The organism is Arthrobacter cryoconiti (assembly GCF_020905375.1).
Classification (GTDB): domain Bacteria; phylum Actinomycetota; class Actinomycetes; order Actinomycetales; family Micrococcaceae; genus Specibacter; species Specibacter cryoconiti.
Window position 1 is genome coordinate 1 of the sequence record NZ_JAJJBU010000006.1, and the last position, 56,575, is coordinate 56,575.

A 56,575-nucleotide genomic window follows, 5' to 3' on the forward strand; every position below is an offset into this window, starting at 1 on the left:
CTAAAACCGTTGATCAAGCGATGAAGGACATGCAAGCAGCGATGGCTTCCGCCAGTTCGCAGTAAGCAGTCCACAGAAAACGCCGTTTGTGCGCTGTGGTGTCCTAGGCGCAGCCTAGGACACCACAGCGCAGGCACCTCCCCACGCATGGTGAAGTAAAGAAATTCGTCCTGAAGGGAACGCAACATAAAGATGTCAACACATCTCCAGCCGGCGTCCACACCCGGCAGAAAAACAGCCCCCGGGGGTGAGATACCACCCGGCGGGAACAAGGAAGTTGGCGCAGACCGTAAGGAAAAAACTCAGGGCCGCGCTGCAGCCTTGCTCATTGCCCCGACTCTGGTGGTCTTGGCCATCGTCATTTTGTATCCCGTGATCAATGCCATTTACATGTCTCTCCAACAGGACAAAGGTCTTGACCCGGTTACCGGTAGCTTTGTTGCCGGCGGGTTTGCCGGGCTGGCCAATTACATGCACTGGCTCTTTCAGCAGTGCAATTCGCCCACTGGAACCGCAAGCTGCCCGCCCGGAACGTTGGGGGCCCAGTTCTGGTCCGCCACGGGCATCACCTTCTTCTTTACTGTGGTGACAGTCTTTTTCGAAACTATTCTGGGTTTCTGGATGGCAATCATCATGGCCCGGACCTTCCGGGGCCGTAGTATTTTGCGTGCTGCGGTGCTGGTGCCGTGGGCCATCCCCACAGCTGTGACCGCCAAGCTGTGGTTTTTCATTTTTGCCTTCGACGGAATCGTCAATACCCTCTTTCATACCGACATTTTGTGGACCGGAAGCCAAGGCCCGGCCCAGGCCGCGATTATCATTGCCGACATCTGGAAAACTACGCCCTTCATGGCCCTGCTGATCTTGGCCGGTCTGCAAATGATCCCTGCGGAGGTCTACGAGGCCGCCAAGGTTGATGGCGCAACGGCCTGGCAGCGATTCAGGCTCATTACTTTGCCACTGGTGAGACCGGCACTCATGGTGGCCATCCTATTCCGCGTACTTGATGCCCTGCGGATGTATGACCTCCCCGCGATCATGACTGGCGGAGCCAACGGAACCACCACCCTGTCCATCCTTGTGGTCAAGCAGATCACGGTGGGCTTCAACTCGGCCGCAGCATTGTCCACCATTACGTTCTTGATCATCTTCGTTGTGGCATTTATCTTTGTGCGGTTCCTTGGTGCTAATGCCGTCGAATCAGCTAATGGCGGGGCGAAGGTGAAGCTGAAATGAGTACCGCAACCCAAACAGTGAAAAACAGCACGGCTGCCGCCAAATCTGTTGCTCGTACGCGGCAAAACTGGACCAGTGCACGCACATACATCAGCGCGGTGCTCATCGTGCTTTGGTGTCTGCTGCCGTTTTACTGGATGATAGTCACAGCTTTTCGAGATGTGGGCTACACGTTTGACTCCACACCCTTTTTCACGCACGTCACCTGGGATAACTTCAAGACTGCATTTTCCGCTAACCTAGGGAACCACCTGGGCCGGGCACTGGCAAACTCTCTCTTTATTTCCGGCGTCACCACCGTTGTTGCGTTGCTTTTTGGCGTCTTTGCCGCCTACGCTTTGGCGCGGTTGAACTTCCGTGGCAAGTTTCTTGTGCTCGGCGTAATTCTCGGAGCATCGATGTTCCCCGGCGTTGCAATCGTCACTCCGCTGTTTCAGCTGTTCAGCAACATCGGGTGGATGGGCAGTTACCAGGCGATGATCATCCCCAATATTTCGTTTGTTCTTCCATTGACTGTTTACACGCTGACGTCTTTCTTCCGTGAAATGCCGTGGGAGCTGGAGGAAGCGGCTCGCATTGACGGGTGCACGCAAGGACAGGCGTTCCGCAAGATCATAATGCCGCTGGCAGCCCCCGCGGTGTTCACAACCGCCATCTTGGCCTTCATTGCAGCGTGGAACGAATATCTGATTGCCAGCATCCTCTCCAGCGACGCGACACAGACGGTCACTGTGGCGATCGCCCGTTTTGCTGGCTCCCAACCGCACCAAGAACCGTACACAGCCGTCATGGCTGCTGGCACGGTGGTCACCATCCCGCTGGTTATTTTGGTATTGATCTTCCAGCGCAAGATCGTAGCTGGCCTCACGGCCGGGGCGGTGAAGTGAGCATGGCGAGGGAGAAAAAGTTGGACCCCCTGCATATCCCTTCATCCAAAGTGAAAAGTGGGGAAGACTTCGACATCATCATCGGGTTCTTGGGATTTTGGGTCGTCGTCGTCTTCTTGATTACTGTCTGGCAGGAACTTTCTGGGCAGCCAGCGCTGGCGTGGGCCTTGGGTTTGTTGGCGCTCTGTCTGGGCCTGTGGGGTATGATCCGACTTCGAAGCAAGCTTCCTGCGCGGCGTGGAAGACGGGAACGCTAACGAAATAGATCCAACTGCGTCATCCCGGTACAGACGATTCGTGAGGGGCGCATTGGACTCATGGAGGCCACGCAATGGCAGCCTCATACCTGAAGAAAGGGGTAGCCATGGGAGTCAGTATTGATGACGTCGCAGCGCAGGCGCATGTCTCCACGGCCACTGTTTCGCGAGCGCTAAGGGGGCTACCACGGGTCAGTGAGCCAACGAGGGCTAAGGTGCTGGCCGTGGCGAAGTCCATGGGTTATGTGGCGTCGCCGTCGGCCAGGGGTCTGGCATCTGGGAGGACGCGGACGGTAGGGGTGCTGGTGCCCTACGTGGACCGCTGGTATTTTGGCCACGCCATTGAAGGGATAGATCAAGTACTTCGGGATAACGGCTATAACTTGTTATTGTTCAGCCTCGGTGGCTACGTCCATGGAACAAAGCGCAGTTTCACCGAAAGCATGGTGCGCAAACAAATCGATGCTTTGCTAGTGCTCTCCCTAGGCTTGTCCCCAGAAGAATTACGCCAACTTCACACCACTGACATTCCCTTGATGTCCGTGGGCGGCCCGGTAGAGGGCTGTAGCGGTATCTATATTGACGACGTCGCAGCGGCTTCCGCTGCCACAGAGCACCTGATCGCTTTGGGACACCGCCGGATCGGCTATCTGCGTGGTGGGGTCCAGGACGAGCAAAACTTTAAGGTTCCAGCTCTGCGTACCGTTGGCTTTGAGGCTTCCATGGCGCGTGCGGAGCTGTCTCTGCATCCGGAGTGGAACGTGCCGGGCGATTTCACCGTCGCGGAGGGAGTCCGCGCTGCGGCAGGTATCTTTGACCTGGCTGGCCCGAATCCAACTGCCATCTTTTGCGGTTCGGATGAGATGGCGTTGGGTCTGCTCTTTGAAGCGCAGCGTCGAGGCATCCGTGTGCCGGAAGAGCTCTCCGTGGTGGGCATTGATGACCACGACTTTTCCAAGGCCGCCGGGTTGACCACGATCGCCCAAAACCCCTGGGAGCACGGCCGGGCAGCAGCCACCATAGTGCTGTCCGAGCTCGATGGAAAGAAGGAACCGCAGAAGAAGCCGTATATGCCCTTTGAGTTGGTGGTGCGCAACACCACCGCACCTCCAATGAGCTGAGCAGAACTCAGAGAAACTAGCTGATGTGCCAAGCGAAACGTCAGTTGGCTCGCCCCAGGGCTCTAATGGGAGTCCACCGGTTCGCCAGGCGTCGATACGCGGCCGCGGCACCCGTCAGGTCGCCGTCGGCCAAGCATGCCAGCCCAGCATGGACGTCTGCAGGAGACTCATCGGGATGAAGTCTGTGTGCGAGGGGACCATAGTCCAGCTCGACTACCCCGTCCCCGTCGAAAGCCGTCAGCCAGCCATGGAGAACATTCAGCTCCTCGAATAAGTCCAGCTCGGAAGCCACCTCGGCTAGCATTTTCAGAGTCCGGCTGGCCCGTTCCGCAGCCACCGCAACGGGGACCTGGATGCGGACAGTGAGCACCCGGCCATTTGCCTCCACCACTTCCATGCGGTCGTTGGCGTACACCAGAGTGAACCAGCTAAACGGAATTCCCCAGGTGGAGGTGCGGGTCTGGATAGTAGCGCCAAGAGAAGGTGCCGTTTCTAACCGCTGCAGGTGACGATCCCATTCGGTGTCAGGGACCACCAGCTTGGCCAGTTGGCCCAGAGGCCCGGAGAGCAGCTCCGTTGTTGCGACCATGGATCGAGCCACCAATTGATTGGGTGCGTACAGCAGAGGGGTCTCAACAGCCATCTGGAACACGCGCACCCTGTCTACGGAAGGCGTCGGAAGCATCTTGGCTGTGGGTCGGCTGACGCGCCCCAGCGAATCTGCGAGTTCTTGCGCATCGACGCTTATGGTGTTTTGATCCGCGTCTATCAGGGATGCAATGTAGCTGAATTCTTCTTGTGTATAGGCTTCCCGCGGCAGGTATACGCGCAGGCTGGAGACAAACGGCAACTGCATTCCGCCTAAGTACAGCCCGCTGTGCATTTGTTAACTCAATTCCACGATTACGGGCGCATGATCGGAAGCGCCCTTGCCCTTGCGTTCTTCGCGGTCGATCTTCGCTTCGGTGACGCGTGCCGCCAGAGCTTGCGAGGCCAGGACAAAATCGATGCGCATGCCTTCTTTTTTAGGGAAGCGTAGTTGCGTGTAGTCCCAGTAGGTGTAGACGCCCGGGCCCGGGCACAAGGGACGGACGACGTCGGCGAATCCCGCCGCTTCAAAGGCGCCGAACGCTGCGCGCTCTGGGGCGCTGACGTGAGTGAGCCCTTGTTCGAGGAAAAAGTCAATGTCCCAGACGTCCTCATCCCGAGGTGCGATATTCCAGTCGCCCATCAGTGTTATTTGCGCGGTGGGGTCTTCGGCCAGCCAGCTTGCGGCCTGATTTTTCAGTTCCGCCAGCCAAGAAAGTTTGTAGGGCATATGTTCGTCGTCCAGGGCGCGGCCATTGGGCACGTACAGGCTCCAGATCCGCACGCCATCGCATGTGGCGCCGATCGCACGTGCCTCCTGAACGGGGTCCTTACCGCCTTTGCCGAAGGACGGTTGACTCGCGAAGGTGCGTTCAACTTTCTCCAGCCCTACCCGTGAGGCTATGGCAACGCCATTCCACTGACTGTTCCCAAAGTGGGCCACCTCGTAGCCGTTATTTTCGAACAGCTCCCAGGGGAAGTTCTCGTCCTTGCATTTGGTTTCTTGAATGGCCAGGACGTCGACGTCGGTCCGGCGCAGCCAGTCCTCAACGCGGTCGGCACGGGCGCGTAACGAGTTCACATTCCAGGTAGCAATCTTCACGTAGCCCAAGTTACCGTGTTAAGCCCTGTTTGGGGGCCGGTCCACGGAGCTGATCCGAACTTTGGCACAAATTCGTGCGGGAAGCTGTGGGGGAACTAGCAGCTATTCCACCATCTGGTGTGATAAATGGCACCGCATTTGTGGCCTGAGACCCCTAAAATATAGGGTTTTGGTCACAATGCCGTAACTCCTGCCTCACCGCGCCATGGCACGGGCTAGGCCCATATTGCTTGGAACGTGCTTGCGAAATAAGCCCAAATTTACGCTGGTAGCGAAAGTGTCTTTGTTAGTGTCGTTACCAACCAGTAAACCGAAAAGCCTGCGGGCGGCTGGAAATCGAGGTACCTCAGGTGGCGAACCAGCCGCCGGAGATGATTTCTATCCAAAGACAGGCCGTGACGAACTGGCGGCAGGGATAGCTTCCCGTTCCCCATCACCAGGTGGGACCGTCTTTTCTTAGACTTCCCGGCCGGAAGTGTAGGAAAGCGAAGAGTTTGACGCGTACCAATGCCTGCAGCACGACCATGCAACCGCAGCACCCGCAACCTTTCGGCTCATTCGAAAGAGCGGGCTGTAGTGCGTAGATGGGTAGTCAGTGCACGAATCCACGCTAGAAAAGCACCCAGATATTTCATCCGAGGTCAACGTAACAGCCGATCCCAGGGCTTTGTCTGACGGGAACGGCGTTGCCCTGCGCGTCGAACATGTTTACAAGGCTTTTGGCAAGCGTCCTGCCGAGGTCGTGAGAAGGCTGAAATCCGGTAAGACCCGCCAAGAAGTGGCAACGTTGGGTACGGCAGCAGTCATCGACGCCTCTTTTGAGGTCAAAAAAGGTGAGATTTTTGTTGTTATGGGCCTCTCCGGCTCGGGCAAATCCACCCTCATTCGGACCCTCAACGGGTTGTGGGCGCCCACAGAGGGCTCCGTCGTCATCGGTGAAACAGATATCTCCAAGATCACCGACAAGGAACTGCGCAAGGTGCGCCAGCGCCACGTCTCCATGGTCTTCCAGCATTTCGCGCTGATGCCACATCGGACGGTGCTTGAGAACGCTGCGTACGCCTTGGAGGTCCAAGGCGTAGCGAAAGAAGACAGGCTAGCGCGTGCCGAGAAGGTTCTTTCACTGGTGGGCCTTGAAGGCTGGGGCGCGAAGCTTCCGTCGGAGCTCTCCGGAGGCATGCAGCAGCGAGTAGGTTTGGCACGCGCGCTCTGCGCAGAAACTGACATCCTGCTCATGGATGAGGCCTTTTCAGCCCTTGACCCGCTGATCCGTCGCGAAATGCAGGAACAGCTTGTGGTCTTGCAGTCAGAACTGGGCAAGACCATCATTTTCATCACCCATGACCTTAACGAGGCCATGTTCTTGGGCGATCGGATCGCGGTCATGCGTGATGGTGAGATCGTCCAAATAGGCACTCCGGATGAAATCCTCACCAGCCCAGCGAACGACTACGTTGCACAGTTCGTCCAAGACGTTGACAGGACCCGCGTCCTGACTGCAGGCGGAGTCATGGAACCGCCGCTGGCAGTCGTCAACCTCTCCGGAGGTCCCCGCAATGCTCTGCGGACCATGGCTGATTTGCAAGTTTCTGCAGCCTTTGTGGTGGATCGTCGGCGCATGTATCACGGCGTGGTCCGTGACCGTGATGTCATGGCTCTGGTGGAAAAGCGGGGCACCGACCTTTCTGCTGCCGTGCGCAACGGCATTGAGCCGGTTGCGCCGGAGACGGCACTCAACGACCTATTCGGCCGCGCCGTTGAGAGTCCTATTCCACTTCCGGTAGTTGACCAGGCAGGACGCCTCGTCGGCGCTTTGCCTCGCGTGACGCTGCTGGCTGCTCTCGGTAACGTCCCGTCCACCACGGGTGAGTTCCCCATAGTCGACGCCGGAGTAGCGCCGCTGCCCGAACAACTTGTCACGGCCGCGCTGGCCAAGACTGAAGGAGAGGCATAAATGGAAGACACATTTAGAATTCCCCTTGGTGACTGGGTAGAAGTTGGCCTTGATTGGCTAACAACTACCTTCGATAGCGTCTTCGCGCTTATCCGCACGGTTTTCGTTAATGCTTACGACGGGCTGGACTGGTTACTGACAGCCCCGCCGTTCTGGATTCCCTTGTTGGTCCTGGCGGCCATCGCGTGGAAGGCAAGTAGCTGGAAGCTTGGCGTGGGAACCTTGGTCAGTTTTCTTCTCATTGTGGGAGTGAACCAATGGGAGAACGCCATGGATTCTCTGGCCCTGGTAGTCATCGCCACAGCTGTGGCGGTAGCCATCAGCATTCCACTGGGCATCTGGGCTGCCAGTTCACGGAGGGTCTCCTCGATCATCCGTCCAATTCTGGACTTCATGCAGACCATGCCCGCCATGGTTTACCTGATTCCGGCGCTTCTGATGTTCCGTGTCGGAGTGGTGCCAGGAATTGTGGCCACGATCATCTTTTCGATGGCACCGGGCGTCCGTTTCACCGAACTCGGTATCCGCGGCGTTGATGCAGAAGTGGTGGAGGCTGGGCATGCCTTTGGCTCCAGCCCGGGAAACATCCTGCGTCAGATTCAATTGCCACTGGCCCGGCCCACCATCATGGCCGGCGTCAACCAGGTGATCATGCTGTCTCTGTCAATGGTGGTCATTGCAGGCATGGTCGGAGCAGGCGGACTCGGAGGAGACGTGGTTGCGGCATTGAGCCGGATCGACGCCGGACTCGGATTTGAGGCTGGCATCGCTGTGGTCATCCTTGCCATCTACTTGGACCGGGTCACGGCCAGCCTGGGCAGTCACAAGAAAGCCCCCGTTCTTCAAGCCGCCTAAAGGCTGATCACAAAACAAGAAATACCACGATTTACAACCAATCGCGGCTGCACACTTATGTGCTGCCATTGAAAGGAATAAACCATGAAGAAGAAGTTTTTGGGATTCGCTGCGATCGCAGCAACACTGGCACTCGGTCTGAGCGCCTGCGGATCCGGTAGCGGAAGCGCGACACTGGATAACGGGGATAAGAAAAACGTCAAGATCGCTGTGTTCAACGGCTGGGATGAAGGCATCGCAGCGTCGGAACTATGGAAGTCGATCCTTGATGAGAAGGGCTACAACGTCAAGCTGGAAAATGCCGACGTCGCTCCCGTCTTTTCCGGGCTTTCCACGGGTGACTATGATCTGACCTTGGACACTTGGCTGCCCGTCACACACAAGACTCTGATGGATAAGTATGGTGACAAGCTTGCCGAACTCGGAGAATGGAACAGCGAAGCCAAGCTGACCATCGCTGTAAATAAGGACGCTCCCATCGACTCACTCGACGAGTTGGCTGCGAACGCGGATAAGTTCGGGAACCGGATCGTGGGAATCGAGCCCGGCGCCGGCCTGACCGAAGCTACCACCAAGAAGGTCATCCCCGGTTACGGCCTGGAAAAGATGGACTACATCACCTCTTCAACTCCGGCAATGCTCTCGGAATTGAAGTCAGCCACTACCAAGGGCGAGAACATCGCCGTCACCCTCTGGCGCCCGCACTGGGCCTACGACGCCTTTCCGTTGAAAGACCTGAAGGACCCAAAGGGTGCCCTCGGTGACACAGAAGGTATCTACGGTTACTCTCGTCTGGGCTTGGGTGACGACTTCCCGACGCTCAACGGCTGGTTGAAGAACTTCAAGATGGACTCCGAGCACCTCTACTCCCTCGAGAACGCAATGTTCAACGGTGAGAAGACTGACAACTACGGTCCGGCAGTGAAAAAGTGGATCGCGGACAATCAGGAATGGGTCAATTCCCTGACTGCTTAGTCTGTAGTTTGGCAGGATCGGAATCCTCTCGGCGACTTTCCGACTTTCGGCCGTGGGCGGCCTTGAGTCTCCCTGACGTCGCCTCCGAGGACACCGGTCCTGCTTTGGGTTTGGCAGGTAGTTTGGCAGGATCGGAATCCTCTCGGCGACTTTGCAGACTTTCGGCCGTGGGCGGCCTTGAGTCTTTCTGACGTCGCCTCCGAGGACACCGGTCCTGCTTCGAGGCTACTGGCCCGTTGGGAAATCCGAATCTAGGTATTCCCGGCCCAGGCCAACCGGAACGGGTGCGCCCGGCAACTTTTCTTCGACAGAATCGTTGCCGTGGCGCACTTCTTCGTTGGCGCGGAGTTGAACGCGGCGAATCTTCCCCGAGATGGTCTTGGGCAGTTCTGAAAATTCCAGGCGACGAATGCGTTTGTAAGCTGGCAGGTGTTCGCGGCAATACGCGAAGATCTCTCCAGCCAAAGCGTCGCTGGGCTCGTAGGCAGCTGCCAGAACCACGTAGGCTTTGGGAACGTTGAGACGAAGCGCGTCCGGTGAAGGGACCACAGCGGCCTCGGCAACGGCTGGGTGTTCGATCAGCACGCTTTCGAGCTCGAACGGGGATAGGCGGTAGTCCGAGGACTTGAAGACGTCATCGCTGCGGCCCACATAGGTCAAGATCCCATTTTCATCCCGACTTGCGACGTCGCCCGTATGGTAAAAACCATTCCTGAACGCGTCAGCTGTCTTTTCCGGGTCACCGTAGTAGCCCTTGGTGAGCCCCACAGGGGTGGGATCCAGGCGCAAGCAAAGTTCGCCGTCGTCCGTTTCTTCCCCGGTCAACAAGTCCAGCAAAACTACGTCGTAACCCGGCAGAGGGCGGCCCATAGAACCGATCTTCACCGGCTGGCCGGGGGTATTGGCCACCTGGACAGTTGTTTCGGTCTGGCCGAAACCGTCGCGGATGAGCTGGCCCCACGCTCGCTCAACCTGGCCAATGACCTCGGCGTTGAGCGGCTCACCGGCGGAGACAACCTTTTTGGGCGGATTTTTCAGCAATGTCAGATCCGCTTGGATCAGCATGCGCCACACGGTGGGGGGAGCGCAGAAACTCGTCACGTGCTCGGCGTCCATTTGGGCCATGAGGGCCTTGGCATCAAAGCGCGTGTAGTTGTAGACGAAGACGCAAGCCTCCGCAATCCACGGGGTAAAAACGTTGGACCAGGCATGCTTCGCCCAACCCGGTGAAGCCACATTGAGGTGAACGTCGCCGGGCTCCAATCCAATCCAATACATGGTGGAGAGATGGCCAACCGGGTACGAAGTGTGAGTATGCTCCACGAGCTTGGCCTTGGACGTCGTTCCGGAGGTGAAGTAAAGCAGCATGGTTTCGTCCGCCTTGGTGGGTGCGTCCGGAGTGAAAGCCTCCACCGAATCCGCGCTCCCGGCGTAATCCACGACCGTGCGGCCAGCACCAGGGAGCGCGTCCCCGACATTTACCAAGGTGTAATCCCCGGGAACCTGAGCGAACTTGGGCATGTCTTCGCCGCGGGCAGCGATCCACGTTGCCGCACCTCGATCCACCCGATCGGCCAAATCTGCTGGCCCCATCATGGTGGTGGTCGGGATCATGACAACGCCGAGCTTGATGCAGGCAAGCATGAGTTCCCACAGCTCTACCTGGTTGCCAAGCATGATGATCATGTGTTCACCGCGAACAATGCCTTGACCACGCAGCCAATTGGCCACCTGATTGGAGCGCAGAGACAGTTCCCTGAAAGTGCGTCTGGTTGCGGTGCCATCCGCTTCCACAATGACCAGTGCTGGTTTGTTCCCTGAGGTCGGATCGGCGGCGATCGCGTCGATCCAGTCCAGTGCGAAGTTGAATTCTTCGAAGTGTGGCCAGGAAAATTCCTTCTGGGCGCGGGCATTGTCCAAGCGCAGATCCAGTAGTTGTTGGCGCGCGGCACGGAACTCTTGCGTGACGGTCATGGTGTCCACCTTCCGGCTACTTTGCCGAGTTTATGTTTCTGCCTTGAATATACGCGACGCCGTGGCCTGGTTCGCTCACTTTTGGTGGGCTAGCGCCACCAAGTGTCCAGAAGCGAGACCGGGATGGCGCGCTTATGGCGGCTGTTGAGGAAGCGTTTTTCAATGCTCGACGCCGGGGTGTCGCCAATGTCCTTGCCCTCTAGATAGTCGTCGATCTGCGCATAGCTCACACCCAGTTCAGCCTCATCCGTGCGGCCCGGAATGCCATCAAGGAGATCGGCTGTCGGGACTTTGGCCCACAGCTGCTCCGGCGCGCCAAGGTGTTGGAGTAGTGCACGGTTTTGGCGCTTATTGAGAGTGTAGAGAGGCAGAATATCGGCGCCACCGTCGCCGAACTTCGTGAAAAATCCCGTCACTGATTCCGCGGCGTGGTCGGTGCCAATCACGAGTAGATTTTCCTGACCAGCCAGTGCATATTGGGCCACCATCCGGGAGCGTGCCTTGACGTTTCCCTTATTGAAATCAGAGATTGCGCTGGTAGCGCTCTTGGCGAATTCGACCGTAAAGCCGTCTACGGCTGGGGCGATGTTGAAGGTTTTTGCCGTCTTCGCGTTGATGAACGCCAGCGCCATTTGGGCGTCATCCTCGTCGTGCTGGATGCCGTAGGGCAGACGCAAGGCAATGAAGTTTGCGGTGATGCCTTCTTCGGCCAATTCTTCGACAGCGAGCTGTGCCAAGCGGCCGGCAAGTGTTGAGTCAAGTCCTCCGCTGATACCGAGCACATAGCCTTTCGTGCCGGTCTTTTTGAGGTAGTCCTTAAGGAATTGCACCCGTCGTTTCACCTCGGTAGCCGGGTCAATCACGGGTTGGACGCCGAGTTCTGCAATGATTTGTGCCTGAAGTTCGCGCATGGACTAAGAGTATCCTTCACGACGAAAATCGGGCACTATTAGCCGGGTCATAATAAACGTGATGGGCGGCCCCAGTTCACTGGTCAAAATATTGCGGAAGCTTCACCGAAGGCGTGGTTGACGGGGGGACGTTGTAAGTCTGGAGAACTTGTCCCATGACCTCATTGAAAGTTGGGCCTTGGCTGACTCCATAGATCAGGCCCTGGGGACGCTGAACCGTGATGAGAACTACGTACTGGGGATCATCCATGGGCGCCATTCCCGCGAATGAGGACGTGTAGCCGTCAAAGCCATGTCCGTTGTCAGCAGGCGACTCCGCTGTACCAGTCTTTCCACCCACTCTATAGCCGGGAATGGAGACATTTTTAGCATCGGCAACGGTTGTCACGCTCTCAAGAATGTCCCTCACTTTCTGTGCAGTTTGCGGGCTCACGACAGTTGTTCCAGGCCGCTGCGGGACTTTTTCTTCGGTGCCGTCAGGGGCAATATAGGCATCAACTATCTGAGGGTCCAACCGGACGCCATTGTTGGCAATTGTCTGGTAGATCATTGCTGTCTGCAGTGGTGTTTGGGCCACGCCCTGTCCAAACAGAACCGTGTACTCCTGCCGGCCATCCCATTTCGATGGTTGGGCCAAGATTCCTGCGCTGACCCCGGGCAGCGGAATGTTTGGCTGCTGGCCGATCCCGAAGTTGTGGAGGTAGTCGTAACGTTGCTGGGGGGTGAGCTTTTCCCCGGCCATCACCGTTCCGGTGTTTAGCGAATCTCCAATCACACCGGCAAAAGTTCGGTTTTCTGTTCCGTGCGGGAAGGCATCCGTGAAAGTTTGTCCATTGACCGTGTAAGTAGGGGGAATCACCAGGTGGGTGTCCGGCTCTATGAGTCCTTCTTGAATCAGCGCCGCGGCTGTAACGGTTTTTTCCGTGGAACCCGGCTCTATGGCGGCCGTCACCGAGCGAGCACCCCGGTCCTCCGCCTTAGACGCGCCGGGGTTGCCGGGGTCAACCGTTGAGGTGTCCCCGAGGGCAATTATCTTGCCCGTTTTGACTTCAGCCACGACCACGTTGGCCCACTCGGCACTGTACTGCTGCTTTTGCTGTTCAGCTGCGCGTTGGGCAAAGAACTGAATATCAGAATTGACCGTTAGTTTTACGTCCTCACCGTTAACCGGGGCAGTAACGGATACGGGCGCGGTAGGGATAATGATTCCGTTGGCTCCGCGCTGGTATGTTCGCTTACCGTCCTTCCCGGTGAGTTTGGCATTCATGCTCTGCTCAATGCCGGCTAGTCCTTTGCCATCGGTGCCAACAAATCCGACGATATTTCCGCCCACCGATCCCTGCGGATAGACACGCTCACTGGTGGCTTCTGAGTAGACGCCTGGCAGGCGCAGTTTCATGACTTTGTCCTCCGTGTCCGGAGGTACATTTTTAGTCACGTAGGCAAAATTGGTGTCACCGCTCGCGGTTTTCGTGACCGCACTCAGGTCTAAGCCGAGGACCCCGGCTAATTCCGTCAATCCTTGCGTTCGAGTGAGTTCTTCTATGTTGCCATTTGGATCTAGCCGTTTGAAGGTGGTGGCCTTGGAGTTGTTCTTGGGCGAGATGGTGATGTTATAGCGCAGGACGCTCTCTGCTAGAACTTTGCCGTTGGCATCAATAATCTTGCCCCGAACTGAGGGGAGGGGCTGGGTTACTGTCCGCTGCAGGACCGCCTGCTCAGCGTTGCCATTTAGGTCCAAGCCCTGAATTAGCACCAGTTTGACTGAAACAATGAGCAGAAGGGCTATCAAGATTGATATCCCAACTCGCATCCGTCGTCGAGCACTCTTAGCAGACAGGCCCACTATTGGCCCGCCAGGGTTGTTTTGTGAACTTCGAACCATCGGCAATCCTCAAGACATAGCTGCGCAAGTGCTGAACTGACTAGACCCGCTAAGAGGTCTACCCCCGCCCGGTTCTCTAGTTCGCAACTTTAGGCCTTAAATATGGGACGAAGCTGAAAGCAAACAAGTGAATGTTCTCACTGTGGCTCAGGGCAGCCGTGGTTGGCGAAGCTGTGATCGCCATTGCTTGTGCGGCGCAGCGGTGTGTGAAATCGCTCAACGCCGGTGCTCTGGCCTTCCTCGTGTGATCTCTTGCGTGCGTTCTTCTCGAAGTGCGCGCAGGTAGACGCTGGCCCAAGAGCGGAACGGTGCCCATGCCTTGCTGATCTCTGCCGGAGCGCGCTCAATGCCATATTTTTCAGCTATTTCGGCGTCGAGGCGCTTCTCGTTCCGTGGAATGACGTCGGGAAAGTTGGCGCCGCGGATGACGATGAGATCAGCCGCGAATGGGCCGATTCCCTTGATCTCCTGCATTTGTCGCAGCGCTTCTGCAGCGTCGAGCGCGCGCAGTCGCTCGCCAGAGAGTTGCCCGTCCAAAGCAGCCTCCGCGACTGCCTGGAGGTATTCGTTCTTTCGACCTGGCAAATCCAGATCGAGGCCCAGCAGAACCGAAGGTGTCGGGAAACTGCCGCGATCTCCGTGGGAGTTCAGGAGCCGTGTCTTGATGGCGGCTGCCTGGCGCATCTGAACGCGCTGCGAAAGCACCGACCAGACGGCGGCTTCGTAGGGAGAATAGAAACCGCACGGTCGCAGCCCTGGCAGTTGCTGCTGCGCGTTCTTGATGACCGGATCGAGGACACCGACATCCGGCCAGCCCCGACCGTCGATATCCAACGACAAAAACCGAAGCACCTGGGCCGTGGCGGCTTCGAGATTTCCGCTACCGGCGACGGCGATCCGTACCGCGTCATCTTCCTGTGAGATCACAGCATCCACTCGCTGCCAATCGTCGTCGCACACAAAAGTCGCTTCAATATTGGCTTCGGCGGCCTGTACGTTTAGCGCAGAGGGCGAAAACCCTTCCCAAAATCGTCGGCTGGTAGTCAGTGACCAAGGGCCAGCCACGGAATGAAGGGACTCCAGCCGCTCAACCGCGGACTCAGGCACGGTCGTGAAGAGTGATCTGGTAGCCGTCAGGGTCAGCAAAAGTGAACGTGCGCCCGAACGGACCGTCGATCGGCTCCGACGTAATGCGGAACCCATCAGCGAGGAGGGTGTCGTGGACTTGTTGGGAATCAGGGCTGTGGAGCCATATGCCGATGCCAAGCCCGAGCTGAGATACCGAATCGAGGTCGACTCCAGGAAGTGGCGAGCGCACGGCGAAGGATGCCGGTGTCGTGTTGAACACGACCGCGTGAGGCGGCCCGGGCTGGCGGGTGAAACCGAGGTATTTTTCGTAGAACTCGGCTGAGGCAGAGAAGTCACGAACCTGCAAAGAGATGAATCCTGGGCCGGATGTGTTGGACATGGCGTTCTCCTTCAGAGTATGTCAGTTTGCTGACATAGATTACTTTATGTCAGAATACTGACATGAGTCAAGCAGCTTCTGGGATAGATCTGGAGACGTCGTTGGGATACCTGATGAAGGAGGTTTCGAGCGCGCTCCGAATAGAAATGGAGACTGTGCTGCGCCCGCTCGGTATGACAATAACCCACTATTCGTGCCTTGAGCTCTTAGCTCAACGACCGGGCCTGTCAAACTCCGCTCTAGCGCGCGGCGCGTTTGTCACCCGGCAGTCAATGAACGTGCTCCTCATGGCTTTGGAAAGTGACGGGATTCTCACCAGACTTACCCGTCCGATCGCTGGACGCGCTCTACCTGCGGAACTCACGCTGAAGGGCAGAGAGCAGATGGCTCGCGCCAGCGCGGCCATCAAGTCTGTGGAAGAGCGGATGAAGAGAACGCTCAGCCCGGACGAGGAAGCTGTTTTGAAGGATCTCTTGAAGCGCTGCGCACAATCGCTACCAAGCGATCCTGAAGAACAAGCGAACTGAGCAGTTCAAATCGGAGTTGATCCAGGCCCATCGCGCTTAATATGAGCATCAAGAGCCTGCGCCATTACCTAAGCCACTTCTCACTCTCGGACCGCGCTGACCTTTAGGCGGTTGGGGTAGGCGCAACGATTTCATGATGCAGCTGATGCGGGTGTTTGGGAGCGACACCCGCATCAGCTGCCGTATGAATGGTGCCGAGGGCGAACATATTAATGTGGCGGCTGTAGATCGTCATCGATTGACCGGAAGTCGAGAACGAAGCGGTAGCGGACGTCATTGCGGGCAAGCCTCTCGAACGCCGTGTCCACTTCCATAGCCGGTAGAACCTCGATGTCGGCGACGATGCCGTGCTCGCCACAAAAATCGAGCATCTCCTGCGTGGCCCGGTGCCCGCCACTGCCGCCGGACGCGAGGCGCTTGCGCCCACTCAGCAGCTCAAGTGTCCGCACGGTGACGGTGCCGAGGTAGCCGAGTGAATACAGGGTGCCGTCGAGGTCGAGCGCCCTCAGATAGGGGCCGAAGTCGTGGTCGACGGCGACAGTGTCCAAGATGGTGTCAAGAGACCAGTGACTGTCCTTCATCGCGTGCCGGTCCGTGGAGACGACGACGCGCTGAGCTCCGAGGGCCCGGGCGTCGGCCGCTTTCGCGGGCGTGGTTGTAAAGACCGTCACCTCCGCTCCTAGTGCTCGCCCGAGCCTTACAGCGAGATGGCCGAGGCCGCCAAGACCCACGACGCCGAGCCGCGTGCCGGGTCCCACGCCGGCAGCACGGAGGGGTTCCCAAACGGTGACGCCCGCGCACATTAGGGGCGCGACGGCGGCGGGGTCGAGTACCGTGGGCCGGCTATACACAAATTTCTCCCGCACCACGTACCGCCCGGAAAAGGCACCGTTCGTCAAACTACCGTCCAGACGATCCGTCCCTCCGTAGGTGAGCGTTGGAAACTCCTCGCAGAAGTTCTCCTGGCTGACCTGGCACATCCGGCAGGTGCCGCAGGAGTCGACGATGTTGCCGACCGCGACGGGGTCTCCGGGGACAAATCCCGTGACGCTGGGACCGACCTGGACAACCTCCCCGACAAACTCGTGGCCCGGTACCAGCGGGAAAACACCGCCTGCCTCCGCGGGAGTGTGCAGTGCGTGCACGTCTGAATGGCATACGCCGCAGAAGCTCACGCGGATGTCCACGTCGTCCTCGCGGAGCTCTCGTCGTTGAATTGTGGCCGGGGTGAAAGGCCCGGCAGCCTTGAGTGCTTGAAGGGCAATGGTTTCCATTCCGTTCATCATACCTACTAGTTGGTAGTATATGTACACTGGGTGCATGTCCAAAGCCGTAGAGACCCGCCAGCGCATTCTCGCTGCGGCGACAGAAGAGTTCGCTACACACGGCATCGCGGGCGCTCGCATTGATCGAATCGTCAGTGCATCCGGAGCCAGCAAACCGATGCTCTACGCCTACTACGGCTCGAAAGAGCAACTATTCGACACAGTGTTCACCGCTCACGTCATCGCTAACAGCGGCCGGGTGCCCTTCACCGCAAGCGATCTTCCTGGATACGCGGTGCGGTTGTACGACGACTACCTGAGCGACCCCGCGTTGCTTCGCCTCGTCGCATGGAAACGCCTCGAGCGTGTGCCAGATGCCTACCTCTACGCTGGCCTAGAAGAAAATGATGCCGCACACCTCCGCGACATCGCACAGCAGCAACGCGAGGGTCGTATCCACGCAAACCTTGAACCCATTGACGTATGGTCGCTCTTGATCTCGGCAACGTCGACATGGGCTCAGGCCTCGGTCACTGAGATCGCCAAAGTCAACGACAGCGAAGCTGTACATCGCAGGCGCCGCCTCGCGCTGGCGTTCATGGTGCGGTCAGGACTCTGCTCTCTTCCTCAAGACGAAGCTCAATCCCAACCGCCTCCGGCAGGTACCGACAGTCGGCACCTCTGAATTCAAGCATCCACAGGCAACAACGTCAGGGATGTGGCATGAAGGGGGCCGAACTGCCTGTTGCGGCGCCGACGGCGTTACGTCATGTGGTTACCCCAGAGCGGCCCGGGCGGTTGTTTCCTGTTGCTATGGCAGTGCCGTCCCTCTGGAGTCCGATGGAGTGCCAACCCCCGACCAATGGAAAAGCTCAGCGGTCGGCTAACAACGCGAAAATCTTGTCGTAGGTGCCTTGAGCTGCAGCGAAACGTAATGGTTTAACGTTTTCCACGAGGATCTCCTTTGCATCGGGATCCTCGTGCAGGATGGACATTACCTCGCTGAGGAACTCATCGAGTGGCATCGCGTTTTCTGCTTCTTGGCTTCCCATCAAAGCCGTCCGCACAGCTGGTGGGATAAGTTCCAGAACCTGGATCCCGGCCGGTGAAAGCTGTTGCCGCAAGACTTCCGAATAAGCATGAATTCCGGCCTTCGTCGCGTTGTAGGTCGGCGTTGCAGACAACGGTACGAAGGCCAGTCCCGAAGAGACAGTGATGATCGTCGCGTCAGGTTTGCCGACCAGCAACGGGGCGAGCGCCGTGATGGTTCGGATAGGACCTAGCAGGTTGGAGCTTATAGTTGCTTCTGCCGTTGAAAGATGAGCTGGGTCCAGAAGGTTCTCTGGATGCATGATACCGGCGGCAGTGATGAGCACGTTTAATTCAGGGTAGTCGCGTAGGACGGTATCGCGCAGGGCGTTGATCGAGGCCGGGTCATCGACATCCAACGGCAATCCGAAAATGCCAGGGTTATTTGCAGAGATGGACTCAAGGAGTGCGCGACGGCGACCGGCGATGATGACTGTGTTGCCCTCGTCTTGGAACCGCTGGGCGAGGCCGAGCCCGATGCCCGAAGTTCCGCCGGTGATGAGAATGGTGTTTCCTGTCATGTTCATAGGAACTAGTAAATCCACTGCATCGAAGATCAACAAGGACGCGTTTATCCGTGGATCGAGAGTCAGTGGATAAGTAACTCAATTCAAGGGAGAGTGGAGAATATGGATAGATCAGAGCTCGCCAGCTTCCTTCGCAGCCGTCGACTTGTGCTGCAGCCCGAAGACGTCGGCCTGTCACGCGGCCCCCGCCGGCGAACGCCCGGCCTGCGCCGGGAAGAGGTGGCAGAGCTGGCCCAAATGTCGACTGACTACTATGCCCGCCTTGAACGCGGTGGCGGACCCCAACCGTCCGAGCAGATGGCCGCCTCGATTGCGCGGGGACTCCGTTTGACTTTGGCTGAACGGGACCACCTTTTCCTATTGACCGGGCATAGTGCGCCTAAGCGTGTCCTGCGAACCGAGCACGTCAACCCCGGACTCATGCGGGTGCTCGATCGCCTTGGCGATACTCCTGCCCAGATCATGACAAGACTTGGTGAGACCCTTGTACAGACAGGCCTGGCAGCTGCGCTCATGGGCGAACAAACCCACTTCACCGGGCTTCAACGCGCGAACGTGTACCGCTGGTTCACCGATCCATCGTCTCGCGCCATCTACCCCGTCGAGGACCACCTTCACCACGGCCGCATTTACACGGCACAGCTGCGGGAGAGAGTCGGCGCCGAGGGCGAAAAATCTCCCGCAGCGGGGATCGCCGAGGCGCTGCGCAAAGTGAGTGCAGAGTTCTCAGAGCTATGGCGCGAACATGAAATTGGTCTCCAATACACTCAGGACAAAACATTTGTGCATGCTGAGCTTGGCCTTATCAACTTGCACTGCCAGAACCTGCTTGACCCGGACCAATCTCAGGTTCTTCTCGTCCTAACGGCCACACCAGGCAGCGAGAGCTATGAGAAACTCAAGATGCTCTCCGTCATCGGCAGCCAGCGCCTGAGCGCACCTACCCCAATGGAAGGATCCGCGCCGGGATTCATCTAGGCGCGGGTTACTGCAAAGATGCAAAGGACAGCAGCCATCAACATGACTGCTACCGTTTCTGCGCTGGCCGGCCGTGGCTACATCGTCGTGATGATACGTAAGTGAGCATGATAGCGCCCGCGCACCTTTAGAATGGAAGCCATGACCCAGACTTTCGCCGCTGACCGCGCCCGCCTGCTCGAACTGATCAAGGAATTGGCCGTCGTTCGCGGCAAAGTGATCCTCTCCTCCGGCAAGGAGGCCGACTACTACATCGACCTTCGCCGCATCACACTTCACCACGAAGCCTCACGACTTGCAGGACGTGTCATGTTGGCGATGCTAGAGGACGCCGGTATTGAGTTTGAAAGCGCGGGCGGGCTAACCATGGGAGCAGATCCCGTCGGCACGGCTCTTATGCACGCGGCAACCGACGCCGGACGGAACATCGACGCCTTCGTAGTCCGCAAGCTCCAGAAGTCCTATGGCATGGGCCGCCAGGTGGAAGGACCCGACGTGAACGGGCGCGACGTCGTCGTCCTCGAAGACACGTCCACCACTGGCGGATCAGCACTGACCGCCGTTGAGGCGGTGCGCAAGGCCGGGGGCGTTATCAAGGCAGTCGCCGTGATCGTAGACCGCGACACCGGTGCCAAGGAACGTATCGAAGCCGAAACCGGTGTTCCGTACCTGTTCGCTTTCGGCAAGGACGAGCTCGGCCTGGACTGAAACTACGTTTCACGAAACGAGACCACCTCGCACGCACTCTTGAAGGGACTGCCTTGTCCAAGCTTTACTTCCGTCATGGCGCCATGAACTCTGGAAAGTCCACGGGGCTGTTGCAGGTGGCGTTTAACTACGAGGAACGCGGGCAACGAGTTCTACTCGCCAAACCGGGTATCGATACAAAGGGCGCCGGTGAGATTGTTTCCCGTCTGGGTATGACTCGCAGCGTGGATTTCCTCATTCAACCTGGAGAGGATGCCCGGGCCTTGTTCGGAGCACATGCGGCCGGGGATGATCCTGACGCACTCCTAGAACATGTCCAGGTCCCGCCGGTGGCCTGCCTGCTGATCGACGAGGCCCAGTTCCTCACCCCGGAACAAGTTGATGACCTGTTTCGGATTGCCGTGCTGGATCGCGTACCGGTCATTGCGTACGGATTGCGCACCGACTTCCTCACCGTGGCTTTCCCAGGATCGGCACGGTTACTGGAGATCGCGCACTCGTTAGAAGAGCTGAAGACGATTTGCCGGTGTGGACGCAAAGCGCTGTTCAACACCCGTCGCGTCGGAAGCGAGGTGGTGTTCGACGGCGACCAAGTCGCCATAGACGGCGCTGACGTCTGGTACGAATCACTCTGTGGGAATTGCTATCTGGAGGCATCCGGTGGTCAGCTCCTGAGCAGCAAACGCTCCTGAGGAGTCGAACAAAACGCAGTACGCGCTTAACACGCGCAGAGGAGGAAAGCTGAAACTTTCCTCCTCTGCGCGCGTGTGGCGGTGACTTAGATCGTTGTGTGTGTAGCGCGGGTACGACGCCGGAGTATGAGGCCCACCGTCAGCAGGGCCATGGCCGCGGCGGCCAAGAAGCCCGCCGTCGAGCCGGTCCAGGCTAGTGATCCGGGTCCGGAGCCACCCCCTGCGCCAGGTACCGCGGCAGCGGAGTTGGTGGGCTGGTCTGCGGGCAGAGTGGGAGACGCGCTATCCGACGGTGTCCCCTTATCTCCCGGTGATGGACTTGGTGTCGCCGTCGGGAGCGGGGCGGGTAGCACAGCCTCCGGATCCAATTTCAGCGTGTTCGTCACGGTGAAGAACAAATCTGTTTGGTCGCTCAAACCCACGACATTGGCGGCGCCGGGGCCGAAGGCGGCAATGCGAACTTGTGAGCCGGTGTGCGACTGTGAATTGCCGTCTTCTGCTGTGCCGTAGGAGACCGTCATGGTTTCCCCGTCCAGGGTGGTCAGGCTGCGGGTGAGGCCGGGGGTCGTGGCACCGGCGGAGATGATCTGGCTGCTGTGTGCATGATCCGCTGTGACAACCACCATGGTGTTCCCATCGACCCTGGCAAAGTCCAAGGCGTCCTTCACTGCCTCGTCCAAGTCAACGGTTTCGCCGATCTGGCCACAGGGATTGGCTGCGTGGTCCTGCTTGTCGATGCTAGCTCCCTCTACTTGAAGGAAGAATCCTTTGTCACCGGTCTTGAGCAGCTCGATGGCCTTGGACGTCATCTGGGACAGTGATGGCTGTTCCGCAGTGCGCTGCGGGTTGTCTGTGCAGGTGATCGGGGCTTCTCCGCCTCCCGTATGAGTCGCTTTCGCGCCTTCCCAACGGACGGCCATGTTGCCCGGGGTGAACAGGCCCAGCAGGGGTGCGTTTGCATCCGCGGTCTTGATAGCGTTCAGCTCAGTGGCCGTTGATACAGTCTTGTAGCCCCGGGCAGCGGCCTGCTCCGTCAGGGTTTTACCAGCCCAGTCACCGGCTGTTGCGGTCTCCGCGAACGTTGCCGAGCCACCGCCTAGAGAAACATCCGGACGAGTATCAAGCAACTGTTCGGTGATTGAGCCCTTGCCGCCGTTCTCCAAAGCATTTTCAGGGCAGCTCTTTGTGGTTGCAACAGGGCCGTAACACTTACGGCCACTGACCGAGGCGACCTGAACGGCGGGTGTGGCGTCCTGAAGTTCCGCTGTGGAAACATTGCCTGTCTTTAGTCCGTTGGCCTTGGCGATCTGTAGCAAAGATTTTTGGGCTACACCGTTGACGTCTACGGAGATTGCACCGTTGTAGGACTTGGTTCCCGTAGCCCATGCGGTACCGGTGGCAGCGGAATCGGGGGTGTAATTTGGTCCGCCCGTTGATTTGTTCAACGCGTACGTTGTGTACTGGCCTGTCAACGGCAGGGAATCGATGCCAGGGAACGCTCCAGCCGCGCCGCGTGCGTAGTTGCGGGCAATGGTGATTTCGGAATCGCCCATGCCGTCGCCAATCAGCAGGATCACGTTCTTGGCAGGGCCGTCAATTATTGACGCCGCAACGTCCGCGGCATGTGAAGCGGATGAGCGCTGTGCTCCACCATGGGTTGTAATATCCGGAGCGGCTGCGAGGACGGGGCCTGCGGTGGCCAATGCGCAGGTGGACAGGATGGCGGTGGCAAAAGCGAGCTGTGCGCCTCTGCGCCGGTTCGGCTTCTTATGCTCGTGAATGTGCACGGTGAGATCCCTTCAAGCGTTCCTTGATGGCCGCTCTGTGGCTGCGGCCTTGCCAACCCAGCTTGCCGGGTGAAACAAGACATCGTCTGGCGTGAACATTGACCCGGCACCAACCGCACATGAACAAGAGGTGGAGAGCCATGGGTAGCTGTGCCCATGGCCGCAGGGTAGGGCTGACGTTAGGCTCACTGTAATAATGCTGCTGCAGTGGCCGCGTAGATAAAGGGGAACAACAGATGTCCATGCCGCCACAGGGCCAGCCCCCGCAAGGCCAACCGCCAGTTCCGCAGCAGGGTCAGCCGCCGGTTCCACCGCAAGGCCAGCCAGCCCCTAATTTCTACGGCTATCCGCAGCAGGTTCACCCTGCCGCCCCGCAATTCGCTGCGCCAGCCGCCAACTATGGGATGCCTGTGCAGCTCGCTCCGGGACGGCGTAAAAAGTCAGTCCTGCCGTGGATCGTTGGCGGTGGGCTCGCCACGGTTGCTGTGCTTGCCGTTGTTCTGGTCCTCATTTTGGGGATGCTGGGCAAGAGCGGGATGGAGCCAATGAGCGCTGCGCAGACCAAGACTGCGTCCTTTTCCTATCCAGACTCATGGAACGTGGTGGATACCAGCAACGTCACGGTCATCAGTCCCGATGGAAGTACGCCAGCAGAGAGATTTGTGGCACGAAAAGGTGACAAACCCAAGACTGCGTTGCTTGTCTACGAGGCAACCGAACGCCCTGCGTCGTCCGTCTCGCGTGAGAAGATCAGTAAGTCCGTTGACACCGGACTGAGGCTTCAGTTGGAGTTATCGCAAGCTAAACTCGTGGAGCTGCGCAGCACGGCAGGCTTTGGGTGTGCGTCAGAGTTTTCTTACACAAACAAGCCAGCCATTGTTGATAACGACAGTTTCTACGGGTACAGCTACGGCTATACCTGTACCTCATTCACGGGCCCCATCCAAGGCGAGTACTTGGTTGGCTTTGACACCGCCGGAGTGGCGCACCGTCTGACGGTGGAGGCGCTGTCAGCGGAATGGTCCGCCCACAAGAAGAGCATGGAAGCAATAATTGGCTCCTTCGTGCCTTCCGTCTAGTCTGCCGTCCTAGATCTCCGCAATCAGATCCGCAACAGAATCTAACGCCTGATCCGGGCGGAACGGATAGGCATCAATGTCCTCTGGCTGAGTGATTCCGGTGAATACCAGCACCGTGTGGAGACCAGCCTCCATGCCTGCAATGATGTCGGTGTCCATGCGGTCACCAATCATGGCCGTTGTCTCCGAATGAGCCTGAATGCGGTTCATGGCTGAGCGAAACATCATCGGGTTTGGTTTGCCCACAATGTAAGGTTCACGCCCCGTGGCTTTGGTGATCAAGGCAGCAATGGCGCCCGTGGCTGGCATGGGACCTTCAGCTGAAGGCCCTGTGGCGTCGGGATTGGTGGCGATGAACCGCGCCCCGTTGCTGATCAGACGGATTGCCCGGGTGATGGCTTCAAAAGAGTATGTGCGAGTCTCCCCGAGCACCACGTAGTCAGGGTTCTGGTCGGTGAGAATAAAGCCAGCCTCGTGCAGCGCCGTCGTCAATCCCGCCTCACCAATGACAAAAGCACGACCGTGCGGCATCTGGGCCTTGAGGAATTGGGCCGTAGCCAGTGCCGAGGTCCACAGGTTTTCCTCAGGTATTTCAAGTCCTGATGCCCGCAGCCTGGCGGCGAGATCACGCGGGGTGAAAATTGAGTTATTCGTCAGCACCAAAAATCGCTTGGACGTGTCCACCCAGCGTTGAATCAGTTCTGCTGCCCCAGGCACGGCTCGGTTTTCATGGACCAGAACACCGTCCATATCGGTGAGCCAGCATTCAATATCGGCGGGCTTGCGGTTGTTGAGCTTGCTCATCGTGCCTCCTGGATTTTGTGCGGTGCTACCAGTCTTCCAGATTTAGTGCTGGAGTCAGCATGCCAACGGCTAAAGTTGAACGGTGAACAATCCCAGTAATACCCCGGAACTGCCCGCTCACCATCAGGGGGACGGGGCGCATCAAGAACTCCATCATGAGGTTGGCGTAGGTCCATGGGAGGGAGAACTTCCCGAAGGCGAACAGTGGGATCTGGAATTGCTTGCCGAAGGAGACCGCCGCAACGTCCTGGACCAATATCGTTACTGGAGCATGGACGCCATTGTCGCTGACCTGGACACCCGCCGTCATGACTTCCATATTGCCATTGAAAACTGGCAACACGATATGAACATCGGCACTGTGGTGCGCACAGCCAACGCTTTTTTGGCCAAGGAAGTGCACATTATTGGTCGACGGCGCTGGAACCGGCGCGGAGCCATGGTCACTGACCGTTACCAGCATGTCCGCCACCATCCCACGGTGGAGGACTTTGTTCAGTGGGCGCACGGCGAAGGCCTGGCGATCATCGGCATCGACATCTTTCCGGACTCTGAGAAGTTGGAAACATATGAGCTACCGAAGAACTGCGTTCTGGTCTTTGGCCAGGAAGGGCCAGGGCTAAGCCCCGAAGTTCACGACGCGGCGCAGGCGGTCCTTTCGATCGAGCAGTTTGGCTCCACCCGTTCCATCAATGCTGCCTCGGCTGCAGGTATTGCCATGCATGCCTGGATTCGCCGTCACGTGTTCGAGCAAAATGTGAGCTGAACTTGAGAACCCAGCGGATGACGTGGGCGAAAAGAGTCCACGCAGTGGAAATTAGCTTCATCTAGTTCGCCACTGTGGACTCAATCGCTAGGATGGGAGCAGTCATAGGAGGGCGGCACCAGGGCCTGCCCCTTTGCACCATAGCCACTAGGAGCTTTTGATGCCCATCGCAACACCGGATAAGTATGCAGAAATGATCGACCGCGCCAAGGCTGGCAGCTTTGCCTACCCGGCGGTCAACGTCACGTCCTCCCAGACGCTGAACGCAACGCTCCAAGGTTTTGCCGATGCCGGAACTGACGGCATCATCCAGGTCTCCACTGGTGGCGCAGCCTACTGGTCCGGTGCCAGCGTGAAGGACATGGTGACGGGCTCTCTGGGGTTCGCAGCATTTGCCCGCGAAGTCGCTAAAAACTACCCGATTAACGTGGCCCTGCACACGGACCACTGCCCCAAGGACAAGCTTGACGGATTTGTGCTGCCCCTGCTGGCTGCATCAGAAGCCGAGGTGAAGGCGGGCCGCGACCCGATCTTCAACTCCCACATGTGGGACGGTTCGCATGAATCTCTTGAGGAGAATCTGCGCATTGGTCGTGAGCTGCTGGCCCGCACGCACGCAGCCCACATGATTCTTGAAGTTGAGATCGGTGCTGTTGGTGGGGAGGAAGACGGCGTTGAAAATGCCATCAACGACAAACTGTATTCAACCGTTGCTGACGGTTTGGCCACGGTTGAGGCGCTGGGCTCAGGAGAGCATGGCCGGTACATTACTGCCCTAACTTTCGGTAATGTGCACGGGGTCTACAAGGCCGGTAACGTTAAACTGCGCCCGGAGATCCTCAAGGAAATCCAGGCCGCCGTTGGTGCCAAGTTGGGCAAGGAAAGTCCTTTTGACCTGGTTTTCCATGGTGGCTCCGGCTCTTCCGCGAAAGAAATCTCGGATGCGGTTTCCTACGGCGTGATCAAGATGAACATCGACACGGACACCCAGTACGCCTACACGCGCCCGGTGGCTGACCACATGTTCACCAATTACAACGGCGTCTTGAAGATTGACGGCGGTGTTGGCAACAAGAAGACATACGACCCGCGCGTGTGGGGCGCATCAGCTGAAAAGGGCCTGGCCGCCCGCGTAGTGGAAGCTGCAGAGCAGCTCGGCTCCGCAGGCAAGACGAGCAACTAATATGAGCGAAGATTTCCGTCGAAACCTCATGGGGCCAGAACCTACATTTCTTCCAGCTGAAGAGGACGTTGACGCGCGCCTTGCGGCAGGGGAGGAAGCTGTTGATCTGGCGGCTAAGCATCCTACGTCGTCGCTTTTATGGGCGATTTTAGCTGACGAGGCATATTCAGAGGGCCGGACTATTGAGTCCTACGCCTATGCCCGCACTGGCTACCACCGTGGCTTGGATGCACTGCGTCGCAACGGTTGGCGCGGCACGGGCCCGGTCCCGTATTCCCATGATGGCAATCACGGGTTCCTGCGCTCGCTGTATGCGTTAGGACGTGCCGCCGGCGCTATCGGTGAATCCGACGAGGCAGCGCGCATCACGAAGTTCTTAGATGATTCGGACCCGCTTGCTCAGGCCGCGATCGAGGCTGCGCTCTAAAGTTCCACGGAAAGTGCCGCCGATCCCAGGAAAATGCCACCGCTACAGCGGCAGTATTGATTCCTAGGATCGGCGGCACTTTTTTATTTGGACGGGATCAATTCTGACTTTGGGCGAATCAATGACGACGACACCATCGTGGAAGTGCGCAGCTCACTGTTGGAGCAAAGCAATCCTTGCATCGCCGGCAGATGGATGAGTCCGTCGCTGTCGCCAAACACATCGAACTTCTGTCCCTGCCCAGACGGCGATCGCCCATGCCCAATAAGAAACGATCCATCCACTTCCAGACGGACCTGCCAGAGTCAGCCGCGCACGTATCCAAGGGATGCTGTGGGGGCAGCGCAACACAACTTGGTATCTCGCCCGTCAACGCCCTGGTTACGATCAATCGTGCTGTTGATACTGACATCCTGACGGAAGTCTTGGAAAGAAGCCCAACCGTAATCGGTTGGCAAGGGATATTTCCAGGGTTCTTGACGAATTCGGCGTCCGGACCAAGTGGCGCCTAAGGCGCCATTCCGTTGTAGGCGATAACGCCGTGGCCGGGCTGATTCGGTACTAAAAGAGCCACTTGAGTGACTTCTCCTCTTGATTCAACATACAGACGGACCCAAGTAACATGTTCGTGCTGCTCTCCAAGGGATCCATGACAAGGCCTAAACCAAAAAACAAAAGTTCTATGCCAACTGGATTGAAGTGGCGCTGCGGTATTTAGCGCACACTAGGGGAGTCCGCACAGAACGCTATGAGAATGTTACGGACGCTGTGCTTCAAGTTCCGGGAATGGTGCAGATGGCGTGTGAGAACCAGAATGACCGCACGTTCTGTGACCATTCAACCGCTGGCGTCTGGGCTCCGCCGGTGAACCAAGGCTGAGTTAACCGGACAAGAGCGTCGTTCCTGCCTAGAACCGGTAGGGGGGGTCAGCCCCGTGTTGAAGCCCTAACCACGAGCTCCGGAGGAAACACCACACGGCTGGTTTTGAAACCGGGCTCCGCACTGACTTCTTGCAAAAGCAACTCCAGTGCAGTGGATCCGATCAAGGCGCTGGGCTGGCGGATCGAGGAGAGCGGGACCACCGCGGCCGAGGCGAACTCTATGTCGTCGTAACCGATCAATGCTATCTCCTGCGGTACTTGGACCGTACCCATCAGCATTAGGGCTTGAAGGATGCCAACGGCAAGCAAATCGTTAGCCGCAAAAATCGCGTCGGGGCGCTCCTCAACGGGCCGGTTCCGGATAGCTTCACCCGCGGCCCTCCCAGAGAGGACAGTCAGGGAATCGGGTTCTATGACTTCAAGCGTTGCGTCAAAAACCTCCTTGATGGCCTTGCGTGCGCCGGTGAGACGATCTGCAACCTGGCGGATGGAGGAGGGTCCTCCCACGAACACAATTCGACGCCGGCCCAGTGACAACAGGTGCCGTACAGCCATTTCGCCGCCCGCAACGTTGTCCACGCCGACGGATGAAAAACTCGCGTTGTCCGACACTCGGTCCACGAGAACAGTGGGGATGCCCCGGCGGCGCAATTGCTCCAGCCTCGAGAGAATGTCGCCCACAGGCGAGAGGAGGATGCCGAGCACACGCTGTTGCTCAAAGAGGCCCAGATAGGAGGCCTCCCGGCGCTCATCGTCGCTGCTGTTGCCTACCAAGACGGAGAAGCCTTTGGCCGCTGCGCTGTCCTCTGCACCCCGGGCTAAATCGGTGAAAAAGGGGTTTGCAGCATCCAAGACCACCAATCCGATGCTGTGACTCATGCCTGCGCGTAGTTGGCGGGCGGCATCATTTCGGACAAAACCGAGTTTCTCGATGGCCATCTGAACTTTGGTCATGACCGCCGGCGACACTTTTTCCGGCCGATTGAGCACATTAGAGACCGTTCCTACTGATACGCCGGCCAATGCAGCGACGTCCTTGACGCTGGCTGAAAGCATTTTGGGGGCTCCTGGGTTAGTTCCCGCCCCGAAGGAGGAACGGGCGGGCCTGATGGAAACACTGAAATCAGAATACCTTGTCTGCGCCCTATTGAACCCCTTGATTGAAACGAATCATAATATGTTCCTTGTGCTATTGACGCTTCCATCGCGATGGTTCTATGATTTGAATCACAGCTCGTAATGAAACGATTCATTACTAACTTCACACGGCCCCAAAGGTGCGGTTCAATCTATGCAGCAAACAGACAGTACAAGGTCCGGCCCTCTACGGGAGGAGCCAGCCCTCACACTCATCCATGCAGCCAAGACTTTCGGCCCGGTGGTTGCCCTTGCCGACGGAACCATTGAGATTCTCCCCGGGGAAATTCACGCACTAGTCGGGGAAAACGGTGCCGGCAAGTCCACGCTGGTGAAAATTCTGGCAGGACTCCACCGCCCGGATTCGGGAGACTTCCGGGTCGCTGGGGAAAGCGTTCAGTTCCGCAGCGTGGGTGACAGCAAGGAGGCCAAGATCTCGGTCATCTACCAGGAGCCAACGCTCTTTCCCGACCTCAGCGTTGCCGAGAACATCTTCATTGGCCGCCAGCCCAAGGGCCGGTTCGGGCTGATTAGCCGCTCTGCCATGGTCAAGGAGGCAGCTCGCCTTTTTGAACGGCTCGGCGTCCCGATTGATCCGACCCGCATTGCTGAAGGGCTGTCCATTGCCGACCAGCAAATCATCGAAATCGCTAAGGCCATCTCGCTAGATGCAAAGGTGCTTGTCATGGACGAGCCCACAGCCGCCCTCAGCGGCGTCGAGGTGGACCGACTGTTCGCCGTCGCTCGCAGCCTGCGTGAGAAGGGGACTGGCATCCTGTTCATCTCACACCGCTTCGAGGAAGTATTCGAACTGTGCGACCGGATCACAGTGATGCGGGACGGACGCTATATCGCGACCCACCAAACCGTCGACGTCACGGTAGAAGAAATTGTCAAGGAGATGGTCGGGCGCGATATTGGCGCGCTCTTCCCCAAGACCGAAGCCGAGATTGGCGGCGTGGTCCTTGAAGTTGAGCAGCTCAGCCGGGCCGGGGTCTTCAAAGACATCAGCTTCCAAGTCCGCTCCGGGGAGATCGTTGCTCTCGCCGGCCTGGTCGGTGCCGGGCGCACAGAGGTAGCCAGAGCCGTATTCGGGATCGACCCGTACGACGCCGGCGCCATCACCTTTGAGGGACGCAGGCTAAAGGCCCGCGACCCACAGGCGTCCATCACAGCAGGTATGGGGTTTGTTCCGGAGGACCGCCGCAAGCAGGGACTGGTCATGGAACTGTCTGTGGCCCGGAATGTGACGCTGACGTTGCGCAACAAGTTCACCACGGCCGGACTGATCAATGGAGCCGCCGAACGCCGCGCCGCCAAGCACTGGAGTGAACGCCTCCATGTCAAGACAGGCTCCCTGGAGCATCCAGTCTCCACACTCTCCGGCGGCAACCAGCAAAAAGTGGTACTCGCCAAGTGGCTGGCCACCGAACCACGGCTGCTGATCATCGACGAACCCACCCGCGGCATTGACGTGGGGACCAAGAGTGAGGTCCACCGGCTGATCTCGGAACTGGCAGGACGCGGGATCGCGATTTTGATGATCTCCTCCGAATTGCCTGAGGTCCTGGGCATGGCAGACAAGGTTCTAGTCATGCGCGAGGGCCAAATCACCGCAGAACTCAACCGTGCGGACGCAAATCCGGAATCTATTATGCATGCCGCCACGTCTACCGCGGGAGGAACCCCATGAGCTCTGCCCTGGACAGCAGGAAAGCACCAACCAGGCAGCCAGTGTCCCGTGGCTGGGCGGCCACCGCCTCGGTGCTGCGGCTCCGCGAGCTTCCCGTACTCATTGCTTTGAGCGTCCTAGTGATTGTCACCTACCTGATCAACCCGCTCTTCCTGAGCGCACAAGGTGTCAAGGACCTACTGCTCAATGCCACGATTATCATGATCCTGGCAGTGGGGCAGACGCTGCTGATCGTCACCAGGAACATCGACCTCTCCGTGGGCTCCATTTTGGGCTTGGTGGCCTTCGGCACGGGATCCATTTTCGCGGCGATGCCGAACATCCCGATCATTGCCGTCTTCGGCATCGGCATGGCCTTCGGTGTGGTGCTCGGAGCCGTCAACGGCATCCTCGTGACAGTTGCCAAAGTACCTGCCCTGGTTATTACTCTCGGCACGCTCTACGTGTTCCGCGGCCTCAACAACGCCTGGGCTGGAGGTAAGCAATACTTCGCTGGAGACAGACCGGACGCCTTCGGTGGTCTCTCCGTGGACACGTTTCTGGGCTTCCCCATCATCACCCTGGTGGCCGTCGTCGTCGTCATCGCGGTGGCACTGTACATGTCCGGCACTCGGGCAGGCAGGGATCTGTATGCTATTGGCTCCGACCCTGAGGCTGCAAAGGCGTTTGGCATCAAAGTCTCCAAACGCGTGCTCCTGGCGTTCCTAGCCAATGGGGCGCTAGCCGGTCTGGCCGGCGTTCTCTACGCAAGTCGTTTCAACTCGGTGGGCGCCACCACCGGCACCGGCATGGAACTGACTGTGATTGCAGCCGCCGTCGTGGGTGGCGTGGCCATCTTTGGCGGCAGTGGCTCCGTCACAGGTGCGGCGCTCGGTGCCCTGCTTCTGACCACCATCACCTCTTCGCTGACAGCTGTCCGGGTGGACAAGTTCTGGCAGCAGGCAATCGTCGGCATCCTGATCTTGGCCGCCATCATCATCGACCGCTTGGCCAGCCTGCGCACAGCCAAGAAACTGCGGATTAGCGAGGCCCGGAATGTCTGAGACCACCACGCCCACAAGCAACGCCCCTGCACCGGAGGCGCCGCTCACTAGAAGTCCGTCCACCACGCCGTGGCGCAAGACGAGAACGGCGAAGTTACTGGCAAGCCGCGACGCCATCACCATCTACGCCTTAGTGGCATTTCTGATCTACGCGAGCATCAGCATCCCTCGGTTCGCGTCTCCTGTCACTACCGGTTTCCTGCTATTAGACGTCATCCCGGTCCTTTTGATTGCCATGCCGATGACACTGATCATCATCACGGGTGAAATTGATTTGTCTGTGGCCAGCATTGCAGGCCTGACCAGCGCCACCATGGGCGTTCTCTGGGCCGGCGGCATGAACATTTGGCTAGTGCTAGCGGTCAGCGTGCTCGTTGGAGTTGCCTGCGGCATGTTCAACGGCTTCCTGATTGCTGTGCTGGGGCTGCCATCACTGGCCGTCACGATCGGCACCTTGGCGCTTTTCCGTGGACTGGCGCTCGTGACCATCGGAGACAACGCCGTGGCCAATTTCCCCAAGCCACTGACAGCGTTCTTCACCTCCAAACTGGGCGCGACGGGCATCCCCACCGTGATGATCGGCGTCCTCGTGGTCATCATCGCCTTTGGGGTGCTGCTGCACTTCACTCCGTTTGGACGCGGCCTCTTCGGCATGGGCTATAGCAAGGAAGCCGCCGCCTTTGTGGGAATCAAGGTGGCCCGGAGCAAGTTCTGGCTCTACGTGGCATCTGGAGCAGTTTCGGCTCTTGCCGGGATCTTCTGGACGCTGCGCTACACCAGCGCCCGCAGCGACAACGCCACCGGCCTGGAACTGGCCGTCATTGCGGCCGTCCTGCTCGGCGGGGTGTCTATATTCGGCGGCAAGGGCTCCATTCTCGGGGTTTTGGCCGGCGTTCTACTGATCGGCTCCCTCAACTATGCGCTGCGCCTGGGGCGCGTATCCGACGTCGTCCTCATCACTGTGACGGGCCTGCTGCTCATCCTCTCCGTGGTGGCCCCCAGCATCGGCTCCGCCATCAGAGGGTGGCGGCACACCCGCCGTGTTCGCCGCAGCACCGAACCATAACCCAAGCTGACCAAAACTCCACGTCACCACAATAATCGAAGGAAAACCAATGATGTTTGACCGTAAGAAATCCCCGCGATCGTCCCGCCTGGCGTCCCTCGTCGCCGTCACTGCAGTGGTATCCATGGCCCTGACTGCCTGCGGCGGCTCAGGCACTCCCGCCAGCAGCGGCGAGGCGGCGGGCGGGGATGCAACCATCACTTTCATCCCCAAGCAGCTGAATAACCCGTACACGGATGTTGTCCTAGCTGGAGGCAAAAAAGGCGCCAAAGAGGCTGGTTTCTCCTCCTCGAACGTGGTGGGCCCGTTGGAAGCCTCCGCTTCCAGCCAAGTCTCCTTCATCAATGCCGAGACGCAGGCAGGCACCAATGTGATTGTGATTGCAGCCAATGACCCCGATGCCGTGTGCACCGCCTTGGGTGAAGCCCGCTCTGCCGGAGCAAAGATTGTCGCCTTCGACTCCGACACCAAACCAGAATGCCGCGACGTATTTATCAGTCAGGTGGTGGCCAAGGACGTTGCATTGATCCAGACCAAGCTCATCTCCGAGCAGATTGGGGGCAGCGGTGAGATTGCCATCCTGTCGGCCACCGCGAACGCCACGAACCAGAACGAGTGGATCAAGTTCATGGAGGAAGAGCTTAAGAGCAATCCGGCCTACAAAGACATCAAGCTGGTAGCCAAGGTCTACGGCGATGACAATGACACCAAGTCATTCCAGGAAGCTCAAGGTCTCATGCAGGCCCATCCCAACCTCAAGGGGATCATCTCACCCACCACGGTTGGCATCGCAGCCACCGCCCGCTACCTCTCCACCTCCGCCTACAAGGGCAAGGTGGCCCTGACCGGGCTGGGACTGCCCAATGAAATGCGGCCGTTCGTCAAGGATGGAACCGTCAAGGAGTTCGCGCTCTGGGATCCGGCGCAGCTGGGCTACGTTGCCTCCTTCGCCGGCAAGGCACTCAAGGACGGAAAGATCACAGGCAAGGCTGGGGACACCTTCACCGCCGGTGAACTGGGCGAACGCAAGGTCCAGGACGGCGGCCTTGTCATCGTCGGTCCGCCCACAGTGTTCAACGCCGCGAACATCGACAAGTACAACTTCTAGGCCGCGTGGCCGGGTGGGTCGCTGAGAGCCCACCCGGCACAACCGCCGTGCGACCCACCCGGCTTTCCTCGAACCCGAGTTCCTTTTTCATGCCGAACTTCATGCCGAAAGGCCCCACACCATGAACCACATTCAACCCGCGACGGCGCTGTTGACGCAGCACCGACGCAGGCCCACCCGGATCGGCCTGGTCTCCGGCGGCTTAGGGGCGTACTGGCCCCAGTTTCCTCAGCTGCGGCCCCAATTGCAGGATTCCGTCAGCTATGTAACCGCCCGCTTCGAAGCCCTCGAAGCAGACGTAGTGGACACCGGTTTCATCTCCGACGCCGAAGAAGCCGCGGTTGCCGGGGAGACGTTGCGTGTGGCTGATTGTGACTTGATAGTCATCTTCTTGACGACATATCTGACCTCATCGATGGTGCTGCCCATTGCCCAGCGGGCCAAGACGCCTGTCCTTGTGATCGACCTGCAGCCAACCGAGGCCATGGACCATGCTTCTTTTGACACCGGCAAATGGCTTGCTTACTGCGGTCAGTGCCCGGTGCCGGAGGTTGCAAATGTTTTCCGGCGAGCAGGGATCGACTTTCGTTCCGTCTCCGGGCATCTTAAGCAGGAATCCGCCTGGGCTCGAATCACCCAATGGGTGCATGCTGCCGGCGTTCGAGGGAGGCTTCGCAATGCCCGGCACGGGTTGATGGGGCACCTGTACCCCGGAATGCTGGATGTCGCCACCGATCTGACAACCGTCTCAACAACGTTTGGCTCCCATGTGGAAGTGCTCGAATTTGACGACCTGCGGGAGCGGGTCAATGAGGTGACGCCGGCCCAGGTCGCCGAACGACTGGACCTTGCCCGTGAACTTTTTGTCGTGGATGACTCCGTGGACCACGATGATTTTTCTTGGGGTGCCAAGGTGTCCGTGGGCTTGGACCGCCTAGTGGAAGACTTCAACCTAGACTCACTGGCCTACTACCACCGTGGATTGGCCGGCGAGCAGCACGAACGACTGGGTGCCGGGATGATTCTGGGTGCTTCCATCCTCACGGCCCGGGGAGTCCCGATGGCCGGCGAGTTTGAGCTGCGCACCTCTATCGCCATGCTCGCCGCCCAAGCCATAGGCGCGGGCGGCTCGTTCACCGAAATCCAGGCCCTGAACTTCCACGACAATGTGGTGGAGATGGGGCACGATGGACCCGCACACTTGGCCGTGTCCGCGAAAGACCCACTGCTGCGCGGGCTGGGCGTCTACCATGGCAAGCGAGGCTGGGGAGTGTCGGTGGAATTCGACGTTCAGCACGGACCCGCCACCGCCTTCGGCTTGGGCCAGGACCCGGACGGCAGCTACGTCTTCGTCACCTCGGAAGGCGTGGTGGTTCCAGGACCGTTGCTGGCCATCGGCAACACCACTTCACGTGTTGACTTTGGCGGGGACCCCGGGCTGTGGGTGGACGAGTGGAGCCAGACCGGGATCGGCCACCACTGGGCGTTGTGCCTGGGTCACAGAGCCAAGGACTTCGGAGCTGCGGCGTCCCTGCTGGGCATTGAACACCGGCACGTGGTGCTCTCATGAGCCTGGTGCGGGTCTGCTTCACGCTTCAGCTCAAAGTCGAGTGCATCGAGGAATATAAGCACAGGCACGCGGCCGTGTGGCCAGAGATGTTGGTGACCCTCAAGGCGGCTGGCTGGCACAACTACTCGCTGTTCCTGCGCCCCGACGGGCTGCTGATTGGCTACTTCGAAACTACTAGTCTGCACCAAGCGCAGGCGCAAATGGCGGCCACTGACGTCAACGCCCGCTGGCAGGCCGATATGGCCGGCTTCTTCGAGGATCTTGACGGAGCACCAGACGAGGACTTCGCGCAACTTGATGAGGTATTCAATCTCGAGGACCAACTCGCCGCCTTGGCGCCAGCACCCAACCACTTCACAACCAAAGGAGACTGACGTGCCTATCCCCACCGACGTTTTGACCCAGCTCGAACACCAAAGCATCGAATTGCCTTCGTGGGCGTTCGGTAACTCCGGCACCCGCTTCAAAGTCTTCGCGACGCCGGGAACCCCCCGCACCATCGAGGAAAAGATTGCCGACGCCGCACAGGTCAACGCCCTTACTGGGTTGGCGCCAGCCGTGGCCCTCCACATTCCGTGGGACAAGGTGGGGGACTACACCGTGCTGGCGGACTATGCGGGGGAGCTGGGCGTAAAGCTGGGCACTGTCAACTCGAACACCTTTCAGGACGATGACTACAAGTTTGGCAGTCTCACCCATAGTGATCCCGCTATACGGTCCAAGGCAATCGACCACATGTACGAATGCCTTGAGGTGATGGATGCCACCGGTTCTCGTGACTTGAAGATCTGGTTGGCTGACGGTACTAACTATCCGGGCCAAGGGGACATCCGGGCTCGGCAAGACTGGCTGGCCGACTCCCTATCAAAGGTCTACGATCGGCTTGGCGACGAACAGCGTCTGGTTCTGGAGTACAAGTTCTTTGAGCCGGCTTTCTATCACACCGATGTCCCGGACTGGGGCACTTCCTACGTCCACTGCGCAGCTCTGGGCGAGAAGGCGCTGGTCTGTCTGGACACCGGGCACCACGCCCCTGGCACCAACATCGAGTTCATCGTGGCGCAGTTGCTGCGCTTGGGCAAGCTCGGTTCCTTTGACTTCAACTCCCGCTTCTATGCCGACGACGACTTGATTGTGGGTGCTGCCGATCCGTTCCAGTTGTTCAGGATCATGCATGAGGTGATCCGTGGCGGTGGCCTGGACCCGGCCAACAACGTGGCCTTCATGCTGGACCAGTGCCACAATGTTGAAGGCAAGATCCCCGGCCAGATTCGTTCCGTGCTCAACGTTCAGGAAATGACAGCCAGAGCGCTCTTGGTGGACACCACAGCGCTGAATGCGGCGCAAAATTCCGGCGACGTGCTGGCTGCCAACGCCGTGCTGATGGACGCGTTTTACACGGATGTCCGCGCAAACCTGGCCGAGTGGCGGGAGTCTCGCGGCCTGCCCGCCGACCCAACGGCAGCCTTTGCCGCCAGCGGCTACCAAGAGAAGATCAACGTGGACCGACAAGGCGGCCAGCAGGCCGGATGGGGAGCATAACGCCATGACACATCCAGTTGTTGGGCAACTGATTGCCCGTTCCAATCGCTTAGGTGCAGACAAGCGAAACACCAACTATGCCGGTGGCAATACCTCGGCCAAGGGCACCGCGACCGACCCAGTCACCGGGGAGCCGGTGGAGCTCTTGTGGGTCAAAGGCTCCGGCGGAGACTTGGGCACGCTGCGCGAAGAGGGTTTGGCGGTGCTGCGTCTGGACCGCATGCGCGCACTGGTCAACACCTACCAGGGTGTTGACCAGGAGGACGAGATGGTGGCTGCCTTTGATTACTGTCTGCACGGGAAAGGCGGTGCCGTGCCGTCGATCGACACAGCCATGCACGGCCTGGTCGATGCTGCCCACGTTGACCACCTTCACCCGGACTCGGGCATTGCGATTGCCACGGCGGCAGACGGCGAGAAACTAACGGCTGTAATCTTTGGCACCAAAGTGGCATGGGTGCCGTGGCGGCGTCCCGGCTTCCAGCTGGGCCTAGACATTGCCGCCATCAAAGCCAACAACCCGGATGCAATCGGTACTATCTTAGGCGGCCACGGGATCACGGCATGGGGTGAAAGCAGCGAAGAAGCGGAAGCGAACTCGCGCTGGATCATTGAAACAGCTGAGCAGTACATCAACGCCAATGGTCGCAAAAACCCGTTCGGCGAGGCGTTGCCCGGCTACGGCGCATTGGTCGAGGCTGAGCGCCGGGCCAAGGCCGCCGCACTGGCCCCGACCATCCGCGGCTTAGCGTCCACCGATAGTGCCGTCGTGGGCCACTTCAGCGACGACGCGGCCGTGCTTGATTTCCTGGCTTCGGCCGAGCACTTGCGTTTGGGTGCTCTGGGGACCAGCTGCCCCGACCATTTCTTGCGCACCAAGATCAAGCCACTCATCTTGGATTTGCCGGCGGATGCCTCGGTGGAGGACTCCATTGCCCGACTGAAGAAACAACACGCTGAGTATCGTGTGGATTATGCGGCGTATTACAAGCGCAACGCGGTGGCTGATTCCCCATCCATGCGGGGCGCGGACCCGGCGATTGTGATGGTGCCAGGCGTGGGCATGTTCGCCTTTGGGGCCAACAAACAGACGGCTCGGGTTGCCAGCGAGTTTTATCTCAACGCCATTAACGTCATGCGCGGTGCGGAAGCACTCTCCAGCTACGAGCCAATCAGCGAGGCCGAGAAGTTCCGGATCGAGTACTGGTCCCTAGAAGAGGCCAAGCTGGCACGCCTGCCCAAGCCCAAGTCTCACGCCAGCCGGATCGCGCTGGTGACGGGTTCGGCGTCGGGCATCGGAAAGGCTATAGCAACCCGCCTTGCCGCGGAAGGTGCCTGCGTGGTCATTGCGGACCTCAACCTCGAAGCAGCGCAGGCCGTCGCATTAGAGCTGGGCGGCCCTGACGTGGCCATTGGCTTTCGCGCAGACGTCACCGACGAGGCAGCCGTGCAAGCCGCAGTCGATGCAGCGGTGCTGGCCTTTGGTGGACTGGACTTGGTGGTCAATAATGCCGGGCTTTCCATCTCCAAGCCGTTGCTGGAAACTACGGAAAAGGACTGGGACCTGCAGCACAACGTCATGGCTAAGGGCTCCTTTTTGGTCTCCAAGGCAGCCGCAAAGGTTCTCATCGAGCAGGCCATGGGTGGGGATATCATTTACATCTCCTCGAAAAACTCGGTTTTTGCCGGTCCGAATAACATCGCCTACTCGGCCACCAAAGCCGATCAGGCTCACCAAGTGCGTCTGCTTGCAGCTGAATTGGGTGAGTACGGTGTCCGTGTAAACGGCATCAACCCCGACGGCGTGGTCCGAGGCTCAGGTATTTTTGCTGGTGGTTGGGGAGCTAAACGTGCGGCCGTGTACGGGGTGGAGGAGGAAAAGCTGGGTGAGTACTACGCGCAGCGGACCCTCCTTAAGCGCGAGGTATTGCCGGAGAACGTGGCCAATGCCGCCGCCGTGCTCACCTCCTCTGAACTTTCACACACGACGGGTCTGCACATCCCGGTCGACGCCGGCGTGGCAGCAGCCTTCTTGCGATGAGTGACCTGTTTGCTGCAATCGACATTGGGGCGTCCTCTGGGCGTGTCATTGTCGGGCACATTTCGGAATACGAAGTTGACCTGCATGTGGTGCACCGCTTCCCAAACGGTGTCATCGAGACCAACGGCAGCCTGCACTGGGATTTCGATGGGCTGTTTGCCGAGGTTCTGGTGGGGCTCGCCGCGGCGGCGGAGCACGCCACTGCCATGGATGGGCAGATTACTAGCATCGGGATCGATACCTGGGCGGTGGACTATGGGCTTGTTGATATCCGCGGGAAGATGGAAGGACGACCATTTAGCTATCGGGACGACCGTGGGACCCGGCACGTTGCCGAGGTTCACGAGCTCATCAACCCGGAACGGCTCTACGAAACCACTGGCTTACAGCACCTGCCGTTCAACACCATTTACCAGCTTGCCGCCGAGCAGGATCTAAGCGGCCGGCAGGCATTGCTGATCCCGGACCTCATCACATTCGCATTGACGGGTGTCCGACGCAGCGAAGCCACCAACGCCTCCACAACAGGGCTCTTTGGCGCCGTGTCAGGGGAGTTGGTTGGAGAGTTCCTCGCTATCCTTGACCTGCCCGCTGACTTGTTTGCACCGTTGATCCAACCAGGAGAAACCATCGGCAAGCTCAGCTTGGACATCGCCGCAAGGACAGGGCTTCTCGCAACAACCATAGTGGTGGCGGTGGCCAGCCATGACACAGCTTCCGCCGTCGTCGCCATACCTGCTGCGACCAAGAAATTCGCTTTCATCTCCTCCGGTACTTGGTCCTTGGTCGGGGTGGAACTTCAAAAGCCGGTCCTCACGGAAGCGAGCAGGTTGGCGAACTTCACCAATGAGCGCGGCGTGGATGGCACCATCCGCTACCTTCGCAACGTCGGGGGACTGTGGCTACTCAGCGAGTCTGTGCGCAGCTGGTCTGGTGAAACACCCGGCTCCGGAGCCCCGGTCCGACAGTTTGACCTGCCTACGTTATTGGATCTGGCCGCTGCAGAGCCCGGCAACGGACCGCTGATAAACGTAGATTCCGACGAGTTTATCGCCCCAGGAAACATGCCAGCGCGGATCAGAGCCGCTGTGAGTGCAACGGGAAGAGACCTTGGGGCCGGGGAGGCCGCCGTGGTCCGCTGTATTCTGGACAGCTTGGCCGCCACTTACGCCCGCACCATTCGCGAGGCCGCGGAACTGTCAGGACAGGGCGTGGAGGTCATACACATTGTTGGTGGCGGCTCACAAAATAGACTCCTGTGCCAGCTCACAGCTAATACGACCGGGCTGGTCGTTATCGCCGGACCGGTGGAAGCCACTGCGCTGGGGAATATCCTGGTCCAGGCTCGCGCCGCCGGTGCTGCACCCGCATCTCTCGTCGGACTGCGGGCAATCGTGGCCGCCAGTCACACCACCAGACGCTATGAACCCGTGGACGAAAGTGTCTTGTCTGCGAAAACGGATTACGTTCACTAACTGCTTGGCGGAACAGCTGGTCTTGGGGCGTGTTGCTCGTGGAAGGGAGGCGGGCTTCGTGCGATTCTTGAAACGATCTACTAGAGTACGTTGTGAAAGAGGACTTAAGCGATCACTGCACCCTCGAGGATCGATCTTGCCTGTTTCCTATGAGATCAGATCAACATGCGCCCCAGATTCGGCGCGATCTATGTTAACAATCATCATCTGCGCCTGTTGAGCTACGAAGATAACGCCGTGTGCGGCGCCCGTTCCTAGGTGCGGACGCAGTCCGCAAATCCTGACCACACGGCTCTTGCGAGCCATGCTTTTTAGACTCAGGATGGCATTGAGCGAATAGGCCTTGCAGTCTTTCGTCCTCCGATGAACCAGAAAATGGGGCCGATGAAGGGCAAGAGAAAGACGATCAGAACCCACATTACGACGCGAGGAGGGGGTTGATTCTTTGTCCGAGCGATACTTATCAAAGATGCGACAAGCAGCACGAGCAACGCTAGTGATAGCGCAAACTGCAATAGCACCCACTGTGTTGGAACGACCGGATCAGCACTCGCTGATCTAATGAATGTTTTGAGCATGTTTCCCCCAAAATGTCCTATGTTCTGGCGAGCCAAAACTCACAAGTCAGATGTCAACCAAACCCTGGTCAGACCCGACCTTGAAGATTCAGAGAATCGGGCTGGGCCCACTAGTTCACTCGATATACAGTTCCGAATCCGTCGGGCACGCTAACCCCTCCGTCGGAGCCTTCCGCGTGCCCTGTGAAAGCCTGCAGCTATTACCTCAGGAGATCCTTTACATCGGAGATAATTACCGAACGGACATCGAAGGGGTGCGGAGCGCGGGCCTACTTGCCCTTCACCTCAATCGGATCGCCTTAGAGCAAGATGCCCACACTTTAGGCACGCTGGCAGTTCTCCCGAAACTTCTTGAAGTGCAGCCTTTGAACTTCTTCCCTGGCCGTTCGTAGCCAACTTAGGCGGCTTCTTTTCGTACATCCTTAGGGGAACGCCAACTGGCATGAATTCTATTCGTCAGGAGAGTGCAGTCTGTTTTGGAAGAGATGACTTTTTCGTGGGTCGGACGGAAGCCGCGGTAGTGTCGAACACTGGGTCCGTGAAGCGACAAACATGTGGTGAAAACGTAGGGGGAGCTCGTCAGTGGATATTGTCTCAATTCTGATCATCGCCGGAATTGTCCTCCTGTGTCTGCTTCCGGTGTTGTTTCGCTCCTTTCGAAGTTTCGACAAGGGTGCGGATGATATTGAGGCCAGAAGTCCTGAAGTTGCGAAGGCCATCAGGGAGGCCCGCAAACAGATTGACCGCGGCAAGGGACGGTACGGGCCGTAGCCCAAGGCTTGCTTTAACGCACACAATACGAGGACGCCATCTAGCTCCGTGCCATACTGGCGAGATACTCAACGACTACTGGCCTCTCGCGCACTTGAAGCTTGCAACCAGGCGTTTAGAGCTCCGAAGTCCAAACGATGGTGAACTGTCTGGACTTGCCCAGGTCGCAGCAAACGGTGTCAATGAACCTGGCGAACAGCCCTTTTTGACTCCATGGACGAATCTTGCCCCTCATGAGCGGGCGCTCCACGTGATGCAGCAGCATTGGAGCCGGAGGGGTGCTTGGTGCGTTGACGACTGGGCATTGGAGTTGGGTGTATTTAGTGCAGGCCAGCCGCTGGGCATGGTCACATTGAAGGCACACAATTATTCGGTATTGCGTGAAGTGAAAACCGAATCGTGGCTTGGTCGCGAGTTTCACCGCCAGGGTATCGGAACAGAGGCCAGAAGGGCTCTGTTGGGTCTGGCATTTGAGGGGCTGGGAGCCGTCACTGCGCTGAGCGAAGTGTTTCAGAACAACGCTGGCTCGCAAGGTGTCTCGAGTAAGCTCGGATATCGGCCCGATGGCATCTCGCGAGACGTCCTCGCCGGGCGCGTCGTAGTCTCCGACCGTCTGCGCCTGGATGTTTCAGATTGGGTCCGGACCAGTCCCGTGGAGCTGGTAGTTACCGGCCTTGCGAAAGCTCTTCCATACTTTAGCGCTTAGGCGCCTATTTGGAGAGAGTCCGTCGGTTGGCCAGCGGTGCCCGGATGACAGATGCCCACACCAAGACACCAAAACATGTCATGTGAACCGCCAGCATTCCGACGCCCCAGCTTGGTGTACTTAGTCAGCGGATCGTTCTCTAACCACATTGTGACGTCGCCAGGATATTCCTCAGGCGTCGAGCAGATGCAGCACGCCGTTCCGATCGTCCTAAAGTGCTGTATTGTCCGTTTTCCCAGGCGCCTGCAAGATCAGTTACGGACCATGCTCAACTTCCACGTCTCCGGGCCATTCTCAACGTAGTCCACGGCGAACTTTCCGCTTGAGCGTTGCTCTAGCTGCGCAAGCAGCGGAAGCGGGTTGTGGTTGGCGATCAGCAAGATGCCACGGCCTGCGGTGAGGCCCTCAAGTGCACCGAAGATGGTGGCGTGGCGGATTGCGTGTGGGATGACCCGGGTGTCTAGCTCCGACAACCCGGGCTCGTCATGGCCGCCGCAGGCGCAACCGCCGGTCGCGGGAGCCGAGCTGGCAGCCTCCACGGTGCGCTCCGGAAGAATCCCACCCAATTTCAACGCTGGATTCCGTGCCAGGACCGGGATGATCAGCTCTGCGGCGTTGTCCAAAAATGCGGTGGCAGCTTCCTGCAAACGCGCTCCGGCGTAGACCATCTGCACAGGAGCTTCCTGTGTTTCTAAGGCTTTAGTGGCCTCAATCAATCGTCCGTTGTGCCCTGCGGCTAGGGCGGCCACTACTGTATCGGCGCCACTGGCGTCATGCAGTGCCTGCGCGAAGGCGCTGGCCAAGGGGAGCAATTCCTGCTCGGCGAAGTCCACAAGCTTGGTTTGGTCTGTTTCGGCCAGCTCCCCGCCGGTCCCGTTGGCGATTGCTGAGATCAGATTGGAGGAGAGCGTGCCGAGCGTTCCGCTGGCTTCCGCCAAACGGGTTTTAGCGTTTTCCAACGCGTCGGCTTCTGTTGAGGAGGAGGCAAGAACAAGGTTATTCACAAGAGCGACCTATCGTGTGGCGGGTGAATGGAGTTTGTGGGTTTATATTACTACAATTAATTCCGTGGAAAATAAAATGCCTGAAACCCAGCTGCACGGACCTAAGCCGGGTGGGGCGGAGCCGGTCGCGCCGATGTCCAAAGCGCGTGCCGCTGTCCTGGAGCGCCTGCGTTCATCGGATGGGACTATCAACGTGGAAGAGCTCGCCGTCGCCACCGGCCAGCACAGCAATACCGTTCGTGAACACTTGGAGGCACTGGTGGCTAACGGTTTTGCGACGAGGACGACGTCGGTCAGCACCGGACGCGGGCGGCCTGCCTGGCGCTATGCCCCCGCTATAGCGGAAACCAGCCCACGCGGCTATGCCGCCTTGGCCGCAGCGCTCGCCGCACAGATTGCTGCCACGAGTGAGAAACCAGCAGCCGCCGGGGAACTTGCCGGGCGGAGGTGGGCCCATGCGCTCCAAGACACTCCAGCCATCTCCACGCACTCCGCCACCGTGGATCGTGCGTTCCGGGCCCGGGTGGCAGCCGAGCTAGCGGAAGCCGGCTTCGGTATCCAGGGAAATGCTGCTGCAACAGATTTCACACTCACGACGTGCCCCATACTGGGAGCGGCACGGGAAAATCCGGAGGTTGTTTGCGCAGTTCACCTTGGCTTGGTCAAGGGGCTCATGGAAGGCAGTGGGATGGCCGAAGACGATGTTGAATTGGTTCCTTTCGCTGGCCCCGGCGCGTGCACGCTTCATCTGCCTTCGGTTCCTGCCACGTGAGCGTCCCCGTGCGCACCGGAGCCGGTCCGAAGCCGCGTAACCACTCCCGCGACCGTAAAATACGAGCGTTTTTGCGTAAACCAGCTTTTAGAATGCTGTTCTTGCTACCCGCGGGGGCCGCACTTCTGGTGGGCTTAAACGCTGGCTTGCAGCTCCTGGGTGCAGACGCCCCGGTGAAGCTGGACAGGCTTCCGGAGATCCACGGCATGCTGTTGGTGCTGTGCTTTGTTGGCACAGTCATCGCTTTAGAACGTACCGTGGCACTGGGCAAGGCTGTTGGATACGTGTCTCCCGCTCTACTTGGAATCTCCGGCCTTCTGATGATCGCCCCGCTTCCACTATGGGTGGGGAAAGCGGTGTTGCTAGCCGGAACCATCGCCATGACCTTGGTGTACATTCCGTTGTGGCGTCGTCAACGCGAGAACGTGGTGCTCATTCAAATCTTGGGATCTGTGAGCGCCATTGCGGCCGCTGCCCTGTGGTTGCGAATCCCCAGCATCGCCATCTTGCTGCCCTTTCTCATCAGCTTCGTGGTGTTGACGATTGCCGGTGAGCGGCTGGAACTGGCCAGGATCGGCATTACCAGTAAAAAAGCTGAGCCGCTGCTGACGTCGTTGGCCTTCGCCATGACCGCCGCGGCCATGGCTACCTTGTTATGGCCCGCCGTCGGGTACCCACTGTTTGGCCTGTCCTTGTTGGCCATGGTCGGCTGGCTAGTGCTTTACGACGCCGCCCGTAAGACTGTGCGTTCCACCGGCCTGCCCCGCTACATCGCTGCCTGCCTCCTGGCCGGATACGGCTGGCTCGCTATTGCCGGCGTCGTGCTATCAGTGAACCAAACCACTCTTACGGGCCCCGCCTATGACATGGTAGTCCACTCCGTATTCTTAGGTTTCACCATTTCCATGATCATGGCTCATGCCCCCGTTATTTTACCGGCCGTACTGCGCAAGCCGTTGCCCTATACGGAACTCTTCTGGGTTCCGGCAGTGCTCCTCCACGCCTCCTTGCTGCTGCGTTTGGGTCTTGGAGACGCGGCAGGGATTGCGGGTGCCTGGGTGAGCGGTGGTGTACTGAACGTGATTGCCATCCTTCTCTTCGCTGCCATGGCCTTCTGGCAGGCCACCCATTCACCGAACACTTCCTCTCCTCAAAAGGCCACGGTATGAACATCTCACTGACTCCTGCCGGGAAGCCCGCAGTACCCGCTCCCATGAACCGGTCGCGATGGCACCTGCGCGCCAACGCACCTGCCATCGCGTGGCTGCTGGCTCTTGTCGTTGTGGTGCTTTTTCACCGCAATATTCCGGTGTCCGGGTGGCTTATGGTGCATCTGCTGTTGCTCGGGGCCGTGACGAACTCGATATTGGTGTGGTCATGGCACTTCGCCCAGGCGCTGCTCCGTGGGCCCAACCCCGGTTCGCGTGGCATGGTGACCCGGCTGGTTTTGCTCAACGCGGCTGTGGTGGCTGTGGTGGTTTCCATGGTCGCGAACATCTGGGTGCTGACTTTGTTCGGCAGCATCGTTGTGGGCGCTGTAGTGGCGGCTCACGCAGTGGTGTTGGGGCTGCGCGCGCGCACGTCTCTGCCCTCCCGCTTTGGACCGACAGTCTGGTATTACGTAGCTGCTTGCCTCTTGTTGCCCGTAGGCGCAGGAGTCGGTGCCGCGCTCGCAGCTGGTCTGCCAGAAGAGTTGCACGCCCGTTTGCTATTGGTCCACATGAGCGTGAACGTTCTGGGATTTGTGGGCATCACAGTGCTCGGGACGCTGATGACACTGCTGCCTACCATGCTGCACACTCGCGTGGCCGACGGCGCCGAGACCGTTGCGCGGCACGGAGCAGTACCGCTGTTGGCGGGCGTGCTCCTGACCGCCATTGGCGCTAGTGCCGGGACCATGTTCTTATGCACTGTTGGATTGCTCGTTTACCTGGGTGCGATCGTGTATATCTGCATTCCTTTAGTGAAGGTGGTGCGGGCCAAACCGGCCGTGACGTTTGCCCCGCTTTCCGCTGTGGCGGCCTTGGTCTGGCTGGTGGTTTCGATCGTGTGGCTGGTGCTGCTGACGATGACCGCAGGTGGTTGGGATGGGTTGCACCGTGGCCTTGTGACTGTGGCTCCCGTGCTGGCAGCCGGTTTCGCGGCACAAGTGCTCGGAGCTGCGCTGACCTATTTGGCTCCGGTGGTGCTAGGTGGCGGACCGGCAATGCTCAAACACCGGGTAGCCATTTTGGATAAGGTCGGGGTGTTTCGTGTGGTGCTGACGAACTTCGCCTTGCTAGTTTCTTTGCTGCCAGTACCGAGCCTGGTCAAGGTAGGCACCAGCTTCCTGGTGCTTGTGGGTCTGGCTTGGATTCTGCCGTTGTTGGCTTTGGCCTTATTCAAGAAGCCCAGTGGTCCGCGGGAGGACGCTGGCATCGGTGGCGCGGGCATAGCCGCGGGTGCCGCCTTCGACCTTGCCCCCGGGCGAAGGTGGGGGATGGCAGCGACCGGGATGGCCGTCGTCGTACTGGTCATGGTGGCGGGAGTTATTGCGGACCCCACCACGCTTCCTGGGCTGAACCAGGCAGCCGCGCAGTCCACGGTGCAGGCCACCGGAGTGACCACTACGGTGGACATCACGATGAAAGACATGCGCTTCCACCCGGACAAGGTGGAAGTACCTCTTGGCAACAAACTAGTCATCAACGTGGTCAACCAGGATTCGATGGTGCATGATTTGGTCACCGCGGCTGGAGCGGAATCGGGACGGCTTTACCCCGGCGAGAAAGCCACAGTGGATGCCGGTGTCATTGGTGCGGGCATGGACGGTTGGTGCAGTATTGCCGGGCACAAACAGCAGGGGATGGTGTTTAGCATCGCGGTAACCGGTGGGCCAATCGCAGCGCCGTCCGCATCCGCTACACCCGGTGGCGGGATGGCAGGCATGGATCACAGCGGTGCGGGCTCAAGCGCCACCGGCCCCAGTGCCGCCTCCCTCCTGGATTTTATGAAGAAAGCGCCAGCCGACTTCACCGCACACGATCCGGTAATTCCGGCGTTGCCGCAAGGAAACGTTCATAAGGTGGCGATGAAGGTCACGGAGCAAAAACAGGATGTGGCTGTGGGGGTGAATCAGACACTGTGGACATTCAACGGCACAGCTCCAGGACCCACACTGCGCGGAAAAGTGGGGGACAAGTTCATTATTACCCTCACGAATGATGGCTCTCTGGGTCACTCGATCGACCTTCACGCCGGCGCTCTGGCCCCGGACCAGCCAATGCGCACCATCAACCCGGGGGAGACATTGACGTATTCCTTCACGGCAACCCGTGCCGGGATCTGGATGTATCACTGCAGCACTATGCCCATGAGTCTTCATATTGCCAACGGCATGTTTGGCGCTGTCATCATCGATCCGCCCGGGCTGCCCAGTGTGGATAAGGAGTATGTGCTCATTCAGTCGGAACTGTATCTTGGACCGCAAGGTGGAGTGGCGGACCTGGCCAAAATTCAGGCTGAAAAGCCCGATGCCGTGGTGTTCAACGGCTATGCCAACCAGTACGACTTCCGCCCACTGACCGCCAAAGTGGGCGAGAAGGTGCGTGTTTGGGTGCTCGACGCCGGTCCCAACAAGGCGACGTCGTTCCACATTGTCGGTGGGCAGCTAAGCACCGTGTGGAGTGAGGGCCGATACTTACTGGATGGCTCAGATCCGAGCGCCGGATCCCAGGCCCTGGCGCTGGCTCCGGCGCAGGGCGGATTTGTGGAGTTGACGTTCCCGGAGGCCGGAAACTACCCGTTTGTGTCCCACTATATGGTGGACGCCGAGCGGGGAGCCCATGGAATATTTGCGATCAGTCAGTAGGGCTCTGTTTGGGTGAGACCGGTTCTTAGCGTATGTCGGAGGATGGCGGGTTAGAGGGATTCGCGGAGTTTGTTGGGCGCCCCTCATTTCCAGATGGAGGGCGTTGCAGGCTACTCTTTGCGGCGCTGACTCTTTGCGGCACTGAAATGAGGGTGATAAGCCGCAGGAGACCCAAGGGATGCCGCGTTGATTACACCACGATTGCCCATTCATGCAGCTGCCTGAAAACCAGTTCAGCCGCCGTGGTGTCAGCCAGAGTGAGACCACGTAGTCAATCAAGAGCAATGCCCGTGTGGTCATCATGAACCAACCTGCTGTCTGGTTCGGGGCCGCTGAGTCGGCCCCGAACGTAGAGGCACCGCCGCGCGGCTCCCACGCATCCATCGATGTGCAGCGCCGCAGTTACCGAGCGATCTCGCGGACACCCTCACCCTGGGCTCACCAAAGTACATTGTCACCCGGCTCGGACAGAGACCCTTAACAAAGGGACGCTTTTGTGGGGCGCTACTAATTCAAACCTCCAGCTTGGCGTAATCATTAGTCCCCTGAAAAATCCTGCCCTTTTCGGCCAGTCCATGGGCGCGAGCGGAGCTAGCTGGCGCAATGCTGTAGCTAGGTCTGCTTTCTTCACCATAAAGAACGACATGACGGTTTGCATCAATACAGCCGGATGGCAGGGGCTTGACACTAGATGGCAGCTAACGCCGAGCGCACGGCTTGGGCTAGCGTCGTGGTCGGCCGGCCGATCAGTTTCTGCAGCTCGCCGCCGGGCACCAGAAGGTCCCCGCGGGCGATCCCCAGATCTGAATCGGCAAGAATGTCGGCAAATGCCTCGGGGACACCCGCCCCGGCCAGTACGCGGGCGTAGTCGGCCGCGGGCATGTCCTGGTAGGTGACGGGCTCGCCCGTGGCAGCGCTGATTTCGGCGGCGAGCTCGACCATGGTGAATGCGTGGTCTCCGCCCAGTTCGTAGACCTTGCCGCCCTGACCGTCGGTGGTCAGCACTGCGGCGGCGGCCTGCGCGTAGTCGGCTCGGGAGGCGGCGCTGACGCGGCCGTCCCCTGCGCTTCCGACTAAAGTCCCCTGCGCCAGAGTGCCAGGAAGCTGCTCGGTGTAGTTCTCCAGGTACCAGCCGTTGCGCAGGAGTGCAAAGGGGACGCCTGAATCCTGGAGCAGGGTTTCGGTGGCATGGTGCTCGGCGGCCAGCTTCATGCCGGTGGTGTCGACGTTTGCGATGCTGGTGTAAACCACTAGCTTCATGCCTTCAGCCTTCGCGGCCTCTATCACGTTGCGGTGTTGCTCCACGCGCTGTCCCACCTCGCTGCCGGAGATCAACAGTACTTTGTCAGCTCCTTGGAAGGCGGCGGCCACGGAGGCAGGGTTGGTGTAATCCATGGTCTTGACTTGGACGCCGCGGGCGGCAAAATCTGCAAGCTTATCGACGGAGCGGCCGGTGGCCACGATGCTCGACGCGGGGAAATTGTGTTCGAGCAGTGCTTCCACAACGTGCCGGCCCAACTGGCCGCTTGCTCCTGTAATGACGATTCTCATGGGGTGGTTCCTTTCATTGTTCGTACTCTGTCACCGTGAACAACCAGTGGAGAGTTGAGATACTTCCCAGTGGAGAGTACGCACTTTCAGGTAAGGTACTGGAATGAAGGTAAGTATCCCGGCAGCACCCCTCCCACTCGCGTTTCCCGATGGCGTGTTCCCGGCTGGCTGCCCCAGCCGGACTGTATTGGACCACATCACCAGTAAGTGGGGAGTCCTGATCCTCGTCTCACTCTCAGAAGGTGGGCAGCGATGGAGTGAGTTGCGACGGAGGGCGGAAGGCATCAGCGAGAAGATGCTTGCACAAACGCTGAAGACACTTGAACGGGACGGCCTGGTTAGTAGGCATGCACAAGTAATCATCCCGCCCCGTGTTGACTACAGTTTGACCGAGCGTGGATATGAACTAAGCACGCTCCTGGTCCCTCTGGTGGCCTGGGCGTTCAATAACGCAGACGCCATCGTCAACGGCCAACGCTGACGGTGTCGGCGCACTACTCACAGGCCCATCCCGGAGCTAGACGCAAAGTGCAGCTAGGTATCACCGCAGTCAGGTGTCTTAGAAAGCTGTTTTTTAAGGCAGTGCCGGTATCGGAATGAGCCCGCAGCGAGGGCTCATGTGGCTACTTGCTTTTGGCGGTGTTTGCATTCCGGATCGCGAGCTGCGCGAACGCCTCTTTGAGCTCCGGGGGATGAACGACTTCAATGTCGGTGTCGAAACGGTTTAGGGATGCTGCAAGCGCGACCCATGACCATGAGCCGACCTCCAGACTGCACCGATCCGGACCGAGATCTTCGACGACCCCGTCGTCGGCGAACGGTAAAACTTCTCCCGATGCCCGGCTGAGGATCACCTTCCCGTTGCACGGCCATTTATTGGTCTCCTCTGAGCCCTTGAAGCGGGCCGACACGTATTCGGCCACGTTGCCTCCAGGCACCTTCCGCGGAGTGAATCGTGGCCCGGCCGGGGTTCGCGGTGCGATCCGGTCGGCACGGAAGATGCGCCAGTCGCCCTGGTCCGGATCCCAGGCCACCAGGTACCACCGGCCGGACGAAGTCACCAAATGGTGCGGTTCCACTTTTCGCGCTGACCCTTGTTCGGTATCGGGGCGCCGGGTCTCGTAGTCGAAGCGAAGTACCTCTCGCGCGCGGATAGCACTCGACAGTGCAATGAGTACGCTAGGGTCCACTGAATCCGGCGCTGCATGGCCCGAGTGACTCTGGATCGTCGTGAACTCTAAAGCGCTCAAACGATGACGGAGCCGGGAGGGCATCACTTGGCGCACTGTGGTCAAAGCTCTGAGAGCTGCTTCTTCGATTCCCACACCGGTGAGGGTTGCCGCTTGCAGAGCGACCGCGAGAGCGATCACTTGCTCGTCGTCGAACAGCAGAGGGGGCAGTTCACTGCCGGCGTCGAGGCGGTAACCGCCTTCCGGTCCCATTGATGCCTGGATGCGGTAGCCCATCTCGCGCAGACGATCCACGTCGCGGCGCACCGTGCGATGGCTGATCCCCAGCCGCTCAGCGAGCACAGAGCCTGGCCAGTCGCGTCTGCTCTGCAGCAGAGACAGCAGACTCAATAGCCGGGATGTGGTCGTCGTCATTCCTCGATACTAGTTCTCATATAGGACTAATCCTGACCTATACGCCTGAGAGAGTTGATATTGCCAGGGTAAAAGCCCGGCGACGTTCTCACTAGGAGCAGTTATGAGCATTAAAACGACCACCCATCTTAACTTCCGTGGCGATGCCCGTGCGGCGCTGGAGTTCTACCAGTCCGTCTTCGGCGGCCAGACGGCCATCGCGACTTATGGCGACTTCGGCATGCCCAAAGACGCGCCCGGCGCCGAGAACGTCGTCTTCGGCCAGCTTGAATCCGAAGAGGGTCTCCAAGTGATGGCCTATGACATCCCAGGCCACTCGGAGGGTTCAAAAGTCGTGCCCGGCTCGACCTTTCGCGAAAACGGCGTCACGGTCACCGATCAGCCATTCTTCGTCTCCGTGCGCGGTGAGACCCTGGACGAGGTCCAGGGCTACTGGGCTACGCTCTCGGTCGACGCCAGGATTGTGGAGGAATTCGCTGCGTCTGCTTGGAGCGCTGGATTCGGTATGCTTACCGATCGCTTCGGAGTGACGTGGATCCTTGACGTAGCTGCCGCTTACCCCGCGGTGTAACACCATGGAGCCGCGGCGCGGACGACGAGAACGTTCGCGCCGCAGCCGCCGTACTCGATCCTCGAACGCGATGTCCTTCCTATGTGCGCGAAGTACGACATAGGATTGCTCACCTGGCGCCCCTTGCCTGGGGCCTGCCAACCGGGAAATACAGCAACGGACAGCGAACGCCCATTTCGCCCTGACGTGGGATGTGGGTGCCAGCCACCGGCGATCCAAAACGAAAGCCAGCGCAGGCGTCCTCCCGCAGAGCGCAGCGCACTAGCATTCCCCACAATGCCCTCGCCAACTTTTCTCTCCAGGAGCACCATGCGCCATGTCCCTAATACCGAGCGGCGCGCCCGACTCGCGCGCCGCCATGCACTCTCACCCGATGCCCACGTGCGCACTGTCGAAGACGCTACCCGGGCAGTAGTCGCACTGCATGCAACTGATGCGCCCTCGGTACATCTGTCCGTCTGGGCGAGGACGATCGGCGTCGTTCCCGCCGACGTTGACCGCGCTTTGTACACTGACCGCACCCTCGTCAAACAGCTTGCAATGAGGCGCACACTCTTCGCATTTCCCAAGGAGCTTCTGCCTGCCGTCTTGCCAAGCTCTGCTGCTAGGGTCGCGTCGAGCGAACGTGCCAGAATGAGCCGGGATCTTGTGCGTGCAGGCATTGCCAGCGACGGAGGTATCTGGCTGGATCGGGCAGAGATCGCTGTGGTCGCAGCCCTCACCGGCGGCGTACCTCTCTCGGCGGCGCAACTCAGGCGTGCAGCGCCCCTGATCGACGTAACGGTACAGAGCACCGCTGGGGAGAGCTGGTCGGCTCCCCAGGTACTCACCCTCCTCGGCGCCGAAGGAGCGAATATGCGCGGCCCGTGCACGGGTTCTTTCCCTACCGCCCGACCATTGTGGACGTGTACCTCAAGCTGGCTCGAAGATCCGATTGACAGCTGGACCGCCAAGGATGGTTACCGCGAACTTGTGCGCCGTTGGCTCTTCGCCTTCGGTCCAGGCACAGAAGATGACATGGTGTGGTGGCTAGGTGCGACGAAGGGGATCGTGCGCGCAGCATTGGAAGACCTCGGCGCGGTAGCGGTTACCTTGGATCAGTCTGCCGTGGGCTGGCTATTACCAAACGACCTCGAAGAAGTGAGAGATCCTGAACCGTGGACTGCGCTCCTTCCGCCATTAGACCCCACTGTCATGGGGTGGAAGGGCCGTGGCTTCTACCTTGGTTCCCATCATGGCAGTCTGTTTGACAGCCGCGGGAATGCCGGCACGACGGCGTGGGTCGACGGGCGCATAGTGGGCTGTTGGATCCAAGACCAGAACGCAACCGTCCGTTTGGGCTTATTGGAAGAGGTTTCCGCAGCAGCCACTCGGTCCCTCAACGATCACGCCGCAGATCTCACGGAGTGGCTCAACGGTATTCGAAGCCCTACCGGCTACCAATCGTCAATGATGCGCGCCTTAGCCGCCGACTGGTCCCCCAAGCATTAGTGAACAAAAAGGCCCACTGGTCGAACGCCCCTTTTACACACCAGCGCAGTCTAGAGTGCCGTGAGAACATCAACTATCAACGACCGGTGTGACATCTTTTCGATAGGAAGGACCCTGGTTGCCTCGGTGACCTAGGGAGCGCCGCCACGCTACAACCGGATGTAGGACCAGCCGTCCCATTGGCGTTGCGCTAGATGGGCGACGGCGGAAGGAACCTGGCCGACGCCGGGTAGCAAAGCGCCTGCGTCGACACCTGCAGAGCGCAGGCTGTTGGCACATGCATTGATAGCTATGCCAGCAGCAAGGGCGTTGCTGACGGATTCTGCGAATTCTTCTTCGCACAGCTGCGCCACTACAGGTCCTTGAACCACTATTTCAATGGCAGCGTGCGGAAGCGCTGCGACGGCATTAAGCGCGCTGCGGAACGAGCCCAGGAGATGTTGCGCATCTGGGCCGTAGGCGTGCAGCACTAGTCCGGGGGATGAGTGGCCGTTTTCAGTCATGGGAATATCCTCTTTGTGCTCATTCTCGGGCCAGTCTACTGGCCTTGGACTCCGGGTTGGGGCGGGGCTGTGGGCTGGTAGCGGGGACTTCCAGTAAGGGCCTTGGCTCCACATCGCTTTCCCCAGCAGGGCACTCTCGTCCGCACACCCAAGGAAATATGATCAGTCAACCGTTCAGGACCCTTCGGGGTCACCCATCCACTACGCGCCATGCCGAAAAATTGACACGCTTGAACTAAGCAAACGGCATTGCACTTAGTTGTGCACGTAGAGGCCGTCAACCCAGTCGATGACTGTGGCGGCGTAGATGTCGGGGGCATCCCCGTGCATCGAATGTGGCATCGTCGGGAACGGCTTGTACGTGAAGCTGTTTCCAGCTCCGGTCACCAATTCCTCGACTTGCTTGACCTGAAGGTCGGGAATCGTGCCCACAACCGTTCCGTTATCTGGGTCGACAACATGGACGTGGTGCGTGAAGAGCACCGGGACTTTCACTTGGGCGAGCAATGTCGCGTGGTCACTTGCTGCGGTCGCAAATCCGGACACGAATGCCCAGCCCCACTCAGGGTCGCATTCCTTCAGGTGCTGGGGCGGTCAAGTCGGTGCCCCTTCGCTGCCGGCTGGAGCCATCGCTTCAATACCGGTGAGGAACGATGCGGGCAACTCCTTGCGCATCGCTGCCTCGTATTCCCACCACGACTCCGCCTGTGCAGGGATCAGCAGCAGTGCCGGGAGGCTCGGGTCGCCCAGAGTGGCGTAGTTCATGGTGATCTCACCGAGATCAACGGTGTGTTCCGGCAGCCCGTGTGGCACGAAGATGTCTTCGTGGTCTGCTGCTTCGATGCGGCGCTCATGCTGTAACCCCCACCTTTTTGCTCGTTACTGCCCAGAGGGTGGATGCGGCGAAACTGTCGAGGCCTGCCTTTCCGGGCTTGCGTACCTTCGGATAGCCCTTGATGCTGCCGAGGCCGTTCGGCCCGACGTATGCGTTGCCGACGACATCCTGGGTTGCAGCGAACAGGGTCGGAAGTGCACCGTGTTCCGGATCGTTCAAGAGGAACGAGAAGCGGTTGATCACGTTGGATGATGAGTGAGCCGCGAGCGTCGTAGTTGCGATTCCGGGGTGAGCGAGAACCGAGCGCACCTTCGACCCGGCCTCGTCGAGTCGTCGCTGCAACTCAAGTGAAAAAAGAACGACCAGGAGCTTCGAATCGTTGTAGGCGTCCATCGGCTTGTACGGACGTGCATCCCAGTTCAGGTCTGCCGTGTTGAGGTGACCCATGCGGTGCAGCTGGCTTGTCACCCACACGATGCGATTGGTGATGTGCGGCAGCAGCAGGTTGGTCAACAGGAACGGGCCGAAGGAATTGGTCGCAGTTTGGGTGTCCAGACCGTCGCTCGTGCGAGTGAGTGGGATATCCATCACACCGGCGTTGTTGATGAGGATGTCGAGCTCCCCAGTCCAGTCCGCGGCAAATGCGCGCACGCTGGCCAGATCGGAGACATCCAGCTCGCGTACTTCGACGTCGCCCTGCATCCCCGCTCGCACGGTGGCGCCTTTTGCAACGTCCCGCACGGCGAGTACGACGTGAGCGCCGACGCGAGCCAGTTCACGTGCGGTGATGAGTCCGATTCCGCTTGAGGCTCCCGTCACTATCACGGTCTTACCTGACATGTTCGGCAAGTCAGCCGCTGTCCATTTCGCCATCGTGCATCTCCGTTTTCTGGCAACGCTTCTGCGGCCACATCCCGAGTATGTGCCCTATCGTTACCAGCAAACAGTGCGCGGTTATCCACTGCATGGCAGAGCGTGGATATCCCACGACGGACGCGGCATCTTCGCTGGATGGACCTCCAAGCTTTTGCGGACTCCATACGTGTACGCCGTGAGGCCCTCCGGCCGGAGGACGTCGGGTTGGCTCGCGGGCCACGGTGCCAGGCAAACGGGCTTTGGCGCAGTGCCGTTTGCTTAGTTCAAGCGTGTTAGATTTTCGGCATGACGCGGGTTTTCCCGGCTGAGGAAGTCATGCGGTCTCTGCTGGCCCCAAGGTCGTGCGGCGTTCCAAAACACCCGACGGGATGCTTCAGGAAATCTACGGCTAGCACTGCGCGAACTCCTGCCCCCACGCCGACAACGCACCGCGCCCAGCGCCGTCAAAAGCACACAGTAAACAGCATTGGGACTAATCCCAGATATTATCCCCACGCAGCGTTGCATCTGCCCCGCCGTCGGTATAAATGGTCTGGCCCGTGGTGTGGGTGTTCTCCTCGCTGGTGAGCCAGACTAAGAGGCGGGAGATGACGATTGCTTCCGAGTGGTAGTTCAACGGCATGGGAACGTTTGAATCCACCATGGTCCGCCCCTCTTCTGTAGCGAGCAGTTCCTTGGTCATGGGTGAGATGACGGTGCCAGGAGCCACAGCGTTAAGGGGGATTCCCGCACCTGCCCAACGTGCCTTGATGGACTCCCGGCGGACCCAGCGGCTCAACGCCCTCTTGCTGGAGGGGTAGTTGAGGTATCCGGACGCTGGCCCCGCTGCGGCCAGCGCTGTTCCGATTTCCACGGCGCCTTT

General features: G+C 59.2%; 55 protein-coding genes (1 of these 55 cut by a window edge). 34 read left to right on the forward strand and 21 right to left on the reverse strand.

Annotated features, from left to right (window positions below; genetic code table 11):
- Window positions 1–192 precede the first annotated feature (192 nt).
- From LOH53_RS03985 to LOH53_RS04000, 4 genes are all read left to right on the forward strand, one after another.
- A complete protein-coding gene (locus tag LOH53_RS03985) occupies window positions 193–1,236 on the forward strand; it encodes a carbohydrate ABC transporter permease (protein ID WP_230066439.1) in 1,044 nt (347 codons plus the stop codon).
- Complete coding sequence (locus tag LOH53_RS03990; protein WP_230066440.1) at window positions 1,233–2,123, forward strand: carbohydrate ABC transporter permease; 891 nt, start codon at window positions 1,233–1,235, stop codon at window positions 2,121–2,123. The genes LOH53_RS03985 and LOH53_RS03990 overlap by 4 nt, the downstream gene beginning before the upstream one ends.
- A 20-nt stretch (window positions 2,124–2,143) precedes the next feature.
- Complete coding sequence (locus tag LOH53_RS03995; RefSeq protein WP_230066441.1) at window positions 2,144–2,380, forward strand: hypothetical protein; 237 nt, start codon at window positions 2,144–2,146, stop codon at window positions 2,378–2,380.
- Window positions 2,381–2,454: 74 nt separating this feature from the next.
- The gene (locus LOH53_RS04000; protein ID WP_230066442.1) at window positions 2,455–3,501 is read left to right on the forward strand and encodes a LacI family DNA-binding transcriptional regulator; all 1,047 of its coding nucleotides are present in this window, start codon (window positions 2,455–2,457) and stop codon (window positions 3,499–3,501) included.
- 40 nt (window positions 3,502–3,541) lie between these two features.
- On the opposite strand, the gene LOH53_RS04005 is transcribed toward LOH53_RS04000, so the two are convergent.
- Together LOH53_RS04005 and LOH53_RS04010 are read right to left on the reverse strand one after the other, a co-directional pair.
- Window positions 3,542–4,384 carry a hypothetical protein gene (locus tag LOH53_RS04005; RefSeq protein ID WP_230066443.1) on the reverse strand — a complete coding sequence of 281 codons (843 nt, stop codon included), beginning with the start codon at window positions 4,382–4,384 and terminating at the stop codon, window positions 3,542–3,544.
- 3 nt (window positions 4,385–4,387) lie between these two features.
- A complete protein-coding gene (locus LOH53_RS04010) occupies window positions 4,388–5,191 on the reverse strand; it encodes an exodeoxyribonuclease III (protein ID WP_230066444.1) in 804 nt (267 codons plus the stop codon).
- 691 nt (window positions 5,192–5,882) lie between these two features.
- On the opposite strand from LOH53_RS04010, the gene LOH53_RS04015 reads away from it, so the two are divergent.
- The 3 genes from LOH53_RS04015 to LOH53_RS04025 all read left to right on the forward strand — a co-directional run bounded on the left by LOH53_RS04015 (window position 5,883) and on the right by LOH53_RS04025 (window position 8,975).
- Window positions 5,883–7,145, forward strand: coding sequence for a quaternary amine ABC transporter ATP-binding protein (locus LOH53_RS04015; protein ID WP_376991480.1), 1,263 nt, complete (start codon window positions 5,883–5,885; stop codon window positions 7,143–7,145).
- Window positions 7,146–8,000 (forward strand): ABC transporter permease, encoded by an 855-nt coding sequence (locus LOH53_RS04020; protein WP_230066445.1) that lies wholly within the window; start codon window positions 7,146–7,148, stop codon window positions 7,998–8,000.
- A gap of 84 nt (window positions 8,001–8,084) precedes the next feature.
- On the forward strand, window positions 8,085–8,975 hold the full coding sequence (locus tag LOH53_RS04025; RefSeq protein WP_230066446.1) for a glycine betaine ABC transporter substrate-binding protein: 891 nt from the start codon (window positions 8,085–8,087) through the stop codon (window positions 8,973–8,975).
- A 225-nt stretch (window positions 8,976–9,200) separates the two neighbouring features.
- On the opposite strand, the gene LOH53_RS04030 is transcribed toward LOH53_RS04025, so the two are convergent.
- The 5 genes from LOH53_RS04030 to LOH53_RS04050 all read right to left on the reverse strand — a co-directional run bounded on the left by LOH53_RS04030 (window position 9,201) and on the right by LOH53_RS04050 (window position 15,213).
- A complete protein-coding gene (locus LOH53_RS04030; protein WP_230066447.1) occupies window positions 9,201–10,949 on the reverse strand; it encodes an AMP-binding protein in 1,749 nt (582 codons plus the stop codon).
- An 89-nt stretch (window positions 10,950–11,038) separates the two neighbouring features.
- The gene (gene nadE, locus LOH53_RS04035; protein ID WP_230066448.1) at window positions 11,039–11,860 is read right to left on the reverse strand and encodes an ammonia-dependent NAD(+) synthetase; all 822 of its coding nucleotides are present in this window, start codon (window positions 11,858–11,860) and stop codon (window positions 11,039–11,041) included.
- A 76-nt stretch (window positions 11,861–11,936) separates the two neighbouring features.
- Entirely contained in the window at window positions 11,937–13,745 is a 1,809-nt protein-coding gene (locus tag LOH53_RS04040) for a peptidoglycan D,D-transpeptidase FtsI family protein (RefSeq protein WP_230066449.1), read from the reverse strand.
- Between the two features lie 216 nt (window positions 13,746–13,961).
- The gene (locus tag LOH53_RS04045) at window positions 13,962–14,852 is read right to left on the reverse strand and encodes a DNA-3-methyladenine glycosylase family protein (protein WP_230066450.1); all 891 of its coding nucleotides are present in this window, start codon (window positions 14,850–14,852) and stop codon (window positions 13,962–13,964) included.
- A complete protein-coding gene (locus LOH53_RS04050) occupies window positions 14,845–15,213 on the reverse strand; it encodes a VOC family protein (protein ID WP_230066451.1) in 369 nt (122 codons plus the stop codon). The genes LOH53_RS04045 and LOH53_RS04050 overlap by 8 nt, the downstream gene beginning before the upstream one ends.
- 62 nt (window positions 15,214–15,275) lie before the next feature.
- Here LOH53_RS04050 and LOH53_RS04055 point away from each other — a divergent pair, with 62 nt between their 5' ends.
- Window positions 15,276–15,740 carry a MarR family winged helix-turn-helix transcriptional regulator gene (locus LOH53_RS04055; RefSeq protein ID WP_230066452.1) on the forward strand — a complete coding sequence of 155 codons (465 nt, stop codon included), beginning with the start codon at window positions 15,276–15,278 and terminating at the stop codon, window positions 15,738–15,740.
- A gap of 209 nt (window positions 15,741–15,949) precedes the next feature.
- Here the strand turns inward: LOH53_RS04055 and LOH53_RS04060 are convergent, their stop codons facing one another.
- Window positions 15,950–17,014 (reverse strand): NAD(P)-dependent alcohol dehydrogenase, encoded by a 1,065-nt coding sequence (locus LOH53_RS04060; protein ID WP_230066453.1) that lies wholly within the window; start codon window positions 17,012–17,014, stop codon window positions 15,950–15,952.
- Window positions 17,015–17,060: 46 nt separating this feature from the next.
- On the opposite strand from LOH53_RS04060, the gene LOH53_RS16910 reads away from it, so the two are divergent.
- The gene (locus LOH53_RS16910; RefSeq protein WP_326832738.1) at window positions 17,061–17,690 is read left to right on the forward strand and encodes a TetR family transcriptional regulator; all 630 of its coding nucleotides are present in this window, start codon (window positions 17,061–17,063) and stop codon (window positions 17,688–17,690) included.
- Between the two features lie 187 nt (window positions 17,691–17,877).
- Here LOH53_RS16910 and LOH53_RS04075 read toward each other — a convergent pair whose 3' ends face one another.
- Window positions 17,878–18,621, reverse strand: a complete 744-nt coding sequence (locus LOH53_RS04075; protein ID WP_230066454.1) for an SDR family oxidoreductase — start codon at window positions 18,619–18,621, stop codon at window positions 17,878–17,880.
- Window positions 18,622–18,723: 102 nt separating this feature from the next.
- Between LOH53_RS04075 and LOH53_RS04080 the strand changes: the two genes are divergently transcribed.
- The 3 genes from LOH53_RS04080 to LOH53_RS04090 all read left to right on the forward strand — a co-directional run bounded on the left by LOH53_RS04080 (window position 18,724) and on the right by LOH53_RS04090 (window position 20,999).
- Window positions 18,724–19,599: a helix-turn-helix transcriptional regulator gene (locus LOH53_RS04080; RefSeq protein WP_230066455.1), complete on the forward strand. Its 876-nt coding sequence runs from the start codon at window positions 18,724–18,726 to the stop codon at window positions 19,597–19,599.
- A 141-nt stretch (window positions 19,600–19,740) separates the two neighbouring features.
- Window positions 19,741–20,307 carry an orotate phosphoribosyltransferase gene (pyrE, locus tag LOH53_RS04085; RefSeq protein WP_376991427.1) on the forward strand — a complete coding sequence of 189 codons (567 nt, stop codon included), beginning with the start codon at window positions 19,741–19,743 and terminating at the stop codon, window positions 20,305–20,307.
- 53 nt (window positions 20,308–20,360) lie between these two features.
- Window positions 20,361–20,999 carry a thymidine kinase gene (locus LOH53_RS04090; protein WP_230066457.1) on the forward strand — a complete coding sequence of 213 codons (639 nt, stop codon included), beginning with the start codon at window positions 20,361–20,363 and terminating at the stop codon, window positions 20,997–20,999.
- 86 nt (window positions 21,000–21,085) lie between these two features.
- Here LOH53_RS04090 and phoA read toward each other — a convergent pair whose 3' ends face one another.
- A complete protein-coding gene (phoA, locus tag LOH53_RS04095) occupies window positions 21,086–22,786 on the reverse strand; it encodes an alkaline phosphatase (RefSeq protein WP_230066458.1) in 1,701 nt (566 codons plus the stop codon).
- 236 nt (window positions 22,787–23,022) lie between these two features.
- On the opposite strand from phoA, the gene LOH53_RS04100 reads away from it, so the two are divergent.
- Window positions 23,023–23,865 (forward strand): hypothetical protein, encoded by an 843-nt coding sequence (locus LOH53_RS04100; RefSeq protein ID WP_230066459.1) that lies wholly within the window; start codon window positions 23,023–23,025, stop codon window positions 23,863–23,865.
- Window positions 23,866–23,874: 9 nt separating this feature from the next.
- Here LOH53_RS04100 and LOH53_RS04105 read toward each other — a convergent pair whose 3' ends face one another.
- Window positions 23,875–24,669 (reverse strand): HAD-IIA family hydrolase, encoded by a 795-nt coding sequence (locus LOH53_RS04105; RefSeq protein WP_230066460.1) that lies wholly within the window; start codon window positions 24,667–24,669, stop codon window positions 23,875–23,877.
- Window positions 24,670–24,778: 109 nt separating this feature from the next.
- On the opposite strand from LOH53_RS04105, the gene LOH53_RS04110 reads away from it, so the two are divergent.
- The 3 genes from LOH53_RS04110 (at window position 24,779) to LOH53_RS04120 (ending at window position 27,045) form a co-directional block, all read left to right on the forward strand.
- On the forward strand, window positions 24,779–25,435 hold the full coding sequence (locus LOH53_RS04110) for a TrmH family RNA methyltransferase (RefSeq protein WP_230066561.1): 657 nt from the start codon (window positions 24,779–24,781) through the stop codon (window positions 25,433–25,435).
- A gap of 160 nt (window positions 25,436–25,595) precedes the next feature.
- Entirely contained in the window at window positions 25,596–26,618 is a 1,023-nt protein-coding gene (gene fbaA / locus LOH53_RS04115; RefSeq protein WP_230066461.1) for a class II fructose-bisphosphate aldolase, read from the forward strand.
- Between the two features lies 1 nt (window position 26,619).
- Window positions 26,620–27,045: a DUF3151 domain-containing protein gene (locus LOH53_RS04120; RefSeq protein ID WP_230066462.1), complete on the forward strand. Its 426-nt coding sequence runs from the start codon at window positions 26,620–26,622 to the stop codon at window positions 27,043–27,045.
- 926 nt (window positions 27,046–27,971) lie between these two features.
- On the opposite strand, the gene LOH53_RS04125 is transcribed toward LOH53_RS04120, so the two are convergent.
- Window positions 27,972–28,982, reverse strand: coding sequence for a LacI family DNA-binding transcriptional regulator (locus LOH53_RS04125; RefSeq protein WP_230066463.1), 1,011 nt, complete (start codon window positions 28,980–28,982; stop codon window positions 27,972–27,974).
- A gap of 235 nt (window positions 28,983–29,217) precedes the next feature.
- Between LOH53_RS04125 and LOH53_RS04130 the strand changes: the two genes are divergently transcribed.
- From LOH53_RS04130 to LOH53_RS04170, 9 genes are all read left to right on the forward strand, one after another.
- On the forward strand, window positions 29,218–30,756 hold the full coding sequence (locus tag LOH53_RS04130; protein ID WP_230066464.1) for a sugar ABC transporter ATP-binding protein: 1,539 nt from the start codon (window positions 29,218–29,220) through the stop codon (window positions 30,754–30,756).
- On the forward strand, window positions 30,753–31,799 hold the full coding sequence (locus LOH53_RS04135; RefSeq protein ID WP_230066465.1) for an ABC transporter permease: 1,047 nt from the start codon (window positions 30,753–30,755) through the stop codon (window positions 31,797–31,799). The genes LOH53_RS04130 and LOH53_RS04135 overlap by 4 nt, the downstream gene beginning before the upstream one ends.
- Window positions 31,792–32,865 (forward strand): ABC transporter permease, encoded by a 1,074-nt coding sequence (locus tag LOH53_RS04140; RefSeq protein ID WP_230066466.1) that lies wholly within the window; start codon window positions 31,792–31,794, stop codon window positions 32,863–32,865. Before LOH53_RS04135 ends, LOH53_RS04140 begins: the two co-directional genes overlap by 8 nt.
- Before the next feature lie 49 nt (window positions 32,866–32,914).
- The gene (rhaS, locus tag LOH53_RS04145) at window positions 32,915–33,973 is read left to right on the forward strand and encodes a rhamnose ABC transporter substrate-binding protein (protein ID WP_230066467.1); all 1,059 of its coding nucleotides are present in this window, start codon (window positions 32,915–32,917) and stop codon (window positions 33,971–33,973) included.
- Between the two features lie 121 nt (window positions 33,974–34,094).
- Window positions 34,095–35,543: an L-fucose/L-arabinose isomerase family protein gene (locus LOH53_RS04150; protein ID WP_230066468.1), complete on the forward strand. Its 1,449-nt coding sequence runs from the start codon at window positions 34,095–34,097 to the stop codon at window positions 35,541–35,543.
- Window positions 35,540–35,917, forward strand: a complete 378-nt coding sequence (locus tag LOH53_RS04155; RefSeq protein WP_268250953.1) for an L-rhamnose mutarotase — start codon at window positions 35,540–35,542, stop codon at window positions 35,915–35,917. Before LOH53_RS04150 ends, LOH53_RS04155 begins: the two co-directional genes overlap by 4 nt.
- A gap of 1 nt (window position 35,918) precedes the next feature.
- Window positions 35,919–37,085, forward strand: coding sequence for an L-rhamnose isomerase (rhaI, locus tag LOH53_RS04160; protein ID WP_230066469.1), 1,167 nt, complete (start codon window positions 35,919–35,921; stop codon window positions 37,083–37,085).
- 4 nt (window positions 37,086–37,089) lie between these two features.
- Window positions 37,090–39,126 carry a bifunctional aldolase/short-chain dehydrogenase gene (locus LOH53_RS04165; protein ID WP_230066470.1) on the forward strand — a complete coding sequence of 679 codons (2,037 nt, stop codon included), beginning with the start codon at window positions 37,090–37,092 and terminating at the stop codon, window positions 39,124–39,126.
- A complete protein-coding gene (locus LOH53_RS04170; protein ID WP_230066471.1) occupies window positions 39,123–40,601 on the forward strand; it encodes a rhamnulokinase in 1,479 nt (492 codons plus the stop codon). The genes LOH53_RS04165 and LOH53_RS04170 overlap by 4 nt, the downstream gene beginning before the upstream one ends.
- 317 nt (window positions 40,602–40,918) lie before the next feature.
- Here the strand turns inward: LOH53_RS04170 and LOH53_RS16990 are convergent, their stop codons facing one another.
- Window positions 40,919–41,179, reverse strand: a complete 261-nt coding sequence (locus LOH53_RS16990; protein ID WP_376991431.1) for a PLD nuclease N-terminal domain-containing protein — start codon at window positions 41,177–41,179, stop codon at window positions 40,919–40,921.
- A 50-nt stretch (window positions 41,180–41,229) separates the two neighbouring features.
- On the opposite strand from LOH53_RS16990, the gene LOH53_RS04175 reads away from it, so the two are divergent.
- The 3 genes from LOH53_RS04175 (at window position 41,230) to LOH53_RS04185 (ending at window position 42,656) form a co-directional block, all read left to right on the forward strand.
- Window positions 41,230–41,571, forward strand: coding sequence for an HAD family hydrolase (locus LOH53_RS04175; protein WP_230066472.1), 342 nt, complete (start codon window positions 41,230–41,232; stop codon window positions 41,569–41,571).
- A gap of 190 nt (window positions 41,572–41,761) precedes the next feature.
- Window positions 41,762–41,950 carry a hypothetical protein gene (locus tag LOH53_RS04180; protein ID WP_230066567.1) on the forward strand — a complete coding sequence of 63 codons (189 nt, stop codon included), beginning with the start codon at window positions 41,762–41,764 and terminating at the stop codon, window positions 41,948–41,950.
- On the forward strand, window positions 41,859–42,656 hold the full coding sequence (locus tag LOH53_RS04185; protein ID WP_230066473.1) for a GNAT family N-acetyltransferase: 798 nt from the start codon (window positions 41,859–41,861) through the stop codon (window positions 42,654–42,656). The genes LOH53_RS04180 and LOH53_RS04185 overlap by 92 nt, the downstream gene beginning before the upstream one ends.
- A gap of 251 nt (window positions 42,657–42,907) precedes the next feature.
- Here LOH53_RS04185 and LOH53_RS16915 read toward each other — a convergent pair whose 3' ends face one another.
- Window positions 42,908–43,660 carry a DUF2249 domain-containing protein gene (locus LOH53_RS16915; RefSeq protein WP_230066474.1) on the reverse strand — a complete coding sequence of 251 codons (753 nt, stop codon included), beginning with the start codon at window positions 43,658–43,660 and terminating at the stop codon, window positions 42,908–42,910.
- Between the two features lie 76 nt (window positions 43,661–43,736).
- Here LOH53_RS16915 and LOH53_RS04195 point away from each other — a divergent pair, with 76 nt between their 5' ends.
- From LOH53_RS04195 to LOH53_RS04205, 3 genes are read left to right on the forward strand one after another with little or no spacing between them, the layout of a single operon-like run.
- Entirely contained in the window at window positions 43,737–44,432 is a 696-nt protein-coding gene (locus LOH53_RS04195) for a helix-turn-helix transcriptional regulator (RefSeq protein ID WP_230066475.1), read from the forward strand.
- Entirely contained in the window at window positions 44,429–45,601 is a 1,173-nt protein-coding gene (locus LOH53_RS04200) for a hypothetical protein (protein ID WP_230066476.1), read from the forward strand. Before LOH53_RS04195 ends, LOH53_RS04200 begins: the two co-directional genes overlap by 4 nt.
- Entirely contained in the window at window positions 45,598–48,282 is a 2,685-nt protein-coding gene (locus tag LOH53_RS04205; protein ID WP_230066477.1) for a multicopper oxidase domain-containing protein, read from the forward strand. The genes LOH53_RS04200 and LOH53_RS04205 overlap by 4 nt, the downstream gene beginning before the upstream one ends.
- A 687-nt stretch (window positions 48,283–48,969) precedes the next feature.
- Here the strand turns inward: LOH53_RS04205 and LOH53_RS04210 are convergent.
- A complete protein-coding gene (locus LOH53_RS04210; protein ID WP_230066478.1) occupies window positions 48,970–49,833 on the reverse strand; it encodes an SDR family oxidoreductase in 864 nt (287 codons plus the stop codon).
- 103 nt (window positions 49,834–49,936) lie between these two features.
- Here LOH53_RS04210 and LOH53_RS04215 point away from each other — a divergent pair, with 103 nt between their 5' ends.
- Entirely contained in the window at window positions 49,937–50,314 is a 378-nt protein-coding gene (locus LOH53_RS04215) for a winged helix-turn-helix transcriptional regulator (protein ID WP_230066479.1), read from the forward strand.
- A gap of 142 nt (window positions 50,315–50,456) precedes the next feature.
- Here the strand turns inward: LOH53_RS04215 and LOH53_RS04220 are convergent, their stop codons facing one another.
- Window positions 50,457–51,437 carry a helix-turn-helix transcriptional regulator gene (locus LOH53_RS04220; RefSeq protein ID WP_230066480.1) on the reverse strand — a complete coding sequence of 327 codons (981 nt, stop codon included), beginning with the start codon at window positions 51,435–51,437 and terminating at the stop codon, window positions 50,457–50,459.
- A gap of 103 nt (window positions 51,438–51,540) precedes the next feature.
- Here LOH53_RS04220 and LOH53_RS04225 point away from each other — a divergent pair, with 103 nt between their 5' ends.
- Window positions 51,541–52,008, forward strand: coding sequence for a VOC family protein (locus LOH53_RS04225; RefSeq protein WP_230066481.1), 468 nt, complete (start codon window positions 51,541–51,543; stop codon window positions 52,006–52,008).
- A 309-nt stretch (window positions 52,009–52,317) separates the two neighbouring features.
- Window positions 52,318–53,499 (forward strand): winged helix DNA-binding domain-containing protein, encoded by a 1,182-nt coding sequence (locus LOH53_RS04230; protein ID WP_230066482.1) that lies wholly within the window; start codon window positions 52,318–52,320, stop codon window positions 53,497–53,499.
- Window positions 53,500–53,648: 149 nt separating this feature from the next.
- Here the strand turns inward: LOH53_RS04230 and LOH53_RS04235 are convergent, their stop codons facing one another.
- The 5 genes from LOH53_RS04235 to LOH53_RS04260 all read right to left on the reverse strand — a co-directional run.
- Window positions 53,649–54,002, reverse strand: coding sequence for a DsrE family protein (locus LOH53_RS04235; RefSeq protein WP_230066483.1), 354 nt, complete (start codon window positions 54,000–54,002; stop codon window positions 53,649–53,651).
- A 255-nt stretch (window positions 54,003–54,257) separates the two neighbouring features.
- A complete protein-coding gene (locus tag LOH53_RS04240; protein ID WP_230066484.1) occupies window positions 54,258–54,548 on the reverse strand; it encodes a hypothetical protein in 291 nt (96 codons plus the stop codon).
- A 48-nt stretch (window positions 54,549–54,596) separates the two neighbouring features.
- Window positions 54,597–54,815: a hypothetical protein gene (locus LOH53_RS04245; RefSeq protein WP_230066485.1), complete on the reverse strand. Its 219-nt coding sequence runs from the start codon at window positions 54,813–54,815 to the stop codon at window positions 54,597–54,599.
- A 37-nt stretch (window positions 54,816–54,852) separates the two neighbouring features.
- Window positions 54,853–55,710: an SDR family NAD(P)-dependent oxidoreductase gene (locus tag LOH53_RS04250; protein WP_326832739.1), complete on the reverse strand. Its 858-nt coding sequence runs from the start codon at window positions 55,708–55,710 to the stop codon at window positions 54,853–54,855.
- A gap of 475 nt (window positions 55,711–56,185) precedes the next feature.
- Window positions 56,186–56,575, reverse strand: the final stretch of a protein-coding gene (locus LOH53_RS04260) for an SDR family NAD(P)-dependent oxidoreductase (RefSeq protein ID WP_230066486.1). The gene runs 411 nt beyond the window's last position; only the last 390 of its 801 coding nucleotides appear in the window; its start codon lies off the right edge, out of view; the stop codon is at window positions 56,186–56,188.

Coding starts and splice junctions, on each gene's coding strand:
- LOH53_RS03985 (WP_230066439.1), top strand. CDS start 193: ATGTCAACACATCTCCAGCCGGCGTCCACACCCGGCAGAAAAACAGCC.
- LOH53_RS03990 (WP_230066440.1), top strand. CDS start 1,233: ATGAGTACCGCAACCCAAACAGTGAAAAACAGCACGGCTGCCGCCAAA.
- LOH53_RS04000 (WP_230066442.1), top strand. CDS start 2,455: ATGGCAGCCTCATACCTGAAGAAAGGGGTAGCCATGGGAGTCAGTATT.
- LOH53_RS04005 (WP_230066443.1), bottom strand. CDS start 4,384: ATGCACAGCGGGCTGTACTTAGGCGGAATGCAGTTGCCGTTTGTCTCC.
- LOH53_RS04020 (WP_230066445.1), top strand. CDS start 7,146: ATGGAAGACACATTTAGAATTCCCCTTGGTGACTGGGTAGAAGTTGGC.
- LOH53_RS04025 (WP_230066446.1), top strand. CDS start 8,085: ATGAAGAAGAAGTTTTTGGGATTCGCTGCGATCGCAGCAACACTGGCA.
- LOH53_RS04030 (WP_230066447.1), bottom strand. CDS start 10,949: ATGACCGTCACGCAAGAGTTCCGTGCCGCGCGCCAACAACTACTGGAT.
- nadE (WP_230066448.1), bottom strand. CDS start 11,860: ATGCGCGAACTTCAGGCACAAATCATTGCAGAACTCGGCGTCCAACCC.
- LOH53_RS04040 (WP_230066449.1), bottom strand. CDS start 13,745: ATGGTTCGAAGTTCACAAAACAACCCTGGCGGGCCAATAGTGGGCCTG.
- LOH53_RS04050 (WP_230066451.1), bottom strand. CDS start 15,213: ATGTCCAACACATCCGGCCCAGGATTCATCTCTTTGCAGGTTCGTGAC.
- LOH53_RS04055 (WP_230066452.1), top strand. CDS start 15,276: ATGAGTCAAGCAGCTTCTGGGATAGATCTGGAGACGTCGTTGGGATAC.
- LOH53_RS04060 (WP_230066453.1), bottom strand. CDS start 17,014: ATGGAAACCATTGCCCTTCAAGCACTCAAGGCTGCCGGGCCTTTCACC.
- LOH53_RS16910 (WP_326832738.1), top strand. CDS start 17,061: ATGTCCAAAGCCGTAGAGACCCGCCAGCGCATTCTCGCTGCGGCGACA.
- LOH53_RS04075 (WP_230066454.1), bottom strand. CDS start 18,621: ATGAACATGACAGGAAACACCATTCTCATCACCGGCGGAACTTCGGGC.
- LOH53_RS04080 (WP_230066455.1), top strand. CDS start 18,724: ATGGATAGATCAGAGCTCGCCAGCTTCCTTCGCAGCCGTCGACTTGTG.
- pyrE (WP_376991427.1), top strand. CDS start 19,741: ATGACCCAGACTTTCGCCGCTGACCGCGCCCGCCTGCTCGAACTGATC.
- LOH53_RS04100 (WP_230066459.1), top strand. CDS start 23,023: ATGTCCATGCCGCCACAGGGCCAGCCCCCGCAAGGCCAACCGCCAGTT.
- LOH53_RS04105 (WP_230066460.1), bottom strand. CDS start 24,669: ATGAGCAAGCTCAACAACCGCAAGCCCGCCGATATTGAATGCTGGCTC.
- fbaA (WP_230066461.1), top strand. CDS start 25,596: ATGCCCATCGCAACACCGGATAAGTATGCAGAAATGATCGACCGCGCC.
- LOH53_RS04120 (WP_230066462.1), top strand. CDS start 26,620: ATGAGCGAAGATTTCCGTCGAAACCTCATGGGGCCAGAACCTACATTT.
- LOH53_RS04125 (WP_230066463.1), bottom strand. CDS start 28,982: ATGCTTTCAGCCAGCGTCAAGGACGTCGCTGCATTGGCCGGCGTATCA.
- LOH53_RS04130 (WP_230066464.1), top strand. CDS start 29,218: ATGCAGCAAACAGACAGTACAAGGTCCGGCCCTCTACGGGAGGAGCCA.
- LOH53_RS04135 (WP_230066465.1), top strand. CDS start 30,753: ATGAGCTCTGCCCTGGACAGCAGGAAAGCACCAACCAGGCAGCCAGTG.
- LOH53_RS04140 (WP_230066466.1), top strand. CDS start 31,792: ATGTCTGAGACCACCACGCCCACAAGCAACGCCCCTGCACCGGAGGCG.
- rhaS (WP_230066467.1), top strand. CDS start 32,915: ATGATGTTTGACCGTAAGAAATCCCCGCGATCGTCCCGCCTGGCGTCC.
- LOH53_RS04150 (WP_230066468.1), top strand. CDS start 34,095: ATGAACCACATTCAACCCGCGACGGCGCTGTTGACGCAGCACCGACGC.
- LOH53_RS04155 (WP_268250953.1), top strand. CDS start 35,540: ATGAGCCTGGTGCGGGTCTGCTTCACGCTTCAGCTCAAAGTCGAGTGC.
- LOH53_RS04165 (WP_230066470.1), top strand. CDS start 37,090: ATGACACATCCAGTTGTTGGGCAACTGATTGCCCGTTCCAATCGCTTA.
- LOH53_RS04170 (WP_230066471.1), top strand. CDS start 39,123: ATGAGTGACCTGTTTGCTGCAATCGACATTGGGGCGTCCTCTGGGCGT.
- LOH53_RS16990 (WP_376991431.1), bottom strand. CDS start 41,179: ATGCTCAAAACATTCATTAGATCAGCGAGTGCTGATCCGGTCGTTCCA.
- LOH53_RS04175 (WP_230066472.1), top strand. CDS start 41,230: ATGTCAACCAAACCCTGGTCAGACCCGACCTTGAAGATTCAGAGAATC.
- LOH53_RS04185 (WP_230066473.1), top strand. CDS start 41,859: ATGATATTGAGGCCAGAAGTCCTGAAGTTGCGAAGGCCATCAGGGAGG.
- LOH53_RS04195 (WP_230066475.1), top strand. CDS start 43,737: ATGCCTGAAACCCAGCTGCACGGACCTAAGCCGGGTGGGGCGGAGCCG.
- LOH53_RS04205 (WP_230066477.1), top strand. CDS start 45,598: ATGAACATCTCACTGACTCCTGCCGGGAAGCCCGCAGTACCCGCTCCC.
- LOH53_RS04210 (WP_230066478.1), bottom strand. CDS start 49,833: ATGAGAATCGTCATTACAGGAGCAAGCGGCCAGTTGGGCCGGCACGTT.
- LOH53_RS04215 (WP_230066479.1), top strand. CDS start 49,937: ATGAAGGTAAGTATCCCGGCAGCACCCCTCCCACTCGCGTTTCCCGAT.
- LOH53_RS04220 (WP_230066480.1), bottom strand. CDS start 51,437: ATGACGACGACCACATCCCGGCTATTGAGTCTGCTGTCTCTGCTGCAG.
- LOH53_RS04225 (WP_230066481.1), top strand. CDS start 51,541: ATGAGCATTAAAACGACCACCCATCTTAACTTCCGTGGCGATGCCCGT.
- LOH53_RS04230 (WP_230066482.1), top strand. CDS start 52,318: ATGCGCCATGTCCCTAATACCGAGCGGCGCGCCCGACTCGCGCGCCGC.
- LOH53_RS04235 (WP_230066483.1), bottom strand. CDS start 54,002: ATGACTGAAAACGGCCACTCATCCCCCGGACTAGTGCTGCACGCCTAC.
- LOH53_RS04250 (WP_326832739.1), bottom strand. CDS start 55,710: ATGGCGAAATGGACAGCGGCTGACTTGCCGAACATGTCAGGTAAGACC.